Here is a 57,671-nt window from a genome sequence, read left to right on the forward strand (position 1 = left end):
GCTCGCGATAGCGGTGTTTCAGGCGACATCTCCAGTGACTGAAACAGCGCTATCGCGAGCAGGCTCACTCCTACAGATGAAATTCGTTAGCTAGACAAGTTTTTATCTGAACCATGCCCACGCTCAATCGTCATCTACAGTGACTACTGCGCGGGACTACTTGAAACGTCACGGAGAATCACACTATGAGCACCGAAAGTGCTTCGAGTCGAAGCCGTCTGCTACCGAGTCTGCTCGGCATTCTGCTTCTGCTGATGGGCCTGGCCATGTTGGCCGGTGGGGTCAAGCTGAGCATGCTCGGCGGCTCGCTGTACTACCTGCTGGCCGGTATCGGCATTGCGCTGAGCGGCATCCTGTTGCTGCTGGGCCGTCGTGCGGCGCTGGGCCTGTATGCCATCGTCCTGTTTGCCAGCACCGTTTGGGCGCTGTGGGAAGTCGGTCTGGACTGGTGGCAACTGGTGCCACGTCTGGCCCTGTGGTTTGTCCTCGGCTTCGTGATGTTGCTGCCGTGGTTCCGTCGTCCGCTGCTGCTTGACGGCCCGGCGCCGATGGGCACTCGCGGCCTGACCGTGGCCGTGGTTCTGGCCGGTCTCACCGCGCTGATCAGCCTGTTCACCCACCCGGGCGAAACCTTCGGTGAACTGGGCCGCGACACCGCCGACACCAGCAGCACCGCACCAGCGATGCCGGATGGCGACTGGCAGGCCTATGGCCGCACCGAATTCGGTGACCGTTACTCGCCGCTGAAACAGATCACCCCGGCCAACGTCGGCAAGCTGCAAGAAGCCTGGCGCATCCAGACCGGCGACCTGCCGACGGCGGATGACCCGGTCGAGCTGACCAACGAAAACACCCCGCTGAAAGCCAACGGCATGGTCTACGCCTGCACCGCGCACAGCAAAGTGTTGGCCCTGGATCCGGACACCGGCAAAGAACTGTGGCGCTTCGACCCGCAGATCAAGAGCCCGGTCGGCTTCAAAGGCTTCGCCCACATGACCTGCCGTGGCGTGTCGTACTACGACGAAGCCTCGTACGCCAAAACTGAAAACGCAGCGTCCGCGGTGATTTCGGAAGCTGGCAAAGCTGTTGCTCAGGCTTGCCCGCGTCGTCTGTACCTGCCAACCGCTGATGCCCGCCTGATCGCACTGAACGCCGACACCGGCAAAATCTGCGAAGGCTTCGGCACCAACGGTGTGGTTGACCTGACCCAAGGCATCGGCCCGTTCACCGCTGGTGGCTACTACTCCACCTCGCCGGCCGCGATTACTCGTGATCTGGTGATCATGGGCGGTCACGTCACCGACAACGAATCGACCAACGAGCCATCGGGCGTGATCCGCGCCTTCGACGTGCGCGACGGCCACCTCGTGTGGAACTGGGACAGCGACAAGCCAGACGCCACCGAGCCTTTGGCACCGGGCGAAACCTACAGCCGCAACTCGGCGAACATGTGGTCGCTGGCCAGCGTCGACGAAAAACTCGGCATGGTTTACCTGCCACTGGGCAACCAGACTCCAGACCAGTGGGGCGCTGATCGCACCCCGGGCGCCGAGAAATTCAGCGCCGGTATCGTTGCTCTGGACCTGGCCACCGGTAAAGTGCGCTGGAACTACCAGTTCACCCACCACGACCTGTGGGACATGGACGTTGGCAGCCAGCCAACCCTGCTCGACATGAAAACCGCCGACGGCGTGAAACCGGCGCTGATCGCCCCGACCAAACAGGGCAGCCTGTACGTCCTCGACCGTCGTGACGGCACGCCGATCATTCCGATCAAGGAAATCCCGGTACCGCAAGGCGCCGTGAAAGGCGACCACACCGCACCGACCCAGGCGCGTTCGGATCTCAACCTGCTGGCCCCGGAACTGACCGAAAAAGCCATGTGGGGCGCGAGCCCGTTCGACCAGATGCTGTGCCGCATCCAGTTCAAAGAACTGCGTTATGAAGGCCAATACACCCCGCCGTCGGAACAGGGCAGCCTGATCTACCCGGGTAACGTCGGCGTGTTCAACTGGGGCGGCGTTTCGGTCGATCCGGTTCGCCAAATGTTGTTCACCAGCCCGAACTACATGGCTTTCGTTTCGAAAATGGTGCCACGCGAGCAAGTCGCCGCCGGCAGCAAACGCGAAAGCGAAACCGCTGGCGTGCAACCGAACACTGGCGCGCCATACGCCGTGATCATGCACCCGTTCATGTCGCCACTCGGCGTACCGTGCCAGGCCCCGGCCTGGGGCTACGTTGCCGGTATCGACCTGACCACCGGCAAAGTCGTGTGGAAACGCAAAAACGGCACCAGCCGCGACAGCTCGCCAATCCCGATCGGCTTCACCCTGGGCGTGCCTAGCATGGGCGGCTCGATGGTCACGGCTGGCGGCGTCGGCTTCCTCAGCGGCACCCTCGACCAGTACCTGCGCGCGTACGACGTGAACAGCGGTAAAGAGCTGTGGAAATCGCGTCTGCCGGCGGGTGGTCAAGCGACCCCGATGACCTACACCGGCAAGGACGGCAAGCAATACGTTCTGTTGGTTGTAGGTGGTCACGGTTCGCTGGGCACCAAAATGGGCGACTACATCATTGCCTACAAACTGCCGGAATAAGCTTTAACGGCGGTAAAACAAAGGCGATGTCTCGTGAGGGACATCGCCTTTTTTGTGCACCACATATCCATGTAGGAGCTGCCGAAGGCTGCGATCTGTTGACTTTGATTTTTAAAAGCCAGATCAAAAGATCGCAGCCTTCGGCAGCTCCTACAGGGTGGAATGGGTTGGCTGTGGGAAATTTGCTCGTCCTACAAATGCTGGTGATTGAACGGAGTTTTTCCCACAAGTCGCGTCGGTTGTGCCTCGGAAGTGGGGTGGATAGGCTCTGAGGGTCGCTGCAAATTCAGCGAACGGGCGTCGCGGCCCGAGCAGTTCATTCGATTTGATGCATAATCGCCGACCCAAACGGGAGCGCTCAGGTGCTTGTTGTTTGGTTTGATGGTGGCTGTGCGCGGGATACCTTCGGGTATGCCGAGATTGCCGAATGGCTCGGTCCGCGAACCTGCGTACAGCTGCCACCCTTTGTCGCGTCGCGGCGATTGAGAGTGACAGCCCCACTCATCATTCGGAGCTTCACCATGATCAAACCAACACCCAATCCGCCCGCAGCGGACGACACCACCCCCTACGAATTCCCCGGCTCAAAAAGATTCCACGACGCCGCCGAACGCGCCCTCGACCACTACCTCAAACCCAACGCCCTAACCCTGCGCTTCCACAAACCCAGCACCATGTTCCAGGTCGCCCCCAATCAAGACAACGAAAGCCTGCTGGTACACGCCTGCGAATCCCTGGCCCAAGCCAGCCTCATGACCAGCGACATCGCCGCCTACATAGAACTGCCGCAGCGACGCACGATTCTGGCGATCCAGCAAATCATCATGCTCGCCGAACTCGCGGTGAACCGCGCACTGGATAACCACGAAATAGCCCAATCCCAACCACACAACTGAAAAGCCCCTCACCCTAACCCTCTCCCGGAGGGAGAGGGGACTGACCGAGGTGTTTGGGCGAAATACGCCAACGTGCAATACCGAGCCGAACTTAAGCTTCAAAGCGTGAATCAACAGCCCCTCACCCTAACCCTCTCCCGGAGGGAGAGGGGACTGACCGAGGTGTTTGGGCGAAATACGCCAACGTGCAATACCGAGCCGAACTTGAGCTTCAAAGCGGGAATCAACAGCCCCTCACCATAACCCTCTCCCGGAGGGAGAGGGGACTGACCGAGGTGTTTGGGCGAGATACGCCGACGTGCAATACCGAGCCGAACTCAGATATTGAAAAGCACACAAATCGGCCCCCTCTCCCTCTGGGAGAGGGCTGGGGTGAGGGGCGAACCCACAAAAAAACCAAAGCCAAACACCCGCTCTTCACCACTCAATAGGCCGAGTGTCAGCTCGCCTGCTCTTGATCTTGATCCACGAGCGACGTCGGAAGGCTGAGTGGAGGGATTGATCCGGGGGTGGGAGCGCAGCGACCGTTTGGCGCAGCCAAACACAGCGAGAGGAGGTGCAGCGAAGCAAACCGTAGGCGCTGCCCCCGGATCGATCCCGCAGCAAAGGAACCCCGAGCCCCAGCGAGCGGGCCGAACGCAGGAGCAAAGCCTTTTCGGTTACCTTTTCGGCGTTTGGAAAAGGTGACTCGCCGTAAGGGCGAAACCTCAATCCGCCATCACAAAAAAAACGGATATACACCCAAACCCCCAAGAACATGGTCGGCCCAAAGGCCGCCAAGCCCAAAAGCGTGACACCTGTCAAAACCCTGAACACACAAGCAGAAACATCCCCTCCCATTGAAACCACCCAAGCCCTGCCCCATCTAAGACCCATACCCCATTGCGCAGGTGCCCCATGAGCGACCAGCAAGAATTCCCCGATCACCCCGACGACTACACCGAAGACGACCACATCGAACACACCTCCTCCGGCAAAGGCCTCGCCCTGCCAGGCCAAAACCTGCCGGACAAGGTCTACATCATCCCGATCCACAACCGCCCGTTCTTCCCGGCCCAAGTCCTGCCGGTCATCGTCAACGAAGAACCTTGGGCCGAAACCCTCGACCTCGTCAGCAAATCCGACCACCACTCCCTGGCCCTGTTCTTCATGGACACGCCCCAGGAAGACCCGCGCCACTTCAACACCGGCGCCCTTCCCGAATACGGCACGCTGGTCAAAGTCCATCACGCCAGCCGCGAAAACGGCAAATTGCAGTTCGTCGCCCAAGGCCTGAGCCGCGTGCGCATCAAAACCTGGCTCAAACACCACCGCCCACCGTACCTGGTCGAAGTCGAATACCCGCACCAGCCGACCGAGCCGACCGACGAGGTCAAGGCCTACGGCATGGCGCTGATCAACGCGATCAAGGAACTGCTGCCGCTCAACCCGCTGTACAGCGAAGAACTGAAAAACTACCTCAACCGCTTCAGCCCCAACGACCCGTCGCCGCTGACCGACTTCGCCGCCGCGCTGACCTCCGCCACTGGCCCCGAGCTGCAAGAAGTGCTCGACTGCGTGCCGATGCTCAAGCGCATGGAAAAAGTCCTGCCGATGCTGCGCAAGGAAGTCGAAGTCGCGCGCCTGCAAAAAGAGATCTCGGCGGAAGTTAACCGCAAGATCGGCGAGCATCAGCGCGAGTTCTTCCTCAAGGAACAACTCAAGGTCATCCAGCAGGAACTCGGCCTGACCAAAGACGACCGCAGCGCCGACCTCGAACAGTTCGAACAACGCCTCGAAGGCAAAGTCCTGCCTGCGCAGGTGCAGAAACGCCTCGAAGAGGAAATGAACAAACTGTCGATCCTCGAAACCGGCTCGCCGGAGTACGCGGTCACCCGCAACTACCTCGACTGGGCGACCTCGGTGCCTTGGGGCGTGTATGGCGAGGACAAACTCGACCTCAAGCACGCACGCAAAGTCCTCGACAAACACCACGCCGGCCTCGACGACATCAAGGATCGCATCCTCGAATTCCTCGCCGTCGGTGCTTATAAAGGTGAAATCAGCGGCTCCATCGTGCTGCTGGTCGGCCCGCCGGGCGTGGGTAAAACCAGCGTCGGCAAATCCATCGCCGAATCCCTTGGCCGACCGTTCTACCGCTTCAGCCTCGGCGGCATGCGCGACGAAGCCGAGATCAAGGGCCATCGCCGCACCTACATCGGCGCGCAGCCGGGCAAACTGGTGCAGGCGTTGAAAGACGTCGAAGTGATGAACCCGGTGATCATGCTCGACGAGATCGACAAGATGGGCCAAAGCTATCAGGGCGACCCGGCCTCGGCGCTGCTGGAAACCCTCGACCCGGAACAGAACGTCGAATTCCTCGACCACTACCTCGACCTGCGCATGGACTTGTCGAAAGTCCTGTTCGTCTGCACTGCCAACACCCTCGATTCGATCCCCGGCCCGTTGCTGGACCGGATGGAAGTGATTCGCCTGTCTGGCTACATCACTGAAGAAAAAGTCGCCATCGCCAAGCGTCACCTGTGGCCAAAACTGCTGGAAAAGGCCGGCGTGTCCAAGGGCAGCCTGAGCATCAGCGACAGCGCGCTCAAGTCCCTGATCGATGGTTACGCCCGTGAAGCCGGCGTGCGCCAGCTGGAAAAACAGATGGGCAAACTGGTGCGCAAAGCGGTGATGAAGCTGATCGACGACCCGAAAGCGGTGATCAAACTCGGGCCGAAAGACTTGGAAGCGTCACTGGGTCATCCGGTGTTCCGCAACGAACAAGTGCTGTCCGGCACCGGTGTGATTACCGGTCTGGCCTGGACCAGCATGGGTGGCGCGACCTTGCCGATCGAAGCGACGCGCATTCATACGCTCAACCGGGGTTTCAAGCTCACCGGGCAACTGGGTGATGTGATGAAGGAGTCGGCGGAGATCGCCTACAGCTACGTCAGTTCGCACCTGAAACAGTTTGGCGGCGACGCGAAGTTCTTTGACGAAGCCTTCGTCCACCTGCACGTACCCGAAGGCGCCACCCCGAAAGACGGCCCAAGCGCCGGCGTGACCATGGCCAGCGCCCTGCTCTCGCTTGCGCGTAATCAACCGCCGAAGAAAGGCGTGGCGATGACCGGCGAACTGACGTTGACCGGGCATGTGCTGCCGATTGGCGGGGTGCGCGAGAAAGTGATTGCGGCGCGGCGGCAGAAGATTTTCGAGCTGATTTTGCCTGAGCCGAACCGGGGTAATTTTGAGGAATTGCCGGATTATCTGAAAGAAGGGATTACCGTGCATTTCGCGAAGAAATTTGCCGATGTGGCGAAGATCCTGTTCTGACAGTTCTGCGGTGACATGACTACCGCTATCGCGAGCAGGCTCACTCCTACAGGGTTCTATGGTGAACAGTTGATTTGTGAACGCCACAACCCACTGTAGGAGTGAGCCTGCTCGCGAAGGCGTCAGCTCTGACAACACTGGATTCCCAGACTGTCACACTTTGTCTCATCTTCAGTTATGCTCGCCGTTCGTCCTGAACGCCCGGAGCCGCTGACCTTATGTCCCCCACTCGCCTGTTTGTCCCCCTCGCCCTCTCGTTGCTGGCCGCTTGCGCCAGCCAACCGAAACAGAACGTGACCGTGGAAAAACAAAGCGAATGCCCGGTGAAACTCACTAACGGGCAAAACCTGATCATCACCCTGCCAAGTAATCCAACCACCGGCTACCGCTGGGCCATTCAGGATTCCGCTGGCGGCGTGCTGCGTGCACTCAGCCCTGAGGTTTACAGCAATCCGGAAGATGCCGGCGTGGTCGGTGCCGCCGGAATTTCAACCTGGCGCTTCCAGGCGTTTGCGCCCGGTACCGGACGTCTGCGTCTGACCTCGCAACAGCCGTGGGCGCCGGAAGTGCTGCCGGTGGAAACCTTTGATTGCGCGATTTCGGTGAACTGATCGTGGGTTGGTTGATTCTGGCGCTGATGGGCGCAGTGACGTTTCTTTATGGTTTGAGCACCCACGCGGCGCTCCTGTGTTTGTTGGTCAAACCACTGCCAGTGCTGGCGCTGCTCGGCTGGCTGCATGATGCGCCGCCCAGCGACTATCGGCGCTGGATCAGTCTGGGGCTGATTTTCTCGTTGCTCGGTGATGTGCTGCTGGCGTGGCCGGGGGATTTGTTCGTGTTTGGCCTTGGCGCGTTTCTGGTCGCGCATCTGGCGTATCTGAAGGCTTATCTGAGTGACTGCAAGCGTCTGGCGATGCTGCCGCTGGTGCTTGCCCTCGCTGTTGGCGCGGTGCTGTTGGGAATGCTGATTTCCAGCGGGCTCGGGCCATTGCTGGTGCCGGTGATTGTCTATGGCACGGCAATCAGCGCGATGCTCTGGCGCGCACTTGCCCGACTCGGCACCGATGTGCCGAAACGTTCGGCGTTGCTCGCGGCCGGCGGTGCGCTGGCGTTTGTATTCTCCGACAGCGTGATCGGCATCGATCGTTTCGTATCGCCATTTCACGCTGCGCCATACGTCATCATCCTCAGCTATTGGCTCGGCCAGTGGGGCATCGCCGCCTCGGCGTTCTCCCAAACCAAACGGATCTGATCGTTCCCACGCTCCGCGTGGGAATGCATCCTGTGACGCTCTGCGTCACTTGCGCAGGGACGCAGAGCGTCCGGGGCGGCATTCCCACGCCGAGCGTGGGAACGATCAGCCGATCTCTGCAGGAGCTGCCGCAGGCTGCGATCTTTTGATTTACCGCTTTATCAGACAACCCAAGCATCCCCGCGCCCTTTTGGCTAAAATGCCGGCCTTTCCATTTACACCGCCGGAACCGCCGTGAGCAAAGAACCCGATCGCATTTTCGCCAAGCCTCTGGCCCAGGTACCCGACTTCGCCTTCAACGAAGACGTGGTGCGGGTGTTCCCGGACATGATCAAGCGCTCGGTGCCGGGTTACCCGACCATCGTCGAAAACCTTGGCGTACTCGCGGCGCAATTCGCTCAGCCGAACAGCGTGCTCTACGATCTCGGCTCATCGCTGGGTGCGGTCACTCAAGCCCTGCGCCGCCACGTGCGCACCGACGGTTGCCGGGTGATCGCGGTGGATAACTCTGCCGCGATGGTCGAACGCTGCCGCGAATACCTCAACGGTCAGGACTCGATGTTTCAGGAGTTGCTGCCGGTGGAGGTCATCGAAGGCGACATTCTCGCCCTCGAGTTCCAGCCCGCCTCGGTGGTCGCGCTGAACTTCACCCTGCAATTCATCGCCCCCGATCAGCGCACCGCGTTGCTTTCGCGCATCCGCCAATCGTTGCTGCCGGGCGGCGCGCTGATCCTCTCGGAGAAGCTGCGCTTCAACGATGCCGAAGAGCACGCGCTGCTCACCGATCTGCACGTCGCCTTCAAACGCGCCAACGGTTACAGCGAACTGGAAATCGCCCAGAAGCGCAGCGCCATCGAAAACGTCATGAAGCCCGACAGCCTCGAAGAACACCGCGAGCGCCTGTTGGCGGCCGGGTTCTCGAAAGTCGTGCCGTGGTTCCAGTGTCTTAACTTTGCCTCGTTGATTGCCTTGCCATGATTGATCTCTCCCCCCTCGCCCGCCGTCTGGCCGGCACGCCGCTGGCCGAATGGGCCAACACGCTGCAAGCTCAACTCGACAAGAAAATGGAGAAAGGTCACGGCGACCTGGAGCGCTGGCAAAGTGCGCTGGATGCCTTGCCGAAGATCCAGCCAAGCGAAATCGATCTACTCAACGGCCTGAAGCTCGACACCGATTGCGACGACGAAACCCGCGCGCAGATGCGTACTGCGTTGATGGGACTGTCGCCGTGGCGCAAAGGGCCGTTCGATCTGTTCGGCGTGCACGTCGACACCGAATGGCGCTCGGACTGGAAGTGGTCGCGTGTCGCCCCGCATCTGGATCTGAAAGGCAAACGCATCCTCGATGTCGGTTGCGGCAACGGCTACTACATGTGGCGCATGCTCGGCGCCGGCGCCAACAGCGTGATTGGTGTCGATCCGAACTGGTTGTTCTTCTGCCAGTTCCAGGCGGTGCAACGTTATCTGTCCGAGCCGAATGCCTGGCACCTGCCCTTCCCGTTCGAAGACCTGCCGGCGAATCTGGAAGGCTTCGACACGGTGTTTTCGATGGGCGTGTTTTATCACCGTCGCTCGCCGATCGAGCACTTGCTGGCGCTGAAGGATTGCCTGGTGAAGGGTGGTGAACTGGTGCTGGAAACGTTGGTGGTGGAAGGCGACAAGCATCAGGTGCTGGTGCCGGAAGACCGTTATGCGCAGATGCGTAACGTCTGGTTCCTGCCGTCGGTGCCGGCGCTGGAATTGTGGTTGCGTCGTGCGGGGTTTACCGACATTCGTTGTGTGGATGTGAGCACCACGACTGTTGAAGAGCAGCGCGGTACCGAGTGGATGAAGTATCAGTCGCTGAGCGATTTCCTTGATCCCGAAGACCACAGCAAAACCATCGAAGGGTTGCCGGCGCCGATGCGTGCGGTGATTGTCGCCAAGAAGTAACGCAACCTCTCAAACACCGCGGTGAATTCACCCCTCACCCCAGCCCTCTCCCCAAGGAGAGGGAGCCGATCCTTGGGCTTTTCGAAACTTGAGTTCGACTCGATAACTCAGGTCGGCGGATCTCGCCCATCCAACCCGGTCAGTCCCTCTCCCTCCAGGAGAGGGAGCCGATTCTTGGGCTTTTCGAAACTTGAGTTCGACTCGATAACTCAGGTCGGCGGATCTCGACCATCCAACCCGGTCAGTCCCTCTCACTCCAGGAGAGGAGCCGATCCTTGGGCTTTTCGAAACTTGAGTTCGACTCGATAACTCAGGTCGGCGGATCTCGACCATCCAACCCGGTCAGTCCCTCTCACTCCAGGAGAGGGAGCCGATCCTTGGGCTTTTCGAAACTTGAGTTCGACTCGATAACTCGAGTCGGCGGATCTCGACCATCCAACCCGGTCAGTCCCTCTCCCTCCAGGAGAGGGAGCCGATCCTTGGGCTTTTCAAAACTTGAGTTCGACTCGATAACTCAGGTCGGCGGATCTCGCCCATTCAATCCGGTCAGTCCCCTCTCCCTCCGGGAGAGGGTTAGGGTGAGGGGCTTTTTGCTCGGCGGGCACGGAAGAACTCCGTCAGCACCGCACCACATTCCTCCGCCAACACCCCGCCTTCATACAACACCCGGTGATTCAAAAAGCCTTGGGTAAAAAACTGCCCCTGACTCTGCACAATCCCGGCCTTCGGCTCCAGCGCCCCATACACCACCCGCGCCACCCGCGAATGCACGATCAACCCCGCGCACATGCTGCACGGCTCGAGCGTCACATACAGCGTGCTGCCCGGCAGCCGATAGTTATCCACTGCCTGCGCGGCCGCACGAATCGCGACCATTTCGGCATGCGCACTCGGGTCGCTGGCACTGATCGGGCAATTAAACCCACGCCCGATAATCTCGCCATCTTGCACCAGCACCGCACCCACCGGCACTTCGCCCAGCGCTGCACCTTGCGCCGCGAGCGCCAAGGCTTCACGCATGAAATCGCGATCACGGCTGCGGTCGATAATCGCCGCGGGGCGAATCTGGCGCATCACTTCACCTCGATGGCGGCCATCAGGCCGGTTTCCATGTGGTCGATCACGTGGCAGTGGAACATCCACACCCCCGGATTATCGGCCACCAGCGCCACTTGCGCGCGCTCGTTCTTGCCCAGCAGATAGGTGTCGGTGAAATACGGAATGACCTTGTGCCGGTTCGACGACAACACTTTGAAGCTCATGCCGTGCAGGTGAATCGGGTGCTGATACTGGGTCATGTTTTTCAGTTCGAAAATATAGCTCTGCCCCAGCTTCAAACTGGCGATCGGCCGATCAGCGCAGGTCTTGTCGGTGATGTCCCAAGCCTTGCCGTTGATCTGCCACAGGCTCGGCGGCCGCCCGTTGTCGACGTCGACCGACACCGAACCGACCCATTCGAAATTGAAGTTGAGTTTCTCGGTATTCGCCAGATCCGGCTCGGCCACCGGGTTGGCCGGCAAGGTTTTCGGCCAGTCGGTCGGCGCGTCGGTATTGGCCACCGAACGCAATGTGCCCAAACGCACCGGGCCATTACGCAACGACAACTCTTCGCCCGCCGCCGGTGCCTTGATCGCCAGACAAATGCGCATGCCCGGGCCCAGCCAATATTCCTTGCCCAATGGCCGTGGCTCGACCGGGTTACCGTCCAGCGCATAAATCTTCGCTTCGACGCCGGGAATATTGATGCGATACGTGAGGGTGTTATCCAGATTGAGCAGCCGCACCCGGGTGATCTGCCCCGCCGGCAATTCAATCACCGGGGTCGGCACACCATTGATCGTCGACAAACGCCCCGCCGTACCGCCCCGCGCCGCTTCGCGCGGAATGCTGAACTCGACGAAATTGCCTACGTCATCAATGTGCCAATTCTTCAGGCTCAGGGTCTTTTCGTAGATGAAACCGGTCGGCTCGCGCTCTTCAATGATCAGCGGCCCGACCAACCCGCGACCGAGCTCTTCGCTGCTGCTGACATGCGGGTGATACCAATAGCTGCCGGCGTCCGGCACGCGGAATTTGTAATCAAAGTATTCGCCCGGCAACACCGGTAGTTGCGAGACGTACGGTACGCCATCCATTTCCAGCGGCAGGCGGATGCCGTGCCAGTGAATCGTGGTCGCCACCGGCAAATGGTTGATGAAGCGCACCCGCAGCCATTCACCCTGACGCACGCGTAATTCGGTGCCCGGCGCTGACGGGCCGAACGCCCACGCCTCGGTCTTGTGCCCAGGCACCAGTTCAACGTCCAGTGGCGCGGCGATCAGCTCGTAATCGTGACCCGCCTCAGCGTCGGCCATCTTGCCCAGCCAGTAACGCGACGCGCCCCCTGCGCCGACGCCAACGACAACCAGACCGGCCAGGCCACCGAGGATTTGGCGACGGGTAAAGGACATGAACTCAACTACCTCACGTATCAGCGACAGGCCCGGGGGCCCGTTAAAAGGCGAATACGATACACCCGCAACTGCGAAACAGTAAGGCCGGCGTGGCAATGCGACACATGTTCGCCACCTGTGCGGGAACCTTTCGTACAGATCGCGTCCCTGCTTCCTTCACGCTCAGATGGCCTCAGCCCTACAGATTCGCGCCGCTGGAAAAGCCATAGTGACGATCAGTTTCCCCCCACCCATTTCTCAAGGAGCGAGAAGTGAATATTTCTGTAACTCTGCCCCCATCTCTGCTTCCAAACCCTGCCGATGAACAGTCACTGCACGCGCTGGTGCTGCCGTTTACCGAGGCCTGCCCCGACCTGCACGACATGGCCCACGAAGCGGCCCAAGGCATTCTCGACAAATACGGTATCAAAGACATTGATCCCGAAAATGTCTGGTGGCACCGCTTCAACAATACCTCGGTCAGCAGCGACAAAGCCTTTCTGGGCTGGGAGCATTACCCGTCACCTTCGGAGTCACTGACGCTGGCGGAGCTAGTGGTCAAACGCTTTCACGCTCCCGATCAGGACAATGCCGACCTCCTCGACGGCTACGGCGGCTTTTACAGCGAAGGCGCAGACGCATCGGTCTTCAACGAGACCAACGAGGTTCGCCTGCGCCCCAGCGAAGTGCTGAAAGACCTTTGGGCGATCAACTTCAGCGAACTCTATCGAACGAAAATGCAGCAGTTCTGGACGCTGCACGCCGACGATTTCCGCACGTTGGCCAAACTGAATTTCCTCGCCAAGGCCCTCGACGAACACGACGGCGAACGGCTGAACAATGACAACCTCAAAACATTGATCAAGGCTGTGGCGAGCGATATCACCTGGCCGGTTTCGCTGGCATTTCTGCAACGCGAAACGTCCGTTGCTGACGGACTGCGAGTGAGCGCCCTGAACATCGGCGGCTACAGCGCCACGGATATTTTGTGCATCGCTGACAGCAATGGCGTGCAGATTCTCTACACCCCCGGTGAGCTTGATTGCTTCCATGTGCTCGCCACTGAGTCCGATCTGCATTGGTGGTTGTTGATGCAAAACAATCATGCGGAGAATCGCGCACGCTTCATGGCGCATTTCCCCTTGGCCGCCCAGCAACAGGACGATGGCAATATCGGTCTGAATGCCATGATCGACTTGCTGTACTCGACGTGGGGCGCCAGCGATCACCACTTGATCAACCAAAACACCACCGCAATCACAGGTGACGCGTTCAGTTGGCTACGCGACTCGGTCAAGGCGCGCATGCACAGCGATGCTGACCTTTCGCTGCATTCCAATGGCGAGCTGCGCAAGAAGATGTGGATCGGCTACCTGAACGCCTTTCTCAGGGTTTTCGGCTCCATGGCCGCCGTGGGCTGGCCCGTTGCGCTGGCAGTGGTCGGTGCGGGACTGGCCGACATGGGCTTGAACATTGATCAAGCCATCAATGGCACCAGCAAGGCAGATCGCAAGGCCGGAGTCATCGGAGCGATCGCCAGCGGCATCGATGTGCTGTTCAACCTGTCGTACCTGCGTGGAGCAGCAGAGGTCGCGGAAGTTGGCGAAGCGAGCGAAATGTTTAACGTTCAGGACGAGTTTACCGAACCCCTTATCGACGAATCGACTGCAGATATTGCAGATGTCCCGCCAATTGCGCGTTATGCCCCAGGCCCCGCTTATGCGCAACAAGGCACAGACTTACTGGAGTCTTTCGAGACCAATGAAGTGCTGGACGGATTATCGCCTGTCTCGCAAGAAGGCCAGTATCAAGGGATTTTTCAACCACCGGGTGGTGGACACTACGTACTGATCAACGACAGTTATTACCTGGTTCGCTTCATCAAAGAGCTCAAGGGCTGGGCGATCATTGATCCAGCAAATCCTCACTCGTTCTATCGCAGTTTGCCGATTCGTCTGGATGAGGCTGGGGAATGGCAACCGATCAATCGTCCGGGCCTGATGGGCGGCGGCAAGTGCATCGGGCTGTGGCCATGGGAGCGCGCTCGCACACCGCTTCCGGACGTGGACAGTCCGCCGACCGCCTACGACATTCCGCCCGCTTCACGCGATGCGCTGAACGAACTCGCTCAAGGCCGGGGTACCAAATACGAGCTCAAAGATTACATGGCCACCTTGCCGAAAACGGACGGGAGTAATCCGCACGCTGAGTTCAAGGCGTTACGCCAGACGCTATACCGCGATGCCAATGCCTTTCTGGAGTCCCACACGCTGCCAGCGCGCCCGGAAATCCCTGAATTGCCGGCGAAACTCGCGCCGAAAGAGATCATCAAGAAGCTGTATAAATCGGCGTCCGGGCTGGTCATTGGCGAAAATCACTCCAGTGTCGGCAGCAAACAGTTTCTGATCGACAACATGGCGGCACTCAGTAAACAGAAGGTCAAAACCCTGTATCTGGAGCATGTGCTGACAGACTTCCATCAAGCCGATCTGGATGTTTTCAATCGCACCGGGAAGATGTCGGAGACGCTGGAAACCTACCTGAAGACCATGGACGGGGGATTCAAAACCGACACCAGCGGCCAGTACACTTTCCTCGAACTGGCCAAAGCGGCGCAAAAAAACCATATCCGTATCCAGTCGATCGATTGCCTGGCCAGCTATAGAAGCACCGGCATGAGCGGTGTCGACAAAAGCACTTTCCGCCAGAAGATGATGAATTACTTTTCGCATGAGGTGATCACGGCGGATCAGAACGCACGTGGCGCCCATCGCTGGATCGCGCTGGTAGGCGACAGCCATGCCAATGCCTGGGAAGGCGTACCGGGTTTAAGCGAACTGGAAGGCGGCATCGGCCTGCGTATAGAAAGCACCCCGGCAGGATCTGCCCGAGGCATAGAGCCGGATCCCGGGCGCATTCCGACCGACGAGTTTGCCCGCCCGTTATCGCCCGTCAAAAGCGACCTGCGCCTGCAAATCGACACCCCCGCCAGCGTTGCCTTGGCAGACTCACTGGAAAAAACACTGATCAATCCCGGCGATTGCACGGTGATGAACATCGACGACGTCGCCACGCTGATTCATCGCAGCAGCGATGGCAACATCGTTCGCACGCCGATCCTCAACAAGGGCGGCTTGTACACCGTTGAACGCCCGACCTGGCCCATCAGTGGCCGACGGTATTCGAGCCTTGTGGAGCTATCGGCAGCTTTAAGGCTCATGGGTTTCAAACCAATAAAAATCAGCTGACGTAAAAAAGCCCCGTGAACTCGCGTTCACGGGGCTTTTCGGGGTTAACACCGATCAATCAGACCGGGATTATTCCCACTCTATTATCAATTAACCACTCAAATCCTTATAAAACCTGGGATACAGAGGTTAAAGAATCGAAAGACCATGAAAAATGCCATGCAGAACCAAAATCCCCTCAAGAAGCAGGGTTTGTCTCTCTCATGGCAAAGGCGGCCGATAGTTGCCGCTCCAGAATCGCCAACTCACCAGCATCCCCATCACACACAACCTCGGCCAGCAGCTCCGCCGCGTACGACGGATCAGCTTGGAATAGCTCTGCCATTGCCTCATCGTGACTACGATCTTTCATAGCTACCTCTGTATTCACCTCGGAGCATCACACGCTCGAATAATCAGATATCGAGAGCCGGTAAACCGCTCACGATATCCTGGGTTTCGAGGCTCACGCTCACCACTCGCTGGAACAGCTCCAACGGATACTTAGGATTGCCCATAGTCTCGACAGCCCAGTGATTCGCATCATTGACGATTCCACTCGCCTTCTCTGTACGTACTGCGTGGCGTTCCATCACCCAGTCCAGCGCAGCTTTACCGTTCACCACATAGTCCCAAGCCGCCTCTGGGATACCCTTGAGGGTGATACGTTGGTTGTAGATGACCGTGCTCTTGTCGCCCTTCTTGGCGAACTTCATCTTCTCCACACGGTAGTCGGCATTGGTCAGCGGGCCCTTGGCCTCGATGGTCAGGGGATAGAGTTCGACGGTTTCGTAGTTCAGGTGAAGAGCGGCCAATGCGCGACCCGCTTGGCTGAAGGCCCAGAAGTCGGCAGCCTTTTTCACAGCAGGAATACGCGGCAGCTCCTTGCTGAGATTGTCGGCAAAACGCTCACGGTAGTCCGATGAATGTAGGATCCCGTAGACGTAGTAGAACAGGTCTTCCTTACTGATCTGCTCGCCGGAGTAGGCTGACTGGAAGTGGGCCAGGCCCGCATCGGTGATGGCATCACGGCGGCGCAGTCCCCCCTCACTTGGCTCAGTAAAAAGGTCGTCTTTTGAAGCGTGGGCGGCTTCGTCGTAAAGGTAGAGAGGGAAGCACTGCGAACCAGCGACGAAGTGGAAATTCGGCAGCACATTAGAAATCATGCTGCTGAAGCCCGCAGCTTCCCCTAAACCAGTCACACAAATTACCAAATTCTCCACTCGCTGATCAGGGAAGATGCGTGGCATTTGCAGCACCCTCTCGTTGAAAGTGCGGTTGAAGTACAACCACTGCTTATCAAATGGGCGATAGAGCGAAGGCATCACCGAAGCGCTTTCAAACTCGAATTTTCTTCCCTTAGTCAGCTCCTGTTTGATGTGAACCGACCAGCTGATACGCGTAGGGTTTGTGTCTATAAATTTATCCACCTTTTCAGCGCGGGCTTTGTTATCCATCCCAGCGTAAGCGGCGTTAAAGCGCTCCACCTCGGAGTTGAAGAAGGCAATCATGCCGCTCATATTTGTTTGCAGCTTGGTGAGGCTGGAGTTATAGGCCCATGCATCACGATTGGTCTTCACACCACCCGAATAGTTATCGAATAACACCAAGCCATCGCCCTTTTTGTCGCCCAAAACGATGAATTGGTTGAAGCTATCATCGCGCTGGTTGAGCCAATCTCCGTGCTCATCCGGGGTGATTTGCTGCCACCGCTCGATACCGGCAACACTGCTAAAGCCTGCGATCTTCTCCAGTTTTTCCTCACGACTGAGATAGTCACCAATGTCATGGAAATAAATCTTGCCGTGAGCCTCCGCATTGGGATTCTTGACCAGCAGTGAGATGGCAATAGGGGAGCGGCTTCCGCTGCCAAAGATCTTGCCGCCTTCTTTACGCGAGGTTTCGCCGCTGGTGCGCTGATTTCCGCGCAGATGGAACACATAGAGGCTGGAAAATTCATCCTCCAGGCACTTGCGCAGGCCATCCGCAGTGTTGGCCTCTACCCAGCCGGCATTGGTAACAAATCCGATAATGCCGGCATCACCAATACGGTCACTAGCCCAGCGGATGGCGCGGATATAGCTGTCGTAGAGGGCGTTTTTGAGTGTCGCTTTGGAGCCAGCCGCATAGGTGTTGCGAATGCGCCCATCCAGCACCGGATATTCAACATTGGCGTTATTGTCGTTGGCGCTGGTCTGCCCTGCCGAATAAGGAGGGTTCCCCACAATCACCCGAATATCCAACGCCTTTTGGCGCTTTCGCCGGGCGCTGTTGTCCACTAGCAGGGCATCGATGAGATCGTCTTTTTCATACATCTGGAAGGTATCGGTCAGGCAGATACCTTCAAACGGTGTGTACTCGTCGATCACTTCGCCGTGGTAAGCCGCTTCGATATTGATGGCGGCAATGTAGTAGGCCAGCAGCACCAGCTCGTTGGCGTGGATTTCGTTCTTGTACTTGTGCCTCAACTCTTCGGGCTTAATCAAGCCTGACTGGATCAGGCGCGTGATAAAGGTGCCGGTGCCCGTGAACGGGTCGATGATGTGGACACCCTTGCTGCCCAGGGTCTGGCCGAACTCCTGCTTCAGCAGGTGATTGACGCTGTGGAGGATGAAGTCCACTACTTCGACCGGGGTGTAGACGATACCCAGGCGCTCGGTCATCTTGGGGAAGGCGTTACGGAAGAACTTGTCGTACAGCTCAACGATAATCTTCTGCTTGCCTTGGGCGTTGTCGATGCCCGCTGCGCGTTGGCGCACGCTGGAGTAGAACTTCTCCAGAGTATCGGCTTCCTTGGTCAGGTGGTGCTCATGAAGCGCGTCCAGCACGCCTTGCATGGCCTTGGACATGGGGTTGTGGCTGGCAAAGCTGTACTCATCAAAAAGGGCATCAAACACTGGCTTGGTTACCAGATGCTGAGCGAGCATTTCGACAATCTCACCATCGGTGATGCTGTCGTTGAGGTCGTCGCGTAGCTCAGCGGCGAAGGCTTCGAAAGTGGCTTTTTCGTTGGTGTATTCCGGGTTCTCCAGAATGCCCTGAATACGGTCGATGTGGGTGCGGGCGATCTTGGCAATGTCGTTGGCCCAGTCTTCCCAGTGGTGGCGGTTGCCGCACTTGTCGACGATCTTGGCGTAGATGGCCTTCTCGATTTCACCGACCTCATAGGTCAGCTCAGCCTGCTGAGTCATCTGACCTTCGGTATCGTATTTAGCGCTCTTTTCGCCAATGCCGTACTGCCCTTTGCCAGCCTTGCCGTTGCTGGTGCCAGAGGCTTTCTTGGCCTTCTTCTCGGCCTTGTCGGTGATGGCGATGACTTCCATTTTGCGTGGGTCTGAGCCAATCAGGTCGAGCTTGTTGACCATGGCGTCGAAGCTGTCATCGTGCGAGCGCAACGCTTGGAGTACCTGCCAGACCACCTTGTAGGTCTGGTTGTCGTTGAGCGCTTCGTGAGGTTCCATCCCAGCCGGGATAACCACCGGCAACACGACATAGCCACGCTTCTTGCCCGGTGCGTTACGCATCACGCGGCCAACGGACTGAACCACATCGACCTGGGAGTTACGCGGGGTGAGGAACAGCACAGCGTCCAATGCTGGCACATCCACGCCCTCAGACAAGCAGCGCACGTTGCTGAGGATACGACAGGTATTGGCCGGCGCCTCAGCCTTCAGCCACTTCAGCTTGGCTTCCTTCTGGCTGGCATTCATACCGCCATCAACGTGCTCGGCCTCGCAGGTCAGCCGCGCAGCCTCGTCGATTTCCTCGGACTCCTGATAAGCCTCCACGACCGACTGGAACATGTCGGCAATGTTGACGGAACTGACCTTGTGCTTGGTGCCCTTGTAATTGGGCGAAATGACCTGGCAGAACGCGACAGCACGCTTCATCGGTTCATCATCACCGACTAGCTGCTCATGCAGCCCCTGCTTGGCCAATGCCTTCCAACAGCCGACGATCTTGGCCGCGTCATCCACTTTGAGCTGGTTGTTCTCGTCCTTCAGCATGTCCTGAAGGCGGCGACTGATGGTGCTCTCCTCGACGGTGAGTACCAGCACCTTGTAATCAGTGAGCAGGCCACGCTGGACAGCCTCGGAGAAGTTGATGACGAACAACTCCTTGCCGTACAGGGCTTCGTCATCCATCGAGCAAAGCGTGACTTCGCCGGACTCTGCCTTAACCTTGGCACTGTCACCGTAGATGCGTGGCGTGGCTGTCATATACAAGCGCTTGGCAGCGCGAATATCGGCACCATCGTGAATCCGTACGAAATTGCTTTCGTCGTCATCACCGAAGGTCGCGCCTGTAGTGCGGTGTGCTTCGTCGCAGATCACCAGATCGAAGTCAGCCAAGCCATGCTCATGCTGGGCACGGCTGATCACGTCGATAGAGTGATAGGTCGAGAACACAACGCTCATATGCTCCGCGTCGTGACGCTTGAGCATTTCCGCTGCCAGACGATCAGCCTTGGTCGTCGCCGGGTAACGCAGCTCATGTGTGAATACCTGAACCGCGTCGTCCTCAGCCTTGCGCTTCTTCCCTACGTCACTGTCAGAGCAGACTGCGAAGCTGTGCAGCGGGGTTCCAGTTTCCTGCGTCCACTCAGTGAGAGTCTGAGATAGCAGCGACAAGCTAGGCACCAAAAACAGCACACGCTTGCCTTTGCCGGCCAGACGCTCAGCGATCTTCAAGCTCGTGAACGTTTTGCCGGTGCCACAAGCCATAATCAACTTGCCGCGCTCCACGTCCTTGAGGCCAGCCTCCACTGCGTTCAATGCCGTCTGTTGGTGCTCGCGCAGCTGCTTCTTGGTTTTGAGCGTGACCGCTTTGCTGGACTGGTACTTAACCCAGTCGATCTGGCTGTCTTCCAGGGCTTGCAGATCGATCTTGCTGACCGGAGGCTGCTGGCCCTGCAAGGCGTCCTCGGCGTGCTCGCTCCAGTTATTGGTGGTGGTGACAATGACGCGGTGCGAGAACTGGGCTTTGCCTGAGGCGGTGAAGAAACTATCGATGTCCTTTTTTTGGACTTTGTAGTCCTCGGCGTACAGCTTGCATTGGATGGCGTGGTACTCGCCAGTGCCCTGGGTGCGTGCGACCAGATCAATGCCCGCATCCTTGCCGCTCAAGCCCTGCTCTTTAGCCCACTCGGCATAAGTCCAGACTCTATCGTATAGATCGCTGTAGGTCGCTTCGTTGCGTAGGTAGACGCAGATCAGCTCCTCAAAATACGTACCCTTCTCACGCTCGGAGACAGACACAGCGCGATACGCCTCGAGCAAGGCTGTTAGAGCCGACATGTGATTTCCCTTTTAGACGGCAGCGCTTTGTGAGCGCCAAAAAGTACGGAGTCTACCAATAGGGGGAAGTGAAAACAGCTAGGGTGCTTGAGACGGTTGCTACTTCGGGGGAGCTGGTGATGCCCTGTCTCTGCCATTCACGCCCACCAGTGGCTGAAAGCAAAATCTACCTGATCCCCACACCATGGTTGCCATAGCCCCAGAAATTGAACTACTTTCGCACAAAGAGATGGCACTCTGCCTTTAGGCAACCTCACCGCGATTGAGGACAGATAAACGGGCGTCATACTCTAAAATGCTGATTATTTGTTCACATCTGAAAGGAGCAACATCATAAATGGAATACTTGAAGGTTTTCTTAGCCGATCCCGTCGTAGGATTCGTTGGTTATGCAATAGGGGTCGTATCGGGACTGATTGCCTTAGCGCAGACGTTCGGAAAAGCAAAAGCGAAAAAGCAGGTAAAAGAAGTTGAAACCAAATTAGCAAGAATTACTCAAGAGAACGTTAGCCTAAAGCAAAAAATTGAAAATATGAACGTCACACAAGGAGATAAATCACAGTATTTCCAGCAAAACTCTGGCCCTGTCAGCATCGACAATAGAGGATAATATGGGCCAGGGTGTATTATTTAAAGACAATAACGGGCCAGTTCACATTGAAACGGACCGCCGGGTAGCTCGTTCCAGCGTGCTAGGTAAACTGATTGAAATTATCGCGACGGCAGAGCCTGCCTTAGTTGACCTTACCAGAGAGCCTGCCGAAATAGAGAAAAAAATACAGTTTAATGACCTCACTACTCATCGCTGGATAATCCAGCAATATGTAGAGAACGCCCTCCTAGTAGATAGCTCAGTCACACAACTTAACAAGATGGTAAACAGCGGAAGCACCAAGCTAAAGCGCCAAATGAAACTATTTTATTGGCAAGCATTGGCTCAATTCGGAATTTCAAATTTTCCAGATGACCTTCAAAAGCTAAAAACACACTCAGATAATGTCGTCGCTAAAGTTCTTACCTTAACGGGTGATTTTGTCCGATCCTCATCAGACCTACAAAGCGGTTACTTTGATGAAGACATAGAATTCGGTGTAGTATTGATAACTAGCTACTCCATAATTGAATGCATTGTGCTAGAAAACCCAAATGATCACAATTGATTCGGACCCAATTTTAAATCCCGTATATATCGGTGCGACCATATTAAATGAATTAACACTCAGTGCCTTCATAGATATAAATATCGAAAACCTTTACGAAAAAATCAAGTTAAAGCTTGATATTTCTTACGAAGTATTCGCCTACGCACTTGACTGGCTATACATTATTGGAGCTATAAACTTGAATTCGAATGGATGCATTGAAAATGCAATTGCATAGTCTGCGAGTATTCAAAAACAGTCAACTTCTTAGAGAAGTCCCCTTTAAAAAGGGTCTAAATCTAATCGTAAACGTTGACTCCGCCAATGCCAAAAGTGGAAATAGCGTTGGAAAATCTACTCTTTCAAGGCTTTTAGACTACATATTTATGTCTTCTGGGGAGGACATTTACACGGACTCTGAGTTCAAAAAAATCATCCCAGAGGTTGCTAACTTCATCGACTCCAACAACATACTTGTAGAGCTTGATTTTCAGGGATTTGACGGCAAGAAGCACTCTATAGGAAGAAACTTAACTAGAAACCCTAAGGAATATGCGTTTTTCTCGAACAACGAGGCAACATCAAAGCTAAAGTACCAGGATCTGATTGCGCAACAGATATTTGGACAGCGCGAAGACAAACCTTCCATCAGAAACTTGAGCCATAAATTCATCCGAAACACTAATGAAAAAATGCAAAATACCGCGCGTTTTTTGCATGTGAACACCAAGCCAGATATTTACGATCAAGTTTATCTTTTTCTCTTTGGATTTCATGGCTTAAGCTTACTAAAGGAAAAAGCTGAATTTAACAATAAAATCTCACTAAAGAAAAAACATCTGGCCGCTTATAGAAATCCCCATCGGGAAAGCGCGCTACTGAAAATGATAAAGCCCCTCGAAACAGAGGAGGAGGATTTGAGATCTAGAATATCTAAATTCGATTTTAAAGACACTCAGGAATCAAGCGTCAAAGAGCTGGTGAGAATTCAAGGTGAAATAGCAGACCTCACCATCAACTACTCTGAAACAGAGTCAAAAATTACCCACTTTAAAAAATCGGTTGAGAAACTCCATAGTGGCGCGTCCAGCGTCAACGGAAAAGAGCTATCCGAAATTTACGCCGAGGCAGGTGTATCTATAAGCAGCAGCTTAAGCCGATCCTATGAAGAGCTCGTAATCTTTCACAACAAAATCCTCTCAAACAAAATAAAGCTAATTCAAAAAGAACTAACAACAGCCGAGGAGAGATCGACGCACATTCGTTCTCTGATAAATAGTTTACAGGAGATGGAATCAAACGTATTTCGGAACATTAACGAACCCGACACCTTAAAGTCAATCGGCCAAATGTATAACGCCCTCTCAACAATTAGAGAGGAAATTGCAAGTACGAAGACACTTCTACAAAAAATTGAGGATACAAAAGAAGCGATAGAAGCACTTGAAGACAGCAAGGATCTGATTGTGAAGGAAATCCAAAACAACATCACATCCCTTGAACAAAATGTCGAAAACTTCAACAGGCATTTTGGCGACCTCAGCAAACTATTCTACGACGAAAGATACATTTTTGATCTCAGCTTCGACGTAGAAAAGGAAAAATGCGGATTCGATGTAATATGTGTAACGCCGAATTCAACTGGTGGGAAAAAGAAAGGTGAGCTAAGTGCTTTCGATTTGGCATATATTGACTTTGTCAATGAGACCAAGCTTAAGCGCCCTACCTTCGTTATTCACGATAGCATTGAGGACGTCGATATCAATCAAATATTTGATATCTTCCAAGCCGCTAACAACGTCGATGGCCAGTATATAGTATCAGTGCTAAGCGACAAAATTTCGGACTCAAGATTTGACGGGTTTAAAAAACGTTCGATAATTCTAGAGCTTTCAGAAACAGACAAATTCTTCAAAATCTGATCAAATTCCACACAATAAATATGCAACTCATTTAGCTTAAGGTATGTTAAGAACACATAAATAATATAGGGCCGCTTAGCTGGAAAACTTGACTTTAGTTTTCAATGAGGAGCTCTGTATTTCTCCTTATTTGGCCCTAATAATTGAACTCATTTTCCCGAGCATTTCCACCTGTAAACGCCGAAACTCGGTCATAATTGCATCAACCTCAATCGCTGCTGCACCTTGGTCTCGCTTTGCTGTAAGCCACAGTTTTAGCAGGCCGGCGACTCTCCCAAGGTCGCCGTTCACCTTAGCTAAGTCCGATACTACGGCCAGGTCTACAACCGACCGTATCGGGTAGTGCAATCCGACAGCGCGTAGGTATCCAGACCGGGACAACCCGGCTTCGGCCGCGCGCGCCGTTATCAGTTCTTTTTCCTCATCGTTCACCCAAACTTCTATCGGCTTGCCGCGTCTACGGGCTTTGGGCCTGCTTGTCTGTTCGCCGGTCATGCTTCCTCCTTTGGTGCCGCTTCTATCTCGTCGCGGTAGCGACTGTATGCCTCGCAGAGCAAGAGACACCATTGAGCCGCAGGCGAATACGGGGGGAGTTGGGAGGGGATGGACAAAGTCCGCACCCGTACAACACACATCTTGCCGTCCAGTTCTACGCGATTTTATGCAACGAAATTATAGATACCAATTGATTGGTGCCGAATCGCATAAAATCGCATTGATTCGCATTGATTCGCATTGATTCGCATAAAGTCGCATTGATTACAGTCCCATTTGATTCCTACCGATTGATAGCACCAAAAGGAAAGGCATCCTGATCTGTCTTTCTGTCATCGAGAAGCCTAACTGTTTGTGACGGTACTTTGCGGGACACTGTCCTGCGCCTTGAGCAATTAGCGAGTCGATGAGCGCCTTGGGCATTGCCAACACTTTAGAAAACTTTTGGCGTCTTCTGCGGCACTATTGCTCGTGCTGAGGATGTCCTTCCCCACTACCCTTCCCTTTGTTGGGTAATCGCACTGACTTGACCACCCGTTTGCATTCGACCTAAACAAACATTTGCACCGGATTTGACCCGCCTCGTTAGCAAATATGACCGGAAGTGAACGGCCAACTGCGTACGCTGGTTAACGCTTGCCTAACGGGTGGGCTTTAGCCTGCACCACTGAGAGAAGCGAACGATTTTAAACATTTTTTAGGCCTGCATCGTAGTTAGGGCTTTTTCCATTATTTCTGGTTCATCAGGTTTTTGAAAATAATCATTTTTTGTATACCAAGCTACCAAACGCTCTGAATCTGTTTCTTGATCTAAGGGGTATGGCTTCAGCCGGATATGTGTACAGCGAAGCTGAAGAGCGTGGTTCTCGGCGTATGAAAGTAGTAATGCTCCAATACCTTGCTGCCTAAATTCTGGAAGAACAAAAATTTCAGAAATGAAGCCGACAGCTTGGTGGCTCCAATCGTCGTATGACAGCAGGCCCGCTTCATGCATATTTACCACCATGACAAATTCTTGCGACCTGCCTCCATGAGCTCGCTCGGCTCGCTCGCAAAGAACAGGGCTTTTCAGAGCACCAATGGAATCGATCTTTAGTACTTCGCGCACATTTATTCCTGTGACCTAACGCATGTTTAGGGGCGGACTTTAACGCGGCCCAGTGAACGAAGCGAACGGCTTGAACCGATTACTAGACATCAGTCAACGCGGACATAGCGTTACGGACTTCTTTGTTATTGTTGAGGCATGCTCGCTCGATAAATATATAAGCGTTTTTAATTAGGTTATTTGGGGGTAGGCTTTTGGCCAATCCTGAAATTTTTTCTTTTGATGTTTTTTGAAAGTCATATCCATAGTCATTTAGGAATGCCATGAGTATGATGTGAAAGCTGTTTAGTACTTGCCAGCGAAGGCAGCTGTAGTCGACTGAGACACCTGAAAAATAAGTGATTAAGTGTATGAACTCTTTTTCTTCGATTTTTTTCTTGAACTCAGAATAACTCAGAATTTTGTCATCGCTGCTCATTTCTCTGACAAATTCTCGAAATTCGTCGCTAAAGAAATGATCAGTGGCTACTGACTGATTGTAGCCTGTACCTTTAAAAATTTCCGTATCGCTAAATATTTGCGGGAAGAGTTTTAGATATTTTAAAAAATCGAGGTCTTTCTCAGTACTGACTGTGCTATCAAGATATACAAGCTCCAGGTCAATTTTGCGGCAAAGCGAAAAAAACAGTAAAAACCTATAACAAAATGACAATAAGTAGTACTTATCTGAGATGTGCTCCCCATCTCTTTGAATGTGCCATGCTTCTGGTGCATTCTTAGAGAAATTCCATAGCCGATGATTAAGCGACTCAGCTGAATTCAGCAGTGGTACTTTGTACTTTGAAATTGCCTCTCTAACTTTTTTTCGCTGATCATATTTGTAATCACTTTCAAGTTTGAATTTATGGAAATAACGCTCCCAGATTGAACTCGTTATGGCGCGCAAGATAAGTGTGGCTATTGTAACGGCTGCTGCGATCAGTGCCGATTGAACTTTTGGGTCAGTTAATTCCATTTTATGGCCTGATGTTAACGATTAGCTAATGGGCCGGCTTCACCGGTCCCAGAGAGTGAAACGAGTGATCTTAACACATTGTTAGAAACCTTTAACTTGTCGCTAATGTCCAGAACGCTGTTGTCTAGCAGCAAGGCTCCGCGCAGGTGCAAAATATGGCCGTTAACATGTACTCTATGCGCGCTGTACTTTGTGATTGCAGAGTGTGGAATTGAATACGCTTCAATGATTTCATATGACTCATTGAAAATTACAGCTATGAGTTCATCAAAGTCATTTTTTTCTAAGTTTCGAATGACACCTAGCTGCTTTGAACGGTTATTTTCGGTTATGCGACGCGCTTTGATTTGAATCTTTTTCCCGTCTCTGGATTCGGCGTCGTGGCCTGCGGCTGAATTATTTGCAAGGGTTAGGTTGAAGGCCGATGAAACCAACCATTCGGCATAATCCCCGACAGGGTTATTTTTTGTTCTAAGTACGCCACGATTTTTAAGCTCATCAATTGCGGCAGAGTGCAGCTTGAGCAACTCAGATATTGATAATTCGGCCAGGTTCATGTCGTTAAGGGCTTCTAACTATTATTGGACGACATTGATGTCGGATAACGGTCCATTTTCATAGGTAACTCCTCGGTCGGGCTGAGGGTCGAGCTAGAAGCGCGACATTGGCGATCATGAAAAGCGACATGACCTTTAGGTACATTACGGAACCATAGGAATCATGTCCATCGTCGGCCTATGGCCGATCTCTGCGCGTCGCCACTGTCAGCTTAGGGTTGTTCTTTGCCGATCATGGCCGCGCAGCGTGATGGTCACATCCGATGCAAATGATTGGTCAGGTCGAATGCCAACGCGTGGGCAGATCTGCGCAATTATCCATTTTGGGCAATTTCCGGGGTCTAAGAACCCCTAGCGTGCACCAAGCCCTTGAAAGTGCCGTTGATGGCTCCTCCGGTCTCTTGGTAAGCGCCTTGAACAGTCCAGCCCACGGCCTTTCCTTTTGGTGTCCAAAGGCTGTAGACCGATCAAGAGTTGTAAGTAATGAGCTGCGCCTCGAGGCGCAGCGCTTTGCGCGCAGAGTAGAAGTCTCTTAGGACTTCTTAGAGCGGAATTTCGCGAAAAGGCTGGAAGCCAGATGGAGCGCGATTTTGCGCCCGTATTTGCCACGTGATTTATTTCCACCTAGGCCGGTGGTAGTTTCCACTTAGGCCGGGGGATGTTGCCACCTACGCCGGGGCTTGAGTTAAGTCGTGATACTCGCTGGGCGTCTCACAACCTGAATACTGTTCGATTAGTGGCATACTTTTTGGGCGGCTGACCAGCACTAGTCCACTGCTCATCTGGTCGATGGACCAGCCATAGCCGCCATGCAAGCTCCGGGTTTGGTCTGCAATTTCGTGCAATGCCGCCCGTAACTGGTAGCGCTTCTTGCTACGGTCTGAGGCGCCGAATAGAGCCCAAGCCGCACCGCCCCAAACATGCGGTGCAATGGTATCGAGGTGTGCCCCATTTCCGTTACCCAACGCCCGACCTAGCCGGATATTCGAGCACAGCCAAGCATGTAGAATTTTCGCCACTCCTGTCTCCAGCTCGTTGCGCTCGAACAGTGAGACTTTGACGTACTGTCCATGAAAAACTGCATCCGTTAAACGCGGGTTTGCTGCGATATGGATTTCACCGGTTTTATGGTTAAAGCTGACCGAGATGAGGTTGCAACGCCGATCCCATCCCGTTTGGCGGTTAATCTCTCGAATCTGTGTATTGGCCAGACGATTCAAGCTCTCTTTTGCCGCCTTCAATGCCCGCCCACTCTCAGGGTCTTGATATCCAGCGTCAATAAGTAGACTTCGCAGGCTGGTGCGTTTGCTCGCCAACGGAGCGCCGTCATCTTGATTAAACTCCAACGCAAGGCGTAGCTGCTTATTGATTGGCCCGGCTGAGGTGCTTTCGATCACAAGCTTTGCAATACCAAGCTGAGCCGTCAGGGCGTACAGAATTGACTGATCATCGGCTCCAAGTTGCTCAAACCCCTGAAATCCGATTTCTAGCTTACCGAAGCGGCGCGGCTCGACGAGCAAGCGTCCTCGTTTTTTACCCTTGGTAGGCACGAACAGCCCGTCAAAGACGTGGGCGGGGTCAAGTAGGGCGTAGGCTGGTTTAATATGTCGCTGCGACAAGTCGCGCCCTCTTGGCCTTGGGCTGTTTCTCCAGCACGGCGGGCTTCAGTACACCGCCCTCATTCCGACGGAACCAACGCTCCTGAAAGGGTGTGCCGTAGTTGGCTTTGCTGACACCATAGCGGACAAAATACCCACGCTGACTGTCCTCGACTCCCCACTCCTCAGACTCGCTCTGCGTCATGCCGGACAGATACGATTGCCACCGGATGTTATCGACCAACACGGACGACCCACGACTGGCCTGCTGCTGGTCGCCTGCGCCCATCATGGCCGCGCCCTTACTGGTGTGGTGCAGAAACACGATTGAGCAACCGGTCTCGGCGGCGATAGCCTCCATGCGGCCGATGACCTGAGCCATCGGGCCGCTGGAATTCTCTTCCTCGATGTGGAACCGGCGCAAGGTGTCGAGCACCATCAGGCGACGGCCCTCACCAGCTCGCCTGAGCCAGTCGAACCAGTTAGGCTTCATGATGTTGGGCTGGCTGCCGATCAGCGGCTGGATGACCAGGCCAGCGGCAACCGCTTGGTGCTGCTCCTCACTGAGATACGCCCCTAGAGCATGCAACCGATGATGGATAGCGGCGGTAGGATCTTCGGCAGGCAGATAGATCACCGGACCAGTGGGTAGCTCGCCCAATCCCAAGAGATCAGGGCCACCGGCGATCTGTGCGGCTATTTGCAAGGCCAGCATGGATTTGCCGACACCGCCGGGCGACACCAGCGCCCCGACCGTACCGCTCACCATGCTAGGCAAAACATAATCCAGCGGTGGCGGCTTATTCTCGAAAGCTTTTCGTAGGTCAATCGCCACAGTTCAGGCCCCCATTCCGGGGCGGGGTGCTGGGCCGGATTCCTTACAGGTATCGATCCATGCCTCAATTTCGGCCAAATCCCACACGACTTTACGACTGCTAAGAGCGATGCGTCGCGGGAATTTCCCTAGTTTCTCAAAGTTGTAAATCGTGCGCTCGCACAGCGGAATTATTGCCAGCAGTTGCTTCTTGCTGATGAGGACCTTGTTCCCTTTTCTCGATTCTTTCTCCACACCGAACTCCTCGTTTTGTCGCATATAGAGGTTCGATTATTGCCCCACAATTCCAGAGCTTTCCAGCAAAAAATTAGTCATTTTTATCTTTAATATCAGTTACTTAGCTACCGTAAAACGTCTAATTTCCGGACAGTAAAATATATCCAGACGTTTGTTTTTACAGGAATTTTTTCCTCCGACATTTCAACAATAAAATGTGTCCCACAAACGGGTAATTTGCGGACAGAAAAAAACCCACAGATGTGGGCTTTTCGCTACAAAAGCAGATGGATCACTGTGTGCTTAAAGCATCACGAAGACCAAAATCAGCTCTCTGGACGTGTTTTTTGCACGTCCATTCATCAATCATATCTGCCCAGTCCTGAAGCATTGCCCGGCGCTGATCCCGGTATTCAGCCTTGTTGTAGACGGCCCGCACGCCCTTCTGCTCGTGTGCAAGGCACTTCTCAATCCAGTCTGAGTTGTAACCTGCTTCGTGCAGCAACGTGCTTGCTGTCCGTCTCAGGTCATGTGGTCCGAACTTACTCAGTGGCTTCCCTTCTTTCTGCGCAAGCCGATAGGTCAGCGTCAGCACCTGATTGATCGTTGCGGTGCTCATTGGCAAGTCAGAATCGTAGCGTGAGGGCAAGACGTAATCCGAGCCACTAGCAAAGGTCTTCAATGCAATGAAGAAATCCAGCGCCTGTCTAGATAAGTACACCAAATGGGGGTTGCGCCGCTTCATCCGCTCTTTCGGAATGGTCCACAGAGCTTCGCTAAAATTGATCTCGTCCCAGGTGGCGTTGGTCAGCTCACTTTTGCGCACCATGGTGAGCAACAGCAGCTTAGCCGCAGCTCTCACAGAGGAGGCGGTGCCGATGCGGTCCATGTATTGGTACATCAACGCGATTTCGTCAGGGCCCAAAGCGCGGTCACGGGGCTCAAATTTAGCGATGCTTGCAGGGCGCACCAGATCGGCCGGGTTCTCGACCTTCTGGCCACGCTCAATCGCCCATCGGAACACCTGCATTACGATCTCACGAGAGTGCACCGCCGTGGCCGGAGCACCTCGCTCCACGATTGCATCGGTCAGCGCTCGCAGGTCCTCGTGGTTAATCTCTACCAGTTTCTGATTGCCGAGCTTAGGTTTCAGCTCACGCTCGTAAACAGAGCGGCGCATGTCACGGGTCGAGTCGGCCATCTGGTAACCGCGTAGCCATTTCTCTGCCCAAGCATCAAATGTCTCCGCGCCCTTGCTACGGGCCTTGTCACGGGCTTTCTCCTTAGCAGGTGATTTGCCAGCCGCAACCATCTTTTTGGCCTCACCAAGCCGCTCTCGCGCTTCTGCAAGCGTGATGCCGCCTACGCCATAACGGCCAAACGTGATCGTTTCTTGTCGGCCGTTGATGGAGTAGTTGTAGCGAAACGAGATTGACCCCGCCGCCGTGACAGCCACATAGAGCCCGTCTCGGTCATTCACCTTGTAGAGTTTTTCTTTCGGTTTGAGATTACGCAGCTTGGTATCGGTCAGCATGGGACTCTCGGATTCCGTTCAAAAAATACCATGCTCAGAAGCGCACCCAAAATCGCAGGAAAACCCAATGAATTCGGACGAAAAAGGGGATTTGATACCATGCTCTCTTCAACAGAGATGACATGGTATCGAACGCCGAGCATGGCATTTGGCTCAGTCAATACCCCGTACCATGCCACATAAACACGGTGCTTGGCGATGCACAAAGCTGCCGGAAAGTGCCAGACCCAAAAAGCCAAAAGCCCGCAATTACGCGGGCTTCAGGGCATTTCTTGCTAGGTGGTGCCGGACAATGCCGGACGCCCAATCATTCCCACTCAATCGTCGCAGGCGGTTTGCTCGACACGTCATAAGTAACGCGCGAAATGCCTTCGATTTCATTGATGATGCGGCCGGAGACGGTTTCCAGCAGTTCGTAAGGCAGGTGCGCCCAACGCGCGGTCATGAAGTCGATGGTTTCTACGGCGCGCAGGGCAACGACCCAGGCGTAACGACGGCCATCACCAACCACGCCAACCGATTTCACTGGCTGGAACACGACAAAGGCCTGGCTGACTTTGTGGTACCAGTCGGCTTTGCGCAGTTCTTCGATGAAGATGTGGTCGGCACGACGCAGCAGGTCGGCGTATTCCTTTTTCACTTCACCGAGGATGCGTACGCCCAGGCCCGGGCCCGGGAATGGGTGACGGTAGACCATGTCGTACGGCAGGCCGAGTTCCAGGCCCAGACGACGGACTTCGTCCTTGAACAGTTCGCGCAGTGGCTCGACCAGTTTCAGGTTCATCTCTTCCGGCAGGCCGCCCACGTTGTGGTGCGATTTGATCACGTGGGCCTTGCCGCTTTTCGCGCCAGCCGACTCGATCACGTCCGGGTAGATGGTGCCCTGAGCGAGGTACTTGATGTTGTCCAGTTTGTTCGACTGGGCATCGAATACGTCGATGAAGGTGCGACCGATGATTTTGCGCTTCTTCTCTGGATCGGCTTCGCCGGCCAGGTTGTTCAGGAACTGCTCTTCAGCGTTGGCGCGGATCACCTTGACGCCCATGTTCTCGGCGAACATGGCCATCACTTGCTCGCCTTCGTGCAGACGCAGCAGGCCGTTGTCGACGAAGACGCAGGTCAGTTGGTCGCCGATGGCTTTGTGCAGCAGCGCGGCAACCACCGAGGAGTCAACGCCGCCGGACAGACCCAGCAGCACGTTGTCGGTGCCGACTTGTGCGCGGATGTTGGCGATGGCGTCTTCAGCGATCTTCGACGGCGTCCACAGGGCTTCACAGCCGCAGATGTCGAGAACGAAGCGTGACAGGATGCGACCGCCCTGTTTGGTGTGGGTCACTTCCGGGTGGAACTGCACGCCGTAGTAGCCACGGTCGTCGTTGAACATACCGGCGATCGGGCAGCTCGGGGTGCTGGCGAGAACGTGGAAGTCTTCCGGCATCTTGGTGACCTTGTCACCGTGGCTCATCCAGACGTCGAGGCCGAACAGGCCATCAGCGTCGATGTGGTCTTCGATGCCGTCGAGCAGGCGGCTCTTGCCGACTACATCAACGCGGGCGTAACCGAACTCACGCAGCTCGGAACCTTCAACCTTGCCGCCCAGTTGCTCGGCCATGGTTTGCATGCCGTAGCAGATACCGAAAACCGGTACGCCCAGATCGAACACTGCCTGTGGGCAGCGCGGGCTGTCGGCGACGTGTACGGACTCGGGGCCACCGGCGAGGATGACGCCTTTAGGAGCGAATTCGCGGATCGCATCTTCGTCCATGTCGAACGGGTGCAGTTCGCAGTACACACCGATCTCGCGCACGCGGCGGGCGATCAGTTGGGTGTATTGCGAACCGAAGTCGAGGATCAGGATGCGGTGAGCGTGAATATCGAGGGCCATGGTAGAGCTCTGAAAAGCAGTTGCAAGCTTCAAGCTGCAAGCTGCAAGTTATCGGAAGCTGCGCGGTAGCTGCATGAATGCAGTACCGCTTGCAGCTTATAGCTTGTGGCTTATAGCTGTCGGCGTTAGCCGACCCGGTAGTTTGGCGCTTCTTTGGTGATCTGCACGTCGTGCACGTGGGATTCGGCCATGCCAGCACCGGTGATCCGCACGAACTCAGGCTTGGTGCGCATTTCTTCGATGTTGGCGCTACCGGTGTAGCCCATCGAGGAACGCAGACCGCCCATCAACTGGTGAATGATCGCGCTCAGGGTGCCTTTGTACGGCACACGGCCTTCGATGCCTTCCGGAACAAGTTTCTCGGCGCCTGCCGAGGAATCCTGGAAGTAACGGTCGGAAGAACCTTGAGCCTGGGACATGGCGCCCAGCGAACCCATGCCGCGATACGCCTTGTACGAACGGCCCTGGAACAGTTCGATTTCGCCCGGCGCTTCTTCAGTACCGGCGAACATCGAGCCCATCATCACGCAGGAAGCACCGGCAACGATGGCCTTGGACAGGTCACCGGAGAAACGGATGCCGCCGTCGGCGATCAACGGTACGCCAGTGCCTTCAAGGGCAGCAGCAACGTTGGCGATGGCACTGATTTGCGGGACGCCGACACCGGCGACGATGCGGGTGGTGCAGATCGAGCCAGGGCCGATACCGACCTTGACTGCGTCAGCGCCTGCTTCGGCCAGAGCCTTGGCAGCGGCGCCGGTGGCGATGTTGCCGCCGATCACCTGCACTTCAGGGAAATTCTGTTTAACCCAGCGAACGCGGTCGATCACGCCTTTGGAGTGACCGTGAGCGGTATCGACTACCACCACGTCCACACCGGCATTGACCAGAGCGGCGACGCGGTCACCGGTGTCTTTACCGGTACCGACAGCAGCGCCAACGCGCAGACGACCTTGATCGTCCTTGCTGGCCAGCGGGTAGGCTTTGGCTTTTTCGATGTCGTTAACGGTCATCATGCCTTTGAGGGCAAATTTGTCGTCAACGATCAGAACGCGTTCGATGCGGTTTTTGTGCAGCAACTCGCGAACGTCGTTCTTGTCGGCGCCTTCCTTGACCGTGACCAGACGCTCTTTAGGCGTCATCACTTCACGGACGGTGGCTTCCAGACGGTTTTCGAAACGCACGTCACGGGAAGTGACGATGCCGACCAGGTCGCCATCGTGCAGTACCGGAACGCCGGAAATGTTGTGCAGACGGGTCAGTTCGAACAGTTCACGCACCGTGGCATCAGCCTCGATGGTGATCGGATCCTTGACTACACCGGCTTCGTAACGCTTGACCTTGCGAACTTCGGCAGCTTGCTGCTCGATGGTCATGTTCTTGTGGATAATGCCGATGCCACCTTCCTGAGCCATGGCAATTGCCAGACGGGCTTCAGTAACGGTGTCCATTGCAGCAGAAACCAGAGGAATATTCAGCTCGATGCCACGGGTTAGGCGGGTCTTGAGACTGACTTCGTTAGGAAGCACCTCGGAATAACCAGGCACTAGGAGAATGTCGTCGAATGTCAGAGCTTCTTGGCTGATACGCAGCATCGCGGGGGCTCCCGAGCGGGAAAATGGAAGCGCGCCATTATAGTCAGACACCCCCTTCGGATCAACGTAAAACTCAGTCTAATTGATATACGGAAAACCCTGTTTTTTGTAGGAGCTGCCGGAGGCTGCGATCTTTTGACGTTGTCTGTTAATAACCAGATCAAAAGATCGCAACCTTCGGCAGCTCCTACAGGGAATATTTGAGGGTCAGAGTTCTACTTTTACCCAACTGACGGGGAGATCGAGCCAGTCGGCGAACTCGTCGAGGAAGCTCTGTTTGAAACCCGCTTCCAGCCAGTTGTTGAAGATGAAGCCGAGGTTGGAGAACCCGCACTCTTGCAGGTACAGGAAGCCGTTGATGTCGTCTTCGTGCCCGCATTCCGGGCAAGTGAAGTTATCGGTGCGCCCAGGCATCCAGTCTTCCAGGCTTTCGAACAGTGCCTCGCCGATCTCGCGACGGCATTCGGCACAACCGGCTTCTCCGAGAAACCCTTTGGCCGGGGTATAGATGCAGCGTTTGGTGACGATTTCCAGACCGTTGATGGGCTCGCCGAACGGCAACGCCTGCGGGTGCAGCACCACGGCCCGCGCGCCATCGGCAATCGCGTAAGCCATGCGATTGCCAGTGCGGCCGCAGGTGCTCAGCTCTTCCTTGACGATGTTTTTGCGCACCAGCCAGCGCACGATCGCCCGGGCCCGGGGTTCGTGCACCGGCAGGGTGGAGATTTTCGGGACGATGATGCTTTGCGAATTCATGGTGCAGCCTGCGACGTCAAATGGGATTTCTGCGATGCTCGCTCCGCCGCCATCGCGGGCCAGCCTTGCTCCTACAAGCTCATGTGAACCTTGTAGGAGCAAGGCTTGCCCGCGATGGCGTCAGTGCGGCCGGCAGCTTAATCCCTGACAAAATCCGGTCAAGTGCTGAGATAGCGCCCGATCAACGCCACCCCGCTCGCCAGCACCAGCCACGTCACCAATCGCACAAACGCCTCGCGCGACAACCTCATGGTCAACCGCCGCCCGACCCACAACCCCAACGCCATGGCCGGCAACAGACACAGCGCCAACATCAACAAGGGTAGCTCGGCATACACTCCGGCGATGGCAAACAGGCTCAAACGCACCACCGTGCTGCAACTGATCAGCGCACTTTGCGTGGCCCGCGCCGCTTCCTTCGGCAATCGGCTGTTCAAATAAATCGCATATAAAAAGCCGCCGCTGCCAAACAGCGCACCAAATAACCCACCCACCGTGCCCATCGGCACTGCCCAACCGGCCGACAATTGCGTCGGCCGCGCTTTCACCCACAGGCTGTAAATCGCGTAAGCGCTGATAAACAGCCCCATCAACAGCAACAGCAGGTCGGACTTGAGGTTGAGCAGGAAAATCACCCCCAACGTACAACCGACCGCCATACACGGCAGCAACCGCAACAACTCCGGCTTAGCGACATCGCGCCGCGACGGCAGCAGATTGCCGAACGCCGCGACGAAATCCAGCAACACCAGCAGCGGCACGATCTTCGACAACGGCATGAACAGAATCAGAATCGGCCCCGCCACCAACGCCGTGCCGAACCCTGCGATACCGAAGACGATATAAGCCAGCACGACGCCCAAGCCGATGATCACCCAGCCTTGCGCGCCCCACGACCACTCACTCAACAAACCCGCCACGCTCATTGATGCGCTTCCTTAATAAGCCTGAGATGACTTTAGCCAGCGCCAACGCTTGCGACTAATATCTTCAAAGTCGCCAAGTCATCTCGAAAAGGCATACCTGATGCTTTCCACCCGACAATTGCGTTACTTCGTTGAAATCGCTGAATGCGGCAGTTTCAGTGCGGCGGCGGAGCGCTTGTTCATTGCCCAATCGGCGCTTAGCCGGCAGATCAAGGCCATGGAAACGCACCTGCAAACGCCGCTGTTCGAGCGCACAGCACGTCAGCCGCGACTCACGGCGGCGGGCGAAGCGTTTTTGCCGCGAGCGCGTAATCTGCTGATCGAACTGAACAAGGCCAGCGTCATGGCCACCGAAGTCGGTAACGGGCAACTCGGCACCCTGCGTTTGAGCCATTCCAGCACCGTGCCGATCAGTGGGCGTTTGCTCAGCGATATCGGCGCTTATCTACAGCAACAACCGGGCGTGTCGCTGGATATCGGCAAGCTGTCTTCCGAGGCGCAATTGGAGGAACTGGCCGAAGGTCGCCTCGATGTCGGTTTGCTGCGCCTGCCAGTGCTGCGTCAGCGCGAAGGCATTCAGATCGTGCCGCTGTTTAGTGAACGCCTGTTGCTGGCCGTGCCGGCGGACCATCGATTGGCCTCCTTGGATACGGTGGAACTGGCGCAGCTCAAGGACGAAGCCTTCATCTCCATTCCCCATCCACAGCGCGGCGGCCTGAGCTATTTGTGCGCCGATCTGTGCATGCGCCAGGGTTTCTTCCCGAAAGCGGCGCGGGTGATGTCGCGCAAGACCACACAGTTACAATTGATTCAGGGCGGATTCGGCATTGCCCTGCTGCCGGAATCAATGCAAGACATTGCACCGAGCGGCGTACAATTTCTGCCGCTGAGCGATCCCGACTGCCAAAGCACCGTCGCCCTCGCCTACCGCCAGAACCCCAGCCCCCTGATCCACCACTTCCTCCAGACCTTCACCACTCCCCTGTAGGAGCTGCCGAAGGCTGCGATCTTTTGACCTTGATCTTAAAAACCAGATCAAAAGATCGCAGCCTCGTTTCACTCGACAGCTCCTACGGGGATCGTGCAATGAGCGGGACAATGCCTTTAAACTGCGCCCCATGATTAAAGATCCTTTTGCAAGACTTGGCCTGGACCGTGAAGTCCTGACCGTCAGCCAGCTCAACGGCCGCGCGCGGGTGTTGCTCGAAGACGTGTTCAGCAACATCTGGGTCGAAGGCGAAATCTCCAACCTCGCCCGACCGGCGTCCGGGCACATCTACTTCACGCTCAAGGACAGTGGCGCGCAGGTGCGTTGCGCGCTGTTCCGGCAGAACGCCGCGCGCGTGCGCCAAGCGTTGAAGGATGGCCTGGCGGTGAAAGTGCGCGGCAAGGTTTCGTTGTTCGAAGGCCGTGGCGACTATCAGTTGATTCTCGACACCGTCGAGCCTGCCGGTGACGGCGCGCTACGTCTGGCGTTCGATGCGCTGAAAGAAAAGCTCAGCGCCGAAGGCCTGTTCAGCGCCGAACGCAAAGTGCCGTTGCCCGCGCATCCGCAGCGCATCGGCATTATCAGTTCGCCGACGGGTGCGGTGATTCGCGACATCATCAGCGTGTTCCGCCGTCGTGCGCCGCAGGTTCAGTTGACGCTGATTCCGACCGCCGTACAGGGCCGCGAAGCTACCGCACAAATCGTTCGCGCGCTGAAAATGGCCGATGCCCGTGGCTTCGATGCGCTGATCCTCGCCCGTGGCGGCGGCTCGCTGGAAGACCTCTGGTGCTTCAACGAAGAAGCCGTGGCGCGAGCCGTTGATGCTTGCGTGACGCCGATTGTCAGCGCTGTCGGCCATGAAACCGACGTGTCGATCAGTGACTTTGTTGCTGACGTTCGCGCACCGACGCCATCTGCGGCTGCCGAATTGCTCGCGCCTGATTCCAGCCATCTGATCCGCCAGGTCGAAAGCCTGCACCGCCGCCTGGTGATGCGCATGCGTGACCGTTTGATGCGTGATCGTCTGCGCCTCGAAGGCATGGCGCGTCGCCTGCGTCATCCCGGCGAACGTCTGCGCCAGCAAGCGCAACGTCTGGATGATCTGGACATGCGCATGCGCCGGGCCTTCGAGCGCAGTCTCAATACCCGTCGCGAACGGCTGATCCGTCTGGAAACCCGCCTCGCCGGGCAACACCCAGGCCGCCAGTTGGCGATGTTGCGCCAGCGTCTAGACAGCCTCGCCGAGCGTCTGCCGCGTGCCATGCGTGAAGGCCTGAAAAACCGTCGTCTGCAACTGCACAGTCAGATGCAGACGCTGCATGTGGTCAGCCCGTTGGCGACCCTCGGTCGTGGTTACAGCATTCTGCTCGATGAGCGCGGCCATGCGATTCGTAACGCCGCGCAGACCCACACCGGCCAGCGCCTGAAAGCCAAACTCGGCGAAGGCGAACTGCAAGTGCGCGTCGAAGACAATCACCTGACGCCTGTCACCCTTTCTTTACTGGACTGATCCATGCCGCGTTTTCTGGCTCCACTGTTTTTGCTCTGCCTGACCTTCAACGCCCATGCCGACAGCTACATCACCCGGATGCTCAACAAACCGGTACCGGGTGGCGTCGCCGTGGTTGATCTGGGCACGGCCGCGCAGGCGCCGACCGCCACCTATCAAGGCAAACCGGTGCTGGTGGTCAAGGAACAGGACAACTGGCTGGCAATCGTCGGCGTGCCGTTGACGGTCAAACCGGGTGCGCAGCAGATCAGCAGTGGCGGCCGTAATCTGCCGTTTACTGTCGGCAACAAGAAATACCCGGAACAGCACATCACCCTGAAGAACAAGCAGCAGGTCAATCCGGATCAGTCGAACCTCAAGCGCATCGAGGGTGAGCTGGCCGTGCAGATCAAGGCCTATCGCAGTTTCAGCCCGAATACGCCGAGCAATCTGCTGTTGGACAAACCGGTGAACGGGCCGCTGTCGAGCAAGTTTGGTGTACGTCGCTTCTTTAATGGTGAAGAACGCAATCCGCACGCGGGCCTCGACTTTGCGGTGCCGGCAGGCACGCCGATCAAGACTCCGGCGGCGGGAAAGGTGATTCTGATCGGCAACTACTTCTTTAATGGCAACACGGTGTTTGTCGATCACGGGCAGGGCTTTATCAGCATGTTCTGCCATATGTCGAAGATTGATGTGAAAGATGGCCAGCAACTGGCACGTGGCGCGGTGGTGGGCAAGGTGGGCATGACCGGCCGCGCGACCGGGCCGCATATGCACTGGAATGTCAGCCTGAATGATGCGCGGGTGGATCCGGCGATTTTCATTGGTGCGTTTCAACCTTAAGGAATTCGGTGAGGCTAATGGCCTCTTCGCGAGCAAGCTTTGCTCCTACAAGGACACCGCATACTTGTAGGAGCAAAGCTTGCTCGCGAAGACGGCCTCAAAACCACTAAAACACCCTCTGACACCCACCACCGTCAATTGCGTCCCAATCTAACCTCACGCAAACTTCAATAAGATCCGCTGACTTACTCGCAATAAAATCCTGCAAAACCCCTCATTCCGAGTATTCCTCTCAATTTTTTTCGACTGCTTGCCATCCTCTCCCCTCGCGGTTAGGGTTGAAGGCATGAAAACCTCTCACACCCTCATTCAGCTTCGCCAGCACCGCAGCCTGTGCCTCGTCAGCGCACGACTGCCAGGCTGAATCGCTGCGCCTCGCCCAGAGCTTTTCCCAACATATTCGTAACACCGGCAGGCCGCCTTTTTTCGGCCCAGACAATAAGGAATTTCCCGATGAGCATGCTCAAAGACCCGTCTTCGAAATACCGCGCGTTTCCTGTCATCAACCTGCCGGATCGCACCTGGCCGTCGAAAACCATCGACACCGCGCCGATCTGGTGCAGCTCCGACCTGCGTGACGGCAACCAGTCGCTGATCGAGCCGATGGACGCGGTGAAAAAGCTGCGCTTCTGGAAAACCCTGGTGCAAGTCGGCGTGAAGGAAATCGAAGCCTCGTTCCCGGCCGCTTCGCAAACCGACTTCGACTTCGTGCGCACCCTCATCGAAGAAGGCCACATCCCGGACGACACCACCATTCAGGTGCTGACCCAGGGTCGTGAAGACTTGATCGAGCGCACCTTCGAATCCCTGCGCGGCGCGAAGAAAGCCATCGTTCACTTGTACAACGCCACTTCGCCTTCTTTCCGTCGTATCGTCTTCAACCAGGACAAGGACGGCATCAAGGCCATCGCCGTGAACGCTGCCAAGCTGTTCGTCAAATACGCCGCGATGCAGCCGGACACCGAGTGGACGTTCGAATACTCGCCGGAAACCTTCAGCGCTACCGAGCTGGAATTTGCCAAGGAAGTCTGTGATGCGGTGATTGAGGTGTGGAACCCGACACCTGAGCACAAGATGATCCTCAACCTGCCCGCCACCGTTGAGTGCGCAACGCCGAACATCTACGCCGATCAGATCGAGTGGTTCGGCCGCAACATCAACCGTCGTGACAGCGTGATCATCAGCCTGCACACCCACAACGACCGTGGCACCGGCGTCGCCGCCACCGAGCTGGGCCTGATGGCGGGCGCCGATCGCGTCGAAGGCTGCCTGTTCGGCAATGGCGAGCGTACCGGTAACGTCGACCTCGTCACCGTCGCACTGAACATGTACACCCAGGGTCTCGACCCGCAGCTGGACTTCTCCGACATCGACGGCGTGCGCAAAGTCGTCGAAGAATGCAACCAGATTCAGGTTCACCCGCGTCACCCGTACGTTGGCGACCTGGTGCACACCGCGTTCTCCGGCTCGCACCAGGATGCGATCCGCAAAGGCTTCTCCCAGCAGAAACCGGACGCGCTGTGGGAAGTGCCGTACTTGCCGATCGACCCGGCCGACATCGGCCGTAGCTACGAGGCGGTGATTCGCGTCAACAGCCAGTCGGGCAAGGGCGGCATCGCGTACTTGCTGGAGCAGGAATACGGCATCAGCCTGCCACGTCGCATGCAGATCGAATTCAGCCAGGTCGTGCAGCGTGAAACCGATCGTCTCGGTCTGGAGATGACCGCCAAGCAGATTCACTCGCTGTTGATCAGCGAATACCTGCAAGCCAACACCCCGTACGCGCTGGTCAGCCATCGCCTGCAGGAAGAAAACGGCAACAGCAATGTTGAAGTGGAAGTGGCGAGCAAAGGTCAGGGCGAAACCAACCTGCATTGGCGCGGCAAGGGCAACGGTGCGCTGGAAGCACTGGTCGCCGGCCTGCCGATTCCGGTGGAGATCATGGACTACAACGAACACGCAATCGGCGCTGGCACCAACGCCAAAGCGGCGGCGTACATCGAGCTGCGTGTGAACGGCGAACGTGCGGTGCACGGCGTGGGTATCGATGAAAACATCACCACGGCCAGCTTCAAGGCCCTGTTCAGCGCGCTGAACCGCTCGCTGAGCCAGCCTGAGGCGAAAGCGGCGTAATCGATTGCTGAAATGCAAAAGGCCCCGAAGTGCGAACTTCGGGGCCTTTTTTTGTCTGCTGACGGCAATCGTTCCCACGCTCCGCGTGGGAATGAATCAGGGGACGCTCCGCGTCCAGTGACGCAGAGCGTCACGGGCTGCATTTCCACGCAGAGCGTGGGAAGGATCAGATTGCTCACGAAGGCGTCCTGTCCGTCACCCCATCCTTTCAGGTGAACTCAAACGTGTCGGCATCCAGATTCGCCGGAAAGCGCTCGCGATACGCCGCCAATGGCGCCGCTTCGAGCACCACCTTGAACACACCATCCGCCTCCCCCGCCGCCAGCAAGCTCTCGCCCTGAAAATCCAGCACCTGACTGTCACCGGTATAAGCGAAGCCCTTGCCATCAGTGCCAACGCGATTCACCGCTGCCACATAACAAAGGTTTTCGATCGCCCGCGCCGGCAGCAAACGGTTCCAGTGCAAACGCCGCGCACCCGGCCAGTTCGCGGTGTACAGCAGCAGATCCGTATCCTGCGAATCACGGCTCCACACCGGGAAGCGCAGGTCGTAGCAAATCAGCGGACGCACGCGCCAGCCCTTCAGTTCGAACTGCACCTGCCGTTCGCCGGGCGTGTAGTGATTGTGCTCACCGGCCATACGGAACAGATGACGCTTGTCGTAATGCAGCACTTCGCCGTCCGGCCGCGCCCACAACAGACGATTACGATGGCTGCCGTCTGCCGCCTGAATAATCACGCTGCCGGTAATCACCGCATCGAGTTTCGCCGCCTGAACCCGCAGCCATTTGCTGGTCGGGCCATTCTCGGCTTCGGCGAGCGTTTCTGATTCCATGGTGAAACCGGTGGTGAACATTTCCGGCAGGATGATCAAATCCGCCCCACGCGCCTGCTCCAGCAGTTGCTCGAAATGCTCGAAGTTGGCCTGACGGTCGTGCCAGGCCAGGGTGGTCTGGATCAGCGCCAGATTAAGATCGGGTAATGCACTCAGATCACGCATAGTTTCGCCGCCGCTTCACGCAGCGTCTCCTCGCGTTTGGCAAAGCACAGACGCACCAGGCGCTGGCCTTGCGGTGGATTCTGGTAGAACACCGACACCGGGATACTCGCCACGCCGTGTTCGCGGGTCATCCACATGGCCATCTCGACATCGTTCAAATCAGGACGGATCTGCGAGTAATCGACCAGTTGGAAATAGGTACCTGCGACACGGCTGAAGGTGAAGCGCGACGGGGCCAGCAGGTCGCAGAACAGGTCGCGTTTGGCCTGATAAAAACCCGGCAACTCTTCGACGTGCTCCGGGTGCTCGGCCATGTAATCGGCCAGTGCGTATTGCAGCGGTGTCACGCCGCAGAAGCTGACGTACTGATGGACTTTGCGCAGCTCGGCGGTCAGTGCCGGCGGCGCAACGACATAGCCGGTTTTCCAGCCCGTGACGTGATAGGTCTTGCCGAACGAGCTGACCACGAAGGCGCGCTGATAGAGCTCTTCGTGCGCGAGCACGCTGACGTGGGGCACGCTGTCGAAGACCAGGTGTTCGTAGACTTCATCACTGATCAGGTAGATGTCGCGGTCGCGGATCAGCGCTGCCAGTTGATCCAGTTCCGCGCGGGTGATCAGGGCACCGCTCGGGTTGTGCGGGGTGTTGATGACGATCATTTTCGTGCGCGGGCTCAGGGCCGCCGCGAGCTGGTCGAAATCAATGGAGAAGTCATCCGGGTTCAGTTGCACATGCACGCAACGACCGCCCGCCAATTCCGTTGCCGGTGCGTAGCTGTCGTAGCATGGATCGAACACGATGACTTCGTCGCCGCTGTGGATAACCGCCTGAATCGCACAGAAGATGGCTTGAGTCGCACCGGGAGTGACGGTCACTTCGCTGTCGGCATTGACCTGCACGCCGTAGCTGCGCGCGATTTTCAGCGCAATCTGTTCGCGCAGCGCCGGCAAACCGGTCATCGGCGAATACTGGTTGTGGCCACTGGCAATGTGCCGACCGACCGCATCGCGCAACGACTGCGGGCCGTCGAAATCAGGAAAACCCTGGGACAGGTTGATCGCGCCGGTCTGCGCCGCGAGCTGAGACATCTGCGTGAAAATAGTGATGCCGACATTCGGCAGCTTACTGGTGATCATCGGGGGTTCCCTGCTCAACACCCGGCTCTGACGACGGCGCGGGAGAGCCCGAGGATAGCCCATCCGGCGCCCATAAAAAAAGGGCGCCGGATGGCACCCTTCTCTCAAGTTGATCGTTCCCACGCTCTGCGTATTGATCGTTCCCACGCTCTGCGTGGGAATGTATCCCGTGACGCTCTGCGTCACATAAACGGTGGACGCAGAGCGTCCAAGGCTGCATTCCCACGCAGAGCGTGGGAACGATCAATGACCCGCGACCTTACTTCTTGTCGCGGCGCTTTTTGTCGGCTTTCTTGCTGTGCGACATCATCCGACGCTTCCTGTTGACCTGGCGGTCGGTCAGGGTGTTTTTGTTGCCTTCATACGGGTTCTCGCCGCCCTTGAACTCGATGCGGATCGGCGTACCGACCAGTTTGAGCACACGACGGTAAGTGTTCTCCAGATAGCGCACATACGACTTCGGCACTTTCTCGATCTGGTTACCGTGGATCACGATGATCGGCGGGTTAGCACCGCCCAAGTGAGCGTAACGCAGCTTGATCCGGCGGTTGTTGACCATCGGTGGTGCGTGCTCGCCCACCGCGTCTTCCAGAATCTGGGTCAGACGGTTGGTCGGCCAGCGGGTGACCGCGGACTTGAACGAGTTCTGTACGGACGCGTAGAGGTTGCCCACGCCAGTACCGTGCAGTGCCGAGATGAAGTGGATATCGGCGTAGTCAACGAAGAACAGACGACGCTGCAGCTCGACTTTCACGAAGTCGCGCTCGCTCGGCGTCATGCCGTCCCACTTGTTGATCGCGATCACCAGCGCACGACCCGACTCGATGGCGAAGCCGAGCAGGTTGAGGTCGTGGTCGACCACACCTTCACGGGCGTCCATCACAAAGATCACCACGTTGGCGTCTTTGATCGCTTGCAGGGTTTTGACCACGGAGAATTTTTCGACTTCTTCGTGGATCTTGCCGCGCTTGCGCACACCGGCGGTGTCGATCAGCGTGTACTTCTCTTCATTCCGCTCGAACGGGATGTAGATACTGTCGCGGGTGGTGCCGGGCTGGTCATAAACGATTACCCGGTCTTCACCGAGCATACGGTTGACCAGGGTCGATTTGCCGACGTTCGGACGACCGATGATGGCGATCTTGATGCCGTCTTTTTCACTCGGGCCAGGAATGCGCTTGGCTTCCTCACCTTCGGCAACGATTTCTTCTTCGCCGTCTTCCAGCTCTTCTTCATCACGCGGGAAATCACCCAGGGCGATTTCCAGCATCTGCGTGATGCCACGGCCGTGAGCACCAGCGATTGGAATCGCGTGGCCCATGCCCAGTGGTGCGAATTCAGCGCGGGCCATTTCCGGGTCGATGTTGTCGACCTTGTTGGCAACCACGTAGGAACGCTTGTTACGTTTGCGCAGGTGTTCGGCGATCATCTGGTCGGCGGCGGTGAAACCGGCCTTGGCATCTACCAGGAACAGCACAACATCTGCTTCTTCAATGGCCAGCAGCGACTGCTCGGCCATTTTTTCGTCCATACCGTGCTCGTCACCGGAGATACCACCGGTGTCGACCAGAATGTAGGAACGCCCTTGCCACTTGGCCTCACCGTACTGGCGATCACGGGTCAGACCGGACAAGTCGCCGACGATGGCGTCGCGAGTCCTGGTCAGGCGGTTGAACAAGGTGGACTTGCCGACGTTCGGTCGGCCCACCAGGGCGATTACGGGAACCATGCGGCTCTCCACTTCGTTATTTCAGAAAATACAAAAGCCGCTGCGAGGCAGCGGCTGGTGCTCGGGGCAACACTGTGGGAGTGAACAGGTTCACTTCCACTAGTGAAGCTGCCTGGGGTGTTATCCCCAAGCATAGTTGTTACTTGATGGTCAGGGCTTCCAGTTTGCCGCTGTTGCCATACACATAAATCGTGTCACCCACCACCAGCGGACGGGCACGCAGGCCGTCGCTGTCGATGCGCTCACGGCCGACGAAACGGCCGTCAACCTGACTCAACAGGTGCAGATAACCTTCCAGGTCACCCACTGCTACATAGCTGGAGAACACTTCCGGAGCCGACAGTTGACGGCGAGCCAGCGAATCGTTGCTCCACAATGCTGTGGTGGAACGCTCGTCGACGCCTTCAACAGTGCCCGAAGACAGGCTCACGTAAACGCTGCCGAAACCCTGAGCAATACCCGCGTAGCTCGACGCATCGCGCTGCCAGAGTTGACGACCGCTTTCCAGATCCAGTGCCGCGACGCGACCCTGATAGCTGGCAACGTACAGGGTGCCGCCGGACAACAGCAGACCGCCGTCGATGTCGACCACGCGCTCCAGTTCCGAACGACCTTGCGGAATCGCAATGCGTTGTTCCCAGACCGGCACGCCGTTGGAAATGTCCAAAGCGACGACTTTACCAGTCGACAGGCCAGCCACCGCGAGGCGATTGGTGACCAGCGGTGCACTGGTGCCACGCAGGGTCAGAACAGCCGGGGTGCTGTCATACACCCAGCGTTGCGTACCGGTGGAGGCATCCAGACCGATCAGACGATCGTCCTGAGTCTGCACAACCACCACGTCGCCGTTGTTGGCCGGCGGCGCGAGGACTTCGCTGTTGACGCGAGCGCGCCACTTCTCTTCACCATTGCTGGCGTCCAGAGCGACGACTTCGCCACGCAGCGTACCGATCAGAACCAGACCGTAACCCACGCCAACGGCGCCGGAGACAGGCAGTTCAAGGTCTTGCTTCCACTTCACGTCGCCGTTGCTGCGATCCATGCCCATCACCACGCCGGTTACATCGGCGGCGTAGATGGTGTCACCGTCGATCGCCGGCACCAGCATGTTGTAGGTTTCGCCCTGACCGTCACCGATCGAACGACTCCACTGCTTTTGCAGAACCACTTCTTCTTTGAAGTCGGTCAGTTCAGCCGGTGGCAATTCTTTCTTGCTGTTGCTGCTGCAACCCGCGGCCAGAAGGGCCAGAGCCAGCAATGCTGCATGCTTCCAACGGATCACGTCACGCATCCCCTTTGGCCAGGTCGTCGAGCTTGATTTGAAGGCCACCGACCGCCGCTTCATCCGACAGTGCTGCCTTGGCTTTTTGATACGCCTTGTTCGCGTCATCGGTACGGCCCAGCTGCACCAGCAGGTCGCCCTTGAGTTCTTCGCGAGTGGCCAGGAACGCTTTGTCGGCGTCGCCGTCGAGCAGTTTCAGACCGTCTTCAGCTTTGTTCAGCGCACCCAATACCTGTGCCAGACGCTGACGGGCGATTTCGCCCAGCGCCGGGTTGGCCGGTTTGTCGACGATGGCTTTCAGCTCGGTCGCAGCGTCGTCCAGCTTGCCGCTGTCGACCGCCACTTTGGCGACGAACAGGCTGCCGTACTGCGCGTAGGCAGTACCGCCGAATTCGCTGTTGAGCTTGCCGGCCAGATCCGCAACGCGGGCAGCATCAGGCTTGCCGTCAGGCGTCAGCGTAGTTTCCAGCAATTGCTGATAGAGCACCGAGGCGCCTTGCGACTGGTTGCCCTGATATTTGTGATAAGCCTGCCAGCCGAACACGATGACCAGCGCCAACAGGCCGCCGGTGACCAGAGGTTTGCCGTTGCGTGTCCACCAGTCCTTCAAATCCGCCAACTGTTCGTCTTCGGTACTCGACACCCCAATACTCCTTAATCGCTAAATCGGCTGTTTAGACAGCTTCAACCCTGCACGACGCAGGTGGCCAGGTGAGCGGCGAGCGCATCCCAGGCAATGCTTTGTTGTTCGCCCTGGCCACGCAGGGGTTTGAAACCTACCACTTGCTGGGCCATTTCGTCGTCACCGAGGATCAGTGCGTACAGCGCACCGCTCTTGTCGGCTTTCTTGAACTGGCTTTTGAAGCTGCCGGCGCCGGCATTGACTTGCAGGCGCAGGTTTGGAAGTTGATCGCGAACCCGTTCAGCCAGGGCCAGACCGGCCAGCTCGGCCTCTTCACCGAAGGCGCAGAGGTAGACATCGACCTGACGGGAGATTTCTTCCGGGATCTGCTCAAGGGTTTCGAGCATCAACACCAGGCGCTCGATGCCCATGGCGAAACCAACGCCGGTGGTCGGCTTGCCGCCCATTTGCTCGACCAGACCGTCGTAACGACCGCCCGCGCAAACAGTGCCCTGGGCGCCGAGCTTGTCGGTGACCCACTCGAAAACGGTTTTGCTGTAGTAATCGAGGCCACGCACCAGCTTCGGATTGAGCACGTACGGAATGCCGACGGCATCCAGACGCGACTTCAAGCCTTCGAAGTGTGCACGCGACTCGTCATCGAGGTAATCGGCCATTTTCGGCGCATCGACCAGCACCGCTTGAGTGTCGGCATTTTTGGTGTCGAGCACGCGCAGCGGGTTGGTTTTCAGACGACGCTGGCTGTCTTCATCAAGCTTGTCGTGGTGCGCCGAGAGGTACTCGACCAGCGCTTCACGATAACGCCCACGGGACTCGCTGGTGCCGAGGCTATTGAGTTCAAGTTTGACCGCATCACGGATACCCAGCTCGCCCCACAGGCGCCAGGTCATGATGATCAGCTCGGCGTCGATGTCCGGACCGTCGAGGTTGAACACCTCCAGACCGATCTGGTGGAACTGACGATAACGGCCTTTCTGCGGACGCTCGTGGCGGAACATCGGGCCGATGTACCAGAGTTTCTGCACCTGGCCACCGCCGGTGATGCCGTGCTCAAGCACCGCACGCACGCACGCCGCAGTGCCTTCCGGACGCAGGGTCAGGGAGTCGCCGTTGCGGTCTTCAAAGGTGTACATCTCTTTTTCGACGATGTCGGTCACTTCACCGATCGAGCGCTTGAACAGCTCGGTGAACTCGACGATCGGCATGCGGATCTGCTTGTAACCGTAGTTATCCAGCAGACGCGCAACGGTGCCCTCTAAATAACGCCACAGGGGAGTCTGTTCGGGCAGGATGTCGTTCATGCCACGAATGGCTTGCAATGACTTGCTCACTTTAAATCCTTAAATTCGTTCGGCTCTTCAGTCAGGGTCAGCCGCGCGCAATTACGGCAGCGTCAGCTTCGACCTTTTCGGCCGCTTTCTGGCGGATCAGCCTTTCCAGCTCGTCCACCAGATTGTCATTCGTCAGTTTCTGCGCCGGCTTGCCGTCGATGTAAATCAGGTTTGGCGTGCCGCCGGTCAAGCCGATATGGGCTTCCTTGGCTTCGCCGGGGCCGTTGACCACACAACCGATTACCGCGACATCCAGCGGCACCAGCAGGTCTTCAAGGCGCCCTTCCAGCTCGTTCATGGTTTTCACCACATCGAAGTTCTGCCGCGAGCAGCTCGGGCAGGCGATGAAGTTGATGCCACGGGAACGCAGATGCAAAGACTTGAGAATGTCGTAACCGACCTTCACTTCTTCGACCGGATCGGCCGCCAGCGAGATGCGGATAGTATCGCCAATCCCCTCGGCGAGCAGCATACCTAGGCCCACGGCGGATTTCACTGTGCCCGAACGCAATCCACCCGCTTCGGTGATCCCCAGGTGCAGCGGCTGAACGATTTCTTTCGCCAGCAGGCGGTAGGCTTCGACGGCCATAAACACGTCGGAGGCCTTCACGCTGACCTTGAAGTCCTGGAAATTCAGGCGCTCGAGGTGTTCAACGTGACGCAAAGCAGACTCAACCAGCGCGGCTGGGGTCGGCTCGCCGTACTTCTTTTGCAGGTCTTTTTCCAGCGAGCCGGCGTTGACGCCGATGCGGATCGGGATCCCGCGATCACGCGCGGCATCGACCACAGCGCGAACACGGTCTTCGCGACCGATGTTGCCCGGGTTGATGCGCAGGCAGTCGACGCCCAGTTCGGCTACGCGCAGAGCGATCTTGTAGTCGAAGTGGATGTCGGCAACCAACGGCACTTTGACCAGTTGCTTGATCTTGCCGAACGCCTCGGCGGCGTCCATGTCCGGTACAGATACGCGGACGATGTCGACGCCGGCGGCTTCCAGACGATTGATTTGCGCAACAGTGGCGGCAACGTCATTGGTGTCGCTGTTGGTCATGCTCTGCACAGCGATCGGCGCATCGCCGCCCACCGGTACGTTGCCGACCCAGATCTTGCGCGAAACGCGACGTTTGATTGGAGATTCGCCGTGCATGACTTATTGACCCAACTTCAGGCGAGCAGTCTCGCCACTGGTGAACGGAGCGACATCGACCGGCTGGCCGTTGTAGCTGACCTGCGCGCCGCGAGCGTAGCCCAGGCGGACGGCAAACGGTGGCTTGCCGGCAACGGCGAGGCTGTCGCCCTTACGCTTGAGACCACTGAACAATACTTTGCCGCTGCCATCGGTGACTTGCGTCCAGCAATCGGCAACGAACTGCATTGAAACCTGACCTTCGCCAGCCACTGGTGCCACTGGAGCCACGGTTGGGGCGATCGGTGCAGTCGTGGTTGGTGCTGGTGTAGCAGGCACAGCCGGAGCAGGTGTTGCCGGGGTGGCAACCACTGGCGCTGGCGTGTGAACCGGCGCAGTCGGCGCAACCGCTGGAGCGGTCGGCGTTGCTGGCGCAGTCGATGTTGCAGGAGCAGTAGCTTCGGCACCGGTGGATTCCGCGGTGGTTTCCGACTGCGGCAGCGCCAGAGCGGTCGCCCCCTCGGCCTGACCTTCGGCGACCGCCTGGTCTTCCGGCTCGTCGATCGGGTGAATCTGCGTGGTGCCGTCGGCGCCTTCGACTTCAACATGTTCCGGCGTCAGGCTGGTGAAGTCCTTGGTACGCAGCGAGGTCTGATCCTGCCACCAGACGAAACCACCGCCGATGACCGCGATCAGCAACAACAGGCTGACGATACGCAAAATAGTGTGGGAAACCCGTACAGGCTCTTCGATACGGCCCAAGGCGTGAACGTTGCTGCCCTGGGAATCGGTGCCGGTGGACTGGTCGAACTGCTGAACCAGAACGGTCTGATCCATGCCGAGCAATTTGGCATACGCGCGAATGTAACCGCGAGCAAAGGTATGCCCCGGCAGCTTGTCGAAAGCACCGGCTTCAAGATTGCCCAGAGACGTCACGGTGAGGTTGAGCTTGAGGGCCACTTCGGCCAGCGACCAGCCATTGCTTTCGCGGGCCTGGCGCAGGGTCTCACCGGGGTTAACGCGATTCGCTGCTACAACTTCGGGATGCGCCGCTTTCATCATTGCTCCGACAGGTATTGCTGATATTCCGGCGTACCGGGATAGAGTCGTTTTAATTGCAGGCCATAACTGGCGGCCTTGTCGCGATCTTCAAACACTTTTGCCAGCCGAACGCCGAGCAATAGACTACGTGCATTTTGTTCGGTCAGCAGGCTGAAACGGTCGTAATAGTCACGCGCGGGCACATAATGCCTGTCTTCGAAGGACAACTCAGCCATTTCCAGCAATGCGCGCGGTTGTTGACGGTTCAGCCGCAAGGCTTTTTCCAGTTGCTGCTGCGCGACATCACGCTGACCGAGTTTCGCCGCCGTCATGCCGAGGTTCTCGAACACACGCGAGCGCTCAGGATACAGGGTATCGGCGGCCGCCTGTTCAAAACGCTCGTAGGCTTCTTTATAACGCTGTTCTTCGTAGAGAAAACTGCCGTAGTTGTTGAGGATACGGGCATCGGCGGGACGCGAGGACAAGGCCTTGCGGAAATGCTCGTCGGCCAGTGCAGGCTCCATTTCGGCTTGAAACACCAAACCGAGCGCGGCATTGGCGTCTGGATCCGAACTGTCGAGTTCCAGCGCCTTCTTCAACGGCACCTTGGCCCGTTCGGTCATGCCTTGTTGCAAGTATCCCAGTCCCAACTGCACATAGGCAGCCCGCGCTTCATCGCGGCCCTTGCTGGTCTTCATCGGGTTGTAGTCACCCGACAGGACACAACCAGCACACAAGCTGGCCAACAGCAACAGCAGCGCAAAGCGCAGGGACATAGAGATCCTCTCTTAGTTAGTGTTCGCGGCGTTCTGTGCCAGATCGCTGTCGGCGTTCAACTCACGCACGGCGATATAACGTTCGCTGCGACGGGTGCGATCCAGCACCTGCCCTACCAATTGACCACATGCGGCGTCGATGTCTTCACCACGGGTGGTGCGAACAGTGACGTTGAAACCGGCCTGATGCAACTGATCCTGGAAACGACGAATCGCGTTGTTGCTCGGACGCTCGTACCCGGAATGCGGGAACGGGTTGAACGGAATCAGGTTGATCTTGCACGGAATGTTTTTCAGCAGCTCGACCATCTCAACGGCGTGTTCAACCTTGTCGTTGATGTCTTTGAGCAAGGTGTACTCGATGGTCAGCACACGTTTTTCGCCCAGGGACGACATGTAACGCTGGCACGACTCGAGCAGCATCTTAAGCGGATATTTCTTGTTGATCGGCACCAATTGGTTACGCAATGCGTCATTCGGTGCGTGCAGGGACAACGCCAGGGAGACGTCGATGTGCTTGGCCAGCTCATCGATCATCGGCACCACGCCCGAGGTGGACAGGGTCACGCGGCGCTTGGAGATCCCGTAGCCGAGGTCATCCATCATCAGATGCATGGCGGCGACGACGTTGTCGAAGTTCAGCAGCGGCTCACCCATGCCCATCATCACCACGTTGGTGATGGCACGGTCGACGGTTGCCGGGACACTGCCGAAAGATTTGTTGGCAATCCACACCTGACCGATGACTTCGGCGGCGGTGAGGTTGCTATTGAAGCCTTGCTTGCCGGTGGAGCAGAAACTGCAATCCAGGGCACAGCCTGCCTGGGACGAAACGCACAGAGTGCCGCGTTTGCCCTGGGGAATGTACACGGTCTCGACGCAGCTGCCGGACGCCACACGTACCACCCACTTACGGGTGCCATCGGTGGAGATGTCCTCGCTGACCACTTCCGGACCACGGACTTCAGCAATAACCTTGAGCTTGTCGCGCAAGGCCTTGCTGACGTTCGTCATGGCGTCGAAATCATCGACACCAAAGTGGTGAATCCATTTCATTACCTGACCGGCACGGAAACGCTTCTCCCCGATTGAGTCGAAGAATTTTTCCATTTCCTGTTGAGTCAGACCCAGCAGGTTGGTTTTTACAGTCGATGTAGTCATGGATTCACCTTCACTCTTAAGCCAATGCTTAGCGAGTGGTTACTTCAGTAGCTGCGAAGAAGTACGAGATTTCACGAGCAGCTGCGGCTTCGGAGTCCGAACCGTGAACAGCGTTGGCGTCGATGGAATCAGCGAAATCAGCGCGGATGGTGCCGGCAGCAGCTTCTTTAGGGTTGGTAGCGCCCATCAGCTCACGGTTCAGAGCGATAGCGTTTTCGCCTTCCAGAACCTGAACAACAACAGGGCCGGAGATCATGAAAGCAACCAGGTCGCCGAAGAAACCACGAGCGCTGTGCTCAGCGTAGAAGCCTTCAGCTTCAGCTTTGGACAGTTGCTTCAGTTTCGAAGCTACAACGCGCAGGCCGGCTTTTTCGAAACGAGTGGTGATTTCGCCGATGACGTTTTTTGCAACAGCGTCAGGCTTGATGATGGAGAAAGTGCGTTGAACAGCCATGGTGTAACTCCAGAAACGGTAATTTGCGAAAAATTAAACCCGCGAATTATACGCGGGTTCTTGGGTATTGCCTAACCTGCGAGACGATCAGTCCAATTCTTTGGCCCAGAGCTCCTGAACCGCTTCCAGCACCTTCTCGCCGACACGGCCAGAAGTGCCATCGAAGTCAGGCAGATCAAGGATCATCTGCTGCAAACGGACAAAACCTACAGAATATGGATCGACGCCGGCATGGGCCTCGGCCAGTTCTTCTGCAATACGTTGAACATCATTCCAACCGTAGCTCATGACAGTCTTACCAGTCAGTGCGGCGCTTCAGCCGCATGGTTAAGCGAATATTTCGGAATTTCGACGGTGATGTCTTCTTCACCAACGATAGCCTGACAGGCCAGACGCGATTGCGCTTCCAGACCCCAGGCACGATCGAGGAAGTCTTCTTCCAGCTCGTCAGCCTCTTCCATCGAGTCGAAACCCTCGCGGATGATGCAGTGGCAGGTGGTGCAAGCGCAGACGCCGCCGCAGGCGCTTTCCATCTCGATGTGGTGTTCGTGGGCCAGTTCGAGAATCGATGTGCCGGGCGCAGCCTCGACCACCATGCCTTCAGGGCAGAACTTCTCGTGGGGCAGAAAAATGACCTGCGGCATCAGATATCCTCGATTTCATTCAGATTGCGCCCCGACAGAGCGGCTTTCACCGTCAGATCCATGCGGCGGGCAGCAAAAGCATCGGTCACTTGCGACAGACGCTTGGTCTGCTGCTCGATGGCGTAACCATCGGTACCTTTCATCAGTTCGGCCAGTTCCTGCAGTTGCAGGTCGATGACCATGCGCTCTTCGGCGTCGAGCAAACGCTCGCCATCAACCTCCAGAGCACCCTGCACCGCTTCGATCAGGCGCTGAGCATCGACTTGTTGCTCGCGCAGAACGCGGGCGACCTTGTCGTCATTGGCGTGCTGGAACGAATCCTTGAGCATCTTGGCGATTTCGCCGTCGGTCAGACCGTAAGACGGCTTGACCTGAATGCTCGCCTCAACGCCTGAGCCCAACTCACGGGCAGAAACACTGAGCAGACCGTCGGCATCGACCTGGAAGGTCACGCGAATTTTCGCTGCGCCGGCCACCATCGCTGGAATGCCACGCAATTCGAAGCGCGCCAGCGAGCGGCAGTCACTGATCAGCTCGCGCTCACCCTGCAGAACGTGGATCGCCATGGCCGACTGGCCGTCTTTGTACGTAGTGAAATCTTGTGCGCGAGCGACGGGGATGGTGGTGTTGCGCGGAATCACCTTCTCCATCAAACCGCCCATGGTTTCCAGCCCCAGGGACAGTGGAATCACGTCGAGCAGCAGCAGTTCGCCGCCATCGCGCTTGTTCCCCGCCAGGGTATCGGCCTGAATCGCGGCACCGATGGCCACCACTTGATCCGGGTCGATTTCGGTCAGAGGCTGACGACCAAAGGCTTCGGCAACGGCTTCGCGAACGCGAGGAACGCGAGTCGAACCGCCAACCATAACCACAGCGTGTACGTCGTCCAGCTCGATGCCGGAGTCGCGCACGGCGCGGCGGCAAGCTTTCAGGCTGCGCGCGACCATTGGCTCGATCAGCGCATCGAAGGCTTCGCGGGTCAGCGGTGCTTTCCAGTCGCCGTAGACCACTTCAACACTGGCCGAGTCGGTCAGGGCTTCTTTGGCCGCGCAAGCGGTTTGCAGCAGATTACGTTGTGCGCCCGGATCGAGATCGGCGGACAGCCCGGCGCTCTCGATGATCCAGCCGGCAATCGCGTGATCGAAGTCATCGCCACCCAGCGCGCTGTCGCCGCCAGTGGCCAGCACTTCAAAAACACCGCCAGTCAGACGCAGAATCGAAATATCGAAGGTACCGCCGCCGAGGTCATAAATCGCGACCAGGCCTTCGGCATGCTGATCCAGACCGTACGCCACGGCGGCCGCAGTCGGCTCGTTGAGCAGACGCAGCACGTTCAGACCGGCGAGTTTGGCCGCATCTTTGGTGGCTTGACGCTGAGCATCATCGAAGTAAGCCGGAACGGTGATCACCGCGCCAACCAGCTCGCCACCCAAGGTCGCTTCAGCGCGCTGACGCAGCACCTTGAGGATATCGGCGGAGACTTCGACCGGGCTTTTCGGGCCTTGCACGGTGTCAATGAACGGCATGTGCGATTCGCCACCGACAAAGCGGTACGGCAACTGGTCACCTAATTGCTTGACGTCGGACAGACCACGACCCATCAAGCGCTTGACCGACAGCACAGTGTTCAAAGGATCGGACGCGGCGGCCAGCTTCGCCGACTCGCCGACTTCGACGTGATCGGCGTGGTAACGCACAGCGGACGGCAGGATGACCTGCCCGTTTGCGTCGGCCAACGGTTCGGAAAGACCACTGCGCAACGCAGCGACCAGCGAATTGGTAGTGCCCAAGTCGATCCCCACAGCCAGACGACGCTGGTGCGGTTGAGGACTTTGGCCGGGTTCGGCGATCTGCAGTAGGGCCATCGTGATCAGGACTTATCTGTATATCAGGCGTGCGACCGGAGCGGCACTGGGTTAATCGTCGAGGCGCTCTTCTAACTGGCGCACTTCGTAGGTGAGCTTGTCGAGGAACTGCATGCGCCGCATCAGGCGTTCGGCCTGTTCGCGTTGCGCCGCATCATCCCAACAGGCTGCGAAGCTTTCGTTGAGTTCTTCCTGAGCCACTTTCAAGCGACGCTTGAACACCGCGACACCGTCGAGGTCGGCACTGTCCTGGAGGTCTTCGAGCTCTTCGCGCCATTGCATCTGCTGCAGAAGAAACTCGGGATCATGGACAGTGACTTCCATCGGCACTTCATGCCCGCTGATGGTCAGCAGGTAGCGTGCGCGCTGGGCCGGACTCTTGAGCGTCTGATAGGCGTCGTTGAGCCGTGCAGACTGCTCGAGTGCGGTTCGCTGCTCACGCTCGGAAGCGTCGGCGAAGCGATCAGGATGAACGCCGCGCGCCAACTCACGGTAGCGCGTGGCCAACTGCTCGAGATCCAGACGGAAACTCGGTTGCAGCTCGAATAAAGCGAAATGACAAGGAATACCCACGACAAGCCTCAGATGTTGAAGCTTTCGCCGCAGCCACATTCACCGCGTACGTTGGGGTTGTTGAACTTGAAGCCTTCGTTCAACCCTTCCTTGACGAAATCGAGCTCGGTGCCGTCCAGGTAGGCGAGGCTTTTCGGGTCGATGATCACTTTTTCGCCGTGACTCTCGAACACCTGATCCTCTGCAACCACCTCGTCGACAAACTCCAGCACGTAGGCAAGGCCGGAACAGCCTGTGGTGCGAACACCCAGACGAATCCCTTCACCTTTGCCGCGCCCGTCGAGGGAGCGCCGCACGTGTCGAGCAGCCGCTTCTGTCATGCTGATAGCCATTGGTGACTCCTTACTCGTCGCCAAATCCAGAAAGTCAGATCAAGCCTTTCTTCTGCTTGTAATCGCGAACAGCCGCTTTGATAGCGTCTTCAGCCAATACCGAGCAGTGAATTTTCACTGGCGGCAGGGCCAGTTCTTCGGCCAGCTGAGTGTTCTTGATGGTTTCTGCTTCGTCCAGGGTCTTGCCCTTCATCCACTCGGTGGCGAGGGAGCTGGAAGCGATAGCCGAACCGCAGCCGTAGGTCTTGAACTTGGCATCTTCGATGATGCCGGCGTCGTTGACCTTGATTTGCAGACGCATCACGTCGCCGCACGCCGGAGCGCCGACCATGCCGGTGCCGACATCAGGATCTTCCGCGTTCATCTTGCCGACGTTGCGCGGGTTTTCGTAGTGGTCGATGACCTTTTCGCTGTAAGCCATGATTCTCAATCCTCACTCATCAGGGCCGCTCTTGAGACCCTGCAACTGCGCTGCGTAAACCGCCGCGTCGCTACAGGATCTGTATCTGGCGGCTTCTATATTTAGTGTGCCGCCCACTCGATTTTCGAGATATCGACGCCGTCTTTGTACATGTCCCACAGCGGCGACAAAGCGCGCAGCTTGGTAACGGCCTCGCAGACTTTCTGCGCGGCGTAGTCGATTTCTTCTTC

49 protein-coding genes (1 of these 49 running past the window's edge) are annotated in these 57,671 nt (G+C 56.8%); 15 read left to right on the top strand and 34 right to left on the bottom strand.

The features are described from left to right. Nucleotides 1–185 precede the first annotated feature (185 nt). From QMX93_RS08560 to cmoB, 7 genes are all read left to right on the top strand, one after another. Nucleotides 186–2,597, top strand: a complete 2,412-nt coding sequence (locus QMX93_RS08560) for a glucose/quinate/shikimate family membrane-bound PQQ-dependent dehydrogenase (protein ID WP_282354597.1) — start codon at nt 186–188, stop codon at nt 2,595–2,597. Between the two features lie 521 nt (nt 2,598–3,118). Further along, nucleotides 3,119–3,493: a DUF6124 family protein gene (locus QMX93_RS08565; protein WP_282354599.1), complete on the top strand. Its 375-nt coding sequence runs from the start codon at nt 3,119–3,121 to the stop codon at nt 3,491–3,493. 897 nt (nt 3,494–4,390) lie between these two features. Then, a complete protein-coding gene (gene lon / locus QMX93_RS08570; RefSeq protein ID WP_282354601.1) occupies nt 4,391–6,808 on the top strand; it encodes an endopeptidase La in 2,418 nt (805 codons plus the stop codon). A gap of 218 nt (nt 6,809–7,026) precedes the next feature. Continuing rightward, nucleotides 7,027–7,419 (top strand): protease inhibitor I42 family protein, encoded by a 393-nt coding sequence (locus QMX93_RS08575; RefSeq protein ID WP_159813948.1) that lies wholly within the window; start codon nt 7,027–7,029, stop codon nt 7,417–7,419. A 2-nt stretch (nt 7,420–7,421) separates the two neighbouring features. Then, complete coding sequence (locus QMX93_RS08580; RefSeq protein WP_282354700.1) at nt 7,422–8,060, top strand: lysoplasmalogenase; 639 nt, start codon at nt 7,422–7,424, stop codon at nt 8,058–8,060. A 234-nt stretch (nt 8,061–8,294) separates the two neighbouring features. Further along, nucleotides 8,295–9,038 (top strand): carboxy-S-adenosyl-L-methionine synthase CmoA, encoded by a 744-nt coding sequence (gene cmoA / locus QMX93_RS08585; protein ID WP_282354605.1) that lies wholly within the window; start codon nt 8,295–8,297, stop codon nt 9,036–9,038. Next, nucleotides 9,035–9,991, top strand: coding sequence for a tRNA 5-methoxyuridine(34)/uridine 5-oxyacetic acid(34) synthase CmoB (gene cmoB, locus QMX93_RS08590; protein WP_159813950.1), 957 nt, complete (start codon nt 9,035–9,037; stop codon nt 9,989–9,991). Before cmoA ends, cmoB begins: the two co-directional genes overlap by 4 nt. A gap of 573 nt (nt 9,992–10,564) precedes the next feature. On the opposite strand, the gene tadA is transcribed toward cmoB, so the two are convergent. Together tadA and QMX93_RS08600 are read right to left on the bottom strand one after the other, a co-directional pair. Further along, complete coding sequence (gene tadA / locus QMX93_RS08595) at nt 10,565–11,065, bottom strand: tRNA adenosine(34) deaminase TadA (protein ID WP_053123497.1); 501 nt, start codon at nt 11,063–11,065, stop codon at nt 10,565–10,567. After that, nucleotides 11,065–12,441, bottom strand: a complete 1,377-nt coding sequence (locus tag QMX93_RS08600) for a multicopper oxidase family protein (protein ID WP_282354610.1) — start codon at nt 12,439–12,441, stop codon at nt 11,065–11,067. The genes tadA and QMX93_RS08600 overlap by 1 nt, the downstream gene beginning before the upstream one ends. Nucleotides 12,442–12,695: 254 nt before the next feature. Here QMX93_RS08600 and QMX93_RS08605 point away from each other — a divergent pair, with 254 nt between their 5' ends. Then, entirely contained in the window at nt 12,696–15,671 is a 2,976-nt protein-coding gene (locus QMX93_RS08605; RefSeq protein WP_282354613.1) for a membrane-targeted effector domain-containing toxin, read from the top strand. 178 nt (nt 15,672–15,849) lie between these two features. Here QMX93_RS08605 and QMX93_RS08610 read toward each other — a convergent pair whose 3' ends face one another. Together QMX93_RS08610 and QMX93_RS08615 are read right to left on the bottom strand one after the other, a co-directional pair. Then, nucleotides 15,850–16,023: a hypothetical protein gene (locus QMX93_RS08610; protein ID WP_282354616.1), complete on the bottom strand. Its 174-nt coding sequence runs from the start codon at nt 16,021–16,023 to the stop codon at nt 15,850–15,852. 43 nt (nt 16,024–16,066) lie between these two features. After that, nucleotides 16,067–20,947 carry a type ISP restriction/modification enzyme gene (locus tag QMX93_RS08615; protein WP_282354618.1) on the bottom strand — a complete coding sequence of 1,627 codons (4,881 nt, stop codon included), beginning with the start codon at nt 20,945–20,947 and terminating at the stop codon, nt 16,067–16,069. Nucleotides 20,948–21,284: 337 nt separating this feature from the next. Between QMX93_RS08615 and QMX93_RS08620 the strand changes: the two genes are divergently transcribed. From QMX93_RS08620 to QMX93_RS08630, 3 genes are all read left to right on the top strand, one after another. Then, nucleotides 21,285–21,557 carry a hypothetical protein gene (locus QMX93_RS08620; RefSeq protein ID WP_262142204.1) on the top strand — a complete coding sequence of 91 codons (273 nt, stop codon included), beginning with the start codon at nt 21,285–21,287 and terminating at the stop codon, nt 21,555–21,557. Nucleotide 21,558: 1 nt separating this feature from the next. Further along, on the top strand, nt 21,559–22,107 hold the full coding sequence (locus QMX93_RS08625) for a hypothetical protein (protein ID WP_282354620.1): 549 nt from the start codon (nt 21,559–21,561) through the stop codon (nt 22,105–22,107). Between the two features lie 191 nt (nt 22,108–22,298). After that, complete coding sequence (locus QMX93_RS08630; RefSeq protein ID WP_282354621.1) at nt 22,299–24,011, top strand: DUF2326 domain-containing protein; 1,713 nt, start codon at nt 22,299–22,301, stop codon at nt 24,009–24,011. Between the two features lie 126 nt (nt 24,012–24,137). On the opposite strand, the gene QMX93_RS08635 is transcribed toward QMX93_RS08630, so the two are convergent. From QMX93_RS08635 to QMX93_RS08690, 12 genes are all read right to left on the bottom strand, one after another. Beyond that, nucleotides 24,138–24,506: a CopG family transcriptional regulator gene (locus QMX93_RS08635; protein WP_282354622.1), complete on the bottom strand. Its 369-nt coding sequence runs from the start codon at nt 24,504–24,506 to the stop codon at nt 24,138–24,140. 697 nt (nt 24,507–25,203) lie between these two features. Continuing rightward, a complete protein-coding gene (locus QMX93_RS08640; RefSeq protein WP_282354623.1) occupies nt 25,204–25,614 on the bottom strand; it encodes a GNAT family N-acetyltransferase in 411 nt (136 codons plus the stop codon). A gap of 82 nt (nt 25,615–25,696) precedes the next feature. Further along, complete coding sequence (locus tag QMX93_RS08645) at nt 25,697–26,569, bottom strand: hypothetical protein (protein ID WP_282354624.1); 873 nt, start codon at nt 26,567–26,569, stop codon at nt 25,697–25,699. A 14-nt stretch (nt 26,570–26,583) separates the two neighbouring features. Beyond that, on the bottom strand, nt 26,584–27,126 hold the full coding sequence (locus QMX93_RS08650; RefSeq protein ID WP_282354625.1) for a hypothetical protein: 543 nt from the start codon (nt 27,124–27,126) through the stop codon (nt 26,584–26,586). Between the two features lie 668 nt (nt 27,127–27,794). After that, complete coding sequence (gene repC / locus QMX93_RS08655) at nt 27,795–28,745, bottom strand: replication protein C, IncQ-type (protein WP_282354626.1); 951 nt, start codon at nt 28,743–28,745, stop codon at nt 27,795–27,797. Continuing rightward, nucleotides 28,726–29,559 (bottom strand): helicase RepA family protein, encoded by an 834-nt coding sequence (locus tag QMX93_RS08660; RefSeq protein WP_282354628.1) that lies wholly within the window; start codon nt 29,557–29,559, stop codon nt 28,726–28,728. The genes repC and QMX93_RS08660 overlap by 20 nt, the downstream gene beginning before the upstream one ends. Nucleotides 29,560–29,562: 3 nt before the next feature. Next, on the bottom strand, nt 29,563–29,793 hold the full coding sequence (locus QMX93_RS08665; protein WP_192420199.1) for an AlpA family phage regulatory protein: 231 nt from the start codon (nt 29,791–29,793) through the stop codon (nt 29,563–29,565). Nucleotides 29,794–30,067: 274 nt separating this feature from the next. After that, entirely contained in the window at nt 30,068–31,309 is a 1,242-nt protein-coding gene (locus QMX93_RS08670) for a site-specific integrase (protein WP_282354630.1), read from the bottom strand. Between the two features lie 307 nt (nt 31,310–31,616). Beyond that, nucleotides 31,617–33,194, bottom strand: coding sequence for a glutamine-hydrolyzing GMP synthase (gene guaA, locus QMX93_RS08675; RefSeq protein WP_212545604.1), 1,578 nt, complete (start codon nt 33,192–33,194; stop codon nt 31,617–31,619). A 125-nt stretch (nt 33,195–33,319) separates the two neighbouring features. Then, entirely contained in the window at nt 33,320–34,789 is a 1,470-nt protein-coding gene (guaB, locus tag QMX93_RS08680) for an IMP dehydrogenase (RefSeq protein ID WP_064118939.1), read from the bottom strand. Nucleotides 34,790–34,996: 207 nt separating this feature from the next. Beyond that, nucleotides 34,997–35,545, bottom strand: a complete 549-nt coding sequence (locus QMX93_RS08685) for a sugar ABC transporter ATPase (RefSeq protein WP_053123506.1) — start codon at nt 35,543–35,545, stop codon at nt 34,997–34,999. Between the two features lie 158 nt (nt 35,546–35,703). Next, nucleotides 35,704–36,471, bottom strand: a complete 768-nt coding sequence (locus QMX93_RS08690) for a sulfite exporter TauE/SafE family protein (RefSeq protein ID WP_282354639.1) — start codon at nt 36,469–36,471, stop codon at nt 35,704–35,706. 100 nt (nt 36,472–36,571) lie between these two features. Between QMX93_RS08690 and QMX93_RS08695 the strand changes: the two genes are divergently transcribed. From QMX93_RS08695 to leuA, 4 genes are all read left to right on the top strand, one after another. Then, on the top strand, nt 36,572–37,459 hold the full coding sequence (locus QMX93_RS08695) for a LysR family transcriptional regulator (RefSeq protein WP_282354641.1): 888 nt from the start codon (nt 36,572–36,574) through the stop codon (nt 37,457–37,459). Nucleotides 37,460–37,589: 130 nt separating this feature from the next. Then, complete coding sequence (gene xseA / locus QMX93_RS08700) at nt 37,590–38,969, top strand: exodeoxyribonuclease VII large subunit (RefSeq protein WP_008082520.1); 1,380 nt, start codon at nt 37,590–37,592, stop codon at nt 38,967–38,969. Between the two features lie 3 nt (nt 38,970–38,972). Further along, complete coding sequence (locus QMX93_RS08705) at nt 38,973–39,794, top strand: peptidoglycan DD-metalloendopeptidase family protein (protein WP_282354647.1); 822 nt, start codon at nt 38,973–38,975, stop codon at nt 39,792–39,794. 453 nt (nt 39,795–40,247) lie between these two features. Beyond that, nucleotides 40,248–41,927, top strand: a complete 1,680-nt coding sequence (leuA, locus tag QMX93_RS08710) for a 2-isopropylmalate synthase (RefSeq protein ID WP_053123514.1) — start codon at nt 40,248–40,250, stop codon at nt 41,925–41,927. Nucleotides 41,928–42,135: 208 nt separating this feature from the next. Here the strand turns inward: leuA and QMX93_RS08715 are convergent, their stop codons facing one another. The 18 genes from QMX93_RS08715 to QMX93_RS08800 all read right to left on the bottom strand — a co-directional run. Further along, entirely contained in the window at nt 42,136–42,927 is a 792-nt protein-coding gene (locus QMX93_RS08715) for an amidohydrolase (protein ID WP_282354650.1), read from the bottom strand. Then, nucleotides 42,915–44,063 carry a pyridoxal phosphate-dependent aminotransferase gene (locus QMX93_RS08720; protein WP_282354652.1) on the bottom strand — a complete coding sequence of 383 codons (1,149 nt, stop codon included), beginning with the start codon at nt 44,061–44,063 and terminating at the stop codon, nt 42,915–42,917. The genes QMX93_RS08715 and QMX93_RS08720 overlap by 13 nt, the downstream gene beginning before the upstream one ends. Before the next feature lie 259 nt (nt 44,064–44,322). Next, on the bottom strand, nt 44,323–45,792 hold the full coding sequence (gene der / locus QMX93_RS08725; RefSeq protein ID WP_282354655.1) for a ribosome biogenesis GTPase Der: 1,470 nt from the start codon (nt 45,790–45,792) through the stop codon (nt 44,323–44,325). 139 nt (nt 45,793–45,931) lie between these two features. After that, on the bottom strand, nt 45,932–47,083 hold the full coding sequence (gene bamB, locus QMX93_RS08730; protein ID WP_053123522.1) for an outer membrane protein assembly factor BamB: 1,152 nt from the start codon (nt 47,081–47,083) through the stop codon (nt 45,932–45,934). Then, nucleotides 47,076–47,717 (bottom strand): tetratricopeptide repeat protein, encoded by a 642-nt coding sequence (locus tag QMX93_RS08735; RefSeq protein ID WP_053123524.1) that lies wholly within the window; start codon nt 47,715–47,717, stop codon nt 47,076–47,078. The genes bamB and QMX93_RS08735 overlap by 8 nt, the downstream gene beginning before the upstream one ends. Nucleotides 47,718–47,758: 41 nt before the next feature. After that, a complete protein-coding gene (hisS, locus tag QMX93_RS08740) occupies nt 47,759–49,048 on the bottom strand; it encodes a histidine--tRNA ligase (RefSeq protein WP_053123527.1) in 1,290 nt (429 codons plus the stop codon). 37 nt (nt 49,049–49,085) lie between these two features. Then, on the bottom strand, nt 49,086–50,195 hold the full coding sequence (ispG, locus tag QMX93_RS08745; RefSeq protein ID WP_008084646.1) for a flavodoxin-dependent (E)-4-hydroxy-3-methylbut-2-enyl-diphosphate synthase: 1,110 nt from the start codon (nt 50,193–50,195) through the stop codon (nt 49,086–49,088). A 3-nt stretch (nt 50,196–50,198) separates the two neighbouring features. Further along, complete coding sequence (locus QMX93_RS08750; protein WP_159813968.1) at nt 50,199–51,233, bottom strand: RodZ family helix-turn-helix domain-containing protein; 1,035 nt, start codon at nt 51,231–51,233, stop codon at nt 50,199–50,201. Beyond that, nucleotides 51,233–51,991, bottom strand: a complete 759-nt coding sequence (gene pilW / locus QMX93_RS08755; RefSeq protein ID WP_053123531.1) for a type IV pilus biogenesis/stability protein PilW — start codon at nt 51,989–51,991, stop codon at nt 51,233–51,235. The genes QMX93_RS08750 and pilW overlap by 1 nt, the downstream gene beginning before the upstream one ends. A 12-nt stretch (nt 51,992–52,003) precedes the next feature. After that, complete coding sequence (gene rlmN / locus QMX93_RS08760) at nt 52,004–53,152, bottom strand: 23S rRNA (adenine(2503)-C(2))-methyltransferase RlmN (RefSeq protein WP_008084652.1); 1,149 nt, start codon at nt 53,150–53,152, stop codon at nt 52,004–52,006. Between the two features lie 28 nt (nt 53,153–53,180). Then, nucleotides 53,181–53,606 (bottom strand): nucleoside-diphosphate kinase, encoded by a 426-nt coding sequence (gene ndk / locus QMX93_RS08765; RefSeq protein ID WP_007916882.1) that lies wholly within the window; start codon nt 53,604–53,606, stop codon nt 53,181–53,183. A gap of 87 nt (nt 53,607–53,693) precedes the next feature. Next, nucleotides 53,694–53,894 carry a Fe-S cluster assembly protein IscX gene (gene iscX, locus QMX93_RS08770; protein WP_053123533.1) on the bottom strand — a complete coding sequence of 67 codons (201 nt, stop codon included), beginning with the start codon at nt 53,892–53,894 and terminating at the stop codon, nt 53,694–53,696. A 14-nt stretch (nt 53,895–53,908) separates the two neighbouring features. Beyond that, nucleotides 53,909–54,250, bottom strand: coding sequence for an ISC system 2Fe-2S type ferredoxin (gene fdx, locus QMX93_RS08775; RefSeq protein ID WP_007916885.1), 342 nt, complete (start codon nt 54,248–54,250; stop codon nt 53,909–53,911). Then, entirely contained in the window at nt 54,250–56,115 is a 1,866-nt protein-coding gene (hscA, locus tag QMX93_RS08780; protein ID WP_212545594.1) for a Fe-S protein assembly chaperone HscA, read from the bottom strand. Before hscA ends, fdx begins: the two co-directional genes overlap by 1 nt. A gap of 51 nt (nt 56,116–56,166) precedes the next feature. After that, entirely contained in the window at nt 56,167–56,688 is a 522-nt protein-coding gene (hscB, locus tag QMX93_RS08785; RefSeq protein ID WP_053123537.1) for a co-chaperone HscB, read from the bottom strand. A gap of 8 nt (nt 56,689–56,696) precedes the next feature. Next, entirely contained in the window at nt 56,697–57,020 is a 324-nt protein-coding gene (iscA, locus tag QMX93_RS08790) for an iron-sulfur cluster assembly protein IscA (protein ID WP_003227904.1), read from the bottom strand. 34 nt (nt 57,021–57,054) lie between these two features. Then, complete coding sequence (gene iscU / locus QMX93_RS08795) at nt 57,055–57,441, bottom strand: Fe-S cluster assembly scaffold IscU (RefSeq protein ID WP_007916892.1); 387 nt, start codon at nt 57,439–57,441, stop codon at nt 57,055–57,057. A gap of 101 nt (nt 57,442–57,542) precedes the next feature. Next, a protein-coding gene (locus QMX93_RS08800) for an IscS subfamily cysteine desulfurase (RefSeq protein ID WP_008084662.1) crosses the window boundary here: on the bottom strand, nt 57,543–57,671 show its final stretch. It continues 1,086 nt past the right edge of the window; 129 of the gene's 1,215 nt are visible here — the last part of the coding sequence; its start codon lies beyond the right edge, outside the window; its stop codon occupies nt 57,543–57,545.

This window comes from Pseudomonas sp. PS01303, assembly GCF_029959385.1.
GTDB classification, from domain to species: domain Bacteria; phylum Pseudomonadota; class Gammaproteobacteria; order Pseudomonadales; family Pseudomonadaceae; genus Aquipseudomonas; species Aquipseudomonas rustica.

Excerpts from the sequence above, each read along its gene's own strand:
- QMX93_RS08615 (WP_282354618.1), bottom strand. The coding sequence starts at position 20,947 with ATGTCGGCTCTAACAGCCTTGCTCGAGGCGTATCGCGCTGTGTCTGTC.
- QMX93_RS08575 (WP_159813948.1), top strand. The coding sequence starts at position 7,027 with ATGTCCCCCACTCGCCTGTTTGTCCCCCTCGCCCTCTCGTTGCTGGCC.
- ndk (WP_007916882.1), bottom strand. The coding sequence starts at position 53,606 with ATGGCTGTTCAACGCACTTTCTCCATCATCAAGCCTGACGCTGTTGCA.
- QMX93_RS08650 (WP_282354625.1), bottom strand. The coding sequence starts at position 27,126 with ATGAACCTGGCCGAATTATCAATATCTGAGTTGCTCAAGCTGCACTCT.
- lon (WP_282354601.1), top strand. The coding sequence starts at position 4,391 with ATGAGCGACCAGCAAGAATTCCCCGATCACCCCGACGACTACACCGAA.
- QMX93_RS08610 (WP_282354616.1), bottom strand. The coding sequence starts at position 16,023 with ATGAAAGATCGTAGTCACGATGAGGCAATGGCAGAGCTATTCCAAGCT.
- QMX93_RS08565 (WP_282354599.1), top strand. The coding sequence starts at position 3,119 with ATGATCAAACCAACACCCAATCCGCCCGCAGCGGACGACACCACCCCC.
- xseA (WP_008082520.1), top strand. The coding sequence starts at position 37,590 with ATGATTAAAGATCCTTTTGCAAGACTTGGCCTGGACCGTGAAGTCCTG.
- iscX (WP_053123533.1), bottom strand. The coding sequence starts at position 53,894 with ATGAGCTACGGTTGGAATGATGTTCAACGTATTGCAGAAGAACTGGCC.
- rlmN (WP_008084652.1), bottom strand. The coding sequence starts at position 53,152 with ATGACTACATCGACTGTAAAAACCAACCTGCTGGGTCTGACTCAACAG.
- QMX93_RS08645 (WP_282354624.1), bottom strand. The coding sequence starts at position 26,569 with ATGGAATTAACTGACCCAAAAGTTCAATCGGCACTGATCGCAGCAGCC.
- guaB (WP_064118939.1), bottom strand. The coding sequence starts at position 34,789 with ATGCTGCGTATCAGCCAAGAAGCTCTGACATTCGACGACATTCTCCTA.
- QMX93_RS08630 (WP_282354621.1), top strand. The coding sequence starts at position 22,299 with ATGGATGCATTGAAAATGCAATTGCATAGTCTGCGAGTATTCAAAAAC.
- QMX93_RS08620 (WP_262142204.1), top strand. The coding sequence starts at position 21,285 with ATGGAATACTTGAAGGTTTTCTTAGCCGATCCCGTCGTAGGATTCGTT.
- QMX93_RS08625 (WP_282354620.1), top strand. The coding sequence starts at position 21,559 with ATGGGCCAGGGTGTATTATTTAAAGACAATAACGGGCCAGTTCACATT.
- cmoB (WP_159813950.1), top strand. The coding sequence starts at position 9,035 with ATGATTGATCTCTCCCCCCTCGCCCGCCGTCTGGCCGGCACGCCGCTG.
- tadA (WP_053123497.1), bottom strand. The coding sequence starts at position 11,065 with ATGCGCCAGATTCGCCCCGCGGCGATTATCGACCGCAGCCGTGATCGC.
- QMX93_RS08750 (WP_159813968.1), bottom strand. The coding sequence starts at position 51,233 with ATGAAAGCGGCGCATCCCGAAGTTGTAGCAGCGAATCGCGTTAACCCC.
- hscA (WP_212545594.1), bottom strand. The coding sequence starts at position 56,115 with ATGGCCCTACTGCAGATCGCCGAACCCGGCCAAAGTCCTCAACCGCAC.
- bamB (WP_053123522.1), bottom strand. The coding sequence starts at position 47,083 with ATGCGTGACGTGATCCGTTGGAAGCATGCAGCATTGCTGGCTCTGGCC.
- QMX93_RS08705 (WP_282354647.1), top strand. The coding sequence starts at position 38,973 with ATGCCGCGTTTTCTGGCTCCACTGTTTTTGCTCTGCCTGACCTTCAAC.
- QMX93_RS08685 (WP_053123506.1), bottom strand. The coding sequence starts at position 35,545 with ATGAATTCGCAAAGCATCATCGTCCCGAAAATCTCCACCCTGCCGGTG.
- ispG (WP_008084646.1), bottom strand. The coding sequence starts at position 50,195 with ATGCACGGCGAATCTCCAATCAAACGTCGCGTTTCGCGCAAGATCTGG.
- leuA (WP_053123514.1), top strand. The coding sequence starts at position 40,248 with ATGAGCATGCTCAAAGACCCGTCTTCGAAATACCGCGCGTTTCCTGTC.
- QMX93_RS08695 (WP_282354641.1), top strand. The coding sequence starts at position 36,572 with ATGCTTTCCACCCGACAATTGCGTTACTTCGTTGAAATCGCTGAATGC.
- iscU (WP_007916892.1), bottom strand. The coding sequence starts at position 57,441 with ATGGCTTACAGCGAAAAGGTCATCGACCACTACGAAAACCCGCGCAAC.
- QMX93_RS08635 (WP_282354622.1), bottom strand. The coding sequence starts at position 24,506 with ATGACCGGCGAACAGACAAGCAGGCCCAAAGCCCGTAGACGCGGCAAG.
- QMX93_RS08670 (WP_282354630.1), bottom strand. The coding sequence starts at position 31,309 with ATGCTGACCGATACCAAGCTGCGTAATCTCAAACCGAAAGAAAAACTC.
- der (WP_282354655.1), bottom strand. The coding sequence starts at position 45,792 with ATGGTTCCCGTAATCGCCCTGGTGGGCCGACCGAACGTCGGCAAGTCC.
- QMX93_RS08560 (WP_282354597.1), top strand. The coding sequence starts at position 186 with ATGAGCACCGAAAGTGCTTCGAGTCGAAGCCGTCTGCTACCGAGTCTG.
- fdx (WP_007916885.1), bottom strand. The coding sequence starts at position 54,250 with ATGCCGCAGGTCATTTTTCTGCCCCACGAGAAGTTCTGCCCTGAAGGC.
- QMX93_RS08715 (WP_282354650.1), bottom strand. The coding sequence starts at position 42,927 with ATGCGTGATCTGAGTGCATTACCCGATCTTAATCTGGCGCTGATCCAG.
- QMX93_RS08720 (WP_282354652.1), bottom strand. The coding sequence starts at position 44,063 with ATGATCACCAGTAAGCTGCCGAATGTCGGCATCACTATTTTCACGCAG.
- QMX93_RS08690 (WP_282354639.1), bottom strand. The coding sequence starts at position 36,471 with ATGAGCGTGGCGGGTTTGTTGAGTGAGTGGTCGTGGGGCGCGCAAGGC.
- iscA (WP_003227904.1), bottom strand. The coding sequence starts at position 57,020 with ATGGCTATCAGCATGACAGAAGCGGCTGCTCGACACGTGCGGCGCTCC.
- QMX93_RS08600 (WP_282354610.1), bottom strand. The coding sequence starts at position 12,441 with ATGTCCTTTACCCGTCGCCAAATCCTCGGTGGCCTGGCCGGTCTGGTT.
- guaA (WP_212545604.1), bottom strand. The coding sequence starts at position 33,194 with ATGGCCCTCGATATTCACGCTCACCGCATCCTGATCCTCGACTTCGGT.
- pilW (WP_053123531.1), bottom strand. The coding sequence starts at position 51,991 with ATGTCCCTGCGCTTTGCGCTGCTGTTGCTGTTGGCCAGCTTGTGTGCT.